The 56,159-nt window shown below is 66.6% G+C and carries 55 protein-coding genes and 3 tRNA genes (2 of these 58 running past the window's edge); 32 read left to right on the top strand and 26 right to left on the bottom strand.

Annotation, left to right across the window (positions count from 1 at the left end; all coding sequences use genetic code 11):
• From gnd to C566_RS0117535, 9 genes are all read left to right on the top strand, one after another.
• Positions 1-553: the 3' portion of a phosphogluconate dehydrogenase (NAD(+)-dependent, decarboxylating) gene (gene gnd, locus C566_RS0117575; protein WP_026266810.1), read on the top strand. It extends 332 nt beyond the left edge of the window; 553 of the gene's 885 nt are visible here — the last part of the coding sequence; its start codon lies beyond the left edge, outside the window; the stop codon is at positions 551-553.
• A 45-nt stretch (positions 554-598) separates the two neighbouring features.
• The gene (gene recF, locus C566_RS0117570; protein ID WP_018775668.1) at positions 599-1,843 is read left to right on the top strand and encodes a DNA replication/repair protein RecF; all 1,245 of its coding nucleotides are present in this window, start codon (positions 599-601) and stop codon (positions 1,841-1,843) included.
• Entirely contained in the window at positions 1,840-2,400 is a 561-nt protein-coding gene (locus tag C566_RS0117565) for a DUF721 domain-containing protein (protein ID WP_018775667.1), read from the top strand. The genes recF and C566_RS0117565 overlap by 4 nt, the downstream gene beginning before the upstream one ends.
• A 414-nt stretch (positions 2,401-2,814) precedes the next feature.
• Positions 2,815-4,914: a DNA topoisomerase (ATP-hydrolyzing) subunit B gene (gene gyrB / locus C566_RS0117560; RefSeq protein WP_018775666.1), complete on the top strand. Its 2,100-nt coding sequence runs from the start codon at positions 2,815-2,817 to the stop codon at positions 4,912-4,914.
• 60 nt (positions 4,915-4,974) lie between these two features.
• Entirely contained in the window at positions 4,975-7,701 is a 2,727-nt protein-coding gene (gyrA, locus tag C566_RS0117555) for a DNA gyrase subunit A (RefSeq protein WP_018775665.1), read from the top strand.
• Positions 7,698-8,330, top strand: a complete 633-nt coding sequence (locus tag C566_RS0117550) for a DUF3566 domain-containing protein (RefSeq protein ID WP_018775664.1) — start codon at positions 7,698-7,700, stop codon at positions 8,328-8,330. Before gyrA ends, C566_RS0117550 begins: the two co-directional genes overlap by 4 nt.
• A 98-nt stretch (positions 8,331-8,428) precedes the next feature.
• Positions 8,429-8,502, top strand: a tRNA-Ile gene (locus C566_RS0117545).
• Positions 8,503-8,565: 63 nt separating this feature from the next.
• Positions 8,566-8,688, top strand: coding sequence for a DLW-39 family protein (locus C566_RS23245; protein ID WP_331271128.1), 123 nt, complete (start codon positions 8,566-8,568; stop codon positions 8,686-8,688).
• Between the two features lie 72 nt (positions 8,689-8,760).
• Positions 8,761-8,836: transfer RNA gene (locus tag C566_RS0117535), tRNA-Ala, on the top strand.
• A gap of 58 nt (positions 8,837-8,894) precedes the next feature.
• On the opposite strand, the gene C566_RS0117530 is transcribed toward C566_RS0117535, so the two are convergent.
• A complete protein-coding gene (locus C566_RS0117530; protein ID WP_018775662.1) occupies positions 8,895-9,263 on the bottom strand; it encodes a cupin domain-containing protein in 369 nt (122 codons plus the stop codon).
• A gap of 134 nt (positions 9,264-9,397) precedes the next feature.
• On the opposite strand from C566_RS0117530, the gene C566_RS0117525 reads away from it, so the two are divergent.
• Entirely contained in the window at positions 9,398-10,327 is a 930-nt protein-coding gene (locus C566_RS0117525; protein ID WP_026266809.1) for a DMT family transporter, read from the top strand.
• 52 nt (positions 10,328-10,379) lie between these two features.
• Here the strand turns inward: C566_RS0117525 and C566_RS0117520 are convergent, their stop codons facing one another.
• Positions 10,380-11,252, bottom strand: a complete 873-nt coding sequence (locus tag C566_RS0117520; protein WP_026266808.1) for a glycosyltransferase — start codon at positions 11,250-11,252, stop codon at positions 10,380-10,382.
• A gap of 188 nt (positions 11,253-11,440) precedes the next feature.
• On the bottom strand, positions 11,441-12,439 hold the full coding sequence (locus tag C566_RS0117515; protein ID WP_018775659.1) for a hypothetical protein: 999 nt from the start codon (positions 12,437-12,439) through the stop codon (positions 11,441-11,443).
• Positions 12,440-12,594: 155 nt separating this feature from the next.
• Between C566_RS0117515 and C566_RS0117510 the strand changes: the two genes are divergently transcribed.
• Together C566_RS0117510 and C566_RS0117505 are read left to right on the top strand one after the other, a co-directional pair.
• The gene (locus tag C566_RS0117510; protein ID WP_018775658.1) at positions 12,595-13,140 is read left to right on the top strand and encodes a peptidylprolyl isomerase; all 546 of its coding nucleotides are present in this window, start codon (positions 12,595-12,597) and stop codon (positions 13,138-13,140) included.
• Between the two features lie 9 nt (positions 13,141-13,149).
• Positions 13,150-14,019: a rhomboid family intramembrane serine protease gene (locus tag C566_RS0117505; protein WP_026266807.1), complete on the top strand. Its 870-nt coding sequence runs from the start codon at positions 13,150-13,152 to the stop codon at positions 14,017-14,019.
• A gap of 1,140 nt (positions 14,020-15,159) precedes the next feature.
• Here C566_RS0117505 and C566_RS0117495 read toward each other — a convergent pair.
• Positions 15,160-15,765 carry a DNA-3-methyladenine glycosylase I gene (locus C566_RS0117495; protein WP_018775656.1) on the bottom strand — a complete coding sequence of 202 codons (606 nt, stop codon included), beginning with the start codon at positions 15,763-15,765 and terminating at the stop codon, positions 15,160-15,162.
• 104 nt (positions 15,766-15,869) lie between these two features.
• On the bottom strand, positions 15,870-16,124 hold the full coding sequence (locus C566_RS0117490; RefSeq protein WP_026266806.1) for a cell division protein CrgA: 255 nt from the start codon (positions 16,122-16,124) through the stop codon (positions 15,870-15,872).
• Between the two features lie 177 nt (positions 16,125-16,301).
• On the opposite strand from C566_RS0117490, the gene C566_RS0117485 reads away from it, so the two are divergent.
• Positions 16,302-17,069, top strand: a complete 768-nt coding sequence (locus C566_RS0117485; RefSeq protein WP_018775654.1) for a class E sortase — start codon at positions 16,302-16,304, stop codon at positions 17,067-17,069.
• 170 nt (positions 17,070-17,239) lie between these two features.
• Positions 17,240-17,881 (top strand): anthranilate synthase component II, encoded by a 642-nt coding sequence (locus tag C566_RS0117480; protein ID WP_018775653.1) that lies wholly within the window; start codon positions 17,240-17,242, stop codon positions 17,879-17,881.
• 62 nt (positions 17,882-17,943) lie between these two features.
• On the opposite strand, the gene pknB is transcribed toward C566_RS0117480, so the two are convergent.
• From pknB to C566_RS0117445, 7 genes are read right to left on the bottom strand one after another with little or no spacing between them, the layout of a single operon-like run.
• On the bottom strand, positions 17,944-19,920 hold the full coding sequence (gene pknB, locus C566_RS0117475) for a Stk1 family PASTA domain-containing Ser/Thr kinase (protein WP_018775652.1): 1,977 nt from the start codon (positions 19,918-19,920) through the stop codon (positions 17,944-17,946).
• Positions 19,921-19,926: 6 nt separating this feature from the next.
• Complete coding sequence (locus C566_RS0117470) at positions 19,927-21,762, bottom strand: protein kinase domain-containing protein (protein WP_018775651.1); 1,836 nt, start codon at positions 21,760-21,762, stop codon at positions 19,927-19,929.
• On the bottom strand, positions 21,759-23,216 hold the full coding sequence (locus C566_RS0117465; protein ID WP_018775650.1) for a peptidoglycan D,D-transpeptidase FtsI family protein: 1,458 nt from the start codon (positions 23,214-23,216) through the stop codon (positions 21,759-21,761). Before C566_RS0117465 ends, C566_RS0117470 begins: the two co-directional genes overlap by 4 nt.
• A complete protein-coding gene (locus tag C566_RS0117460; protein ID WP_026266804.1) occupies positions 23,213-24,658 on the bottom strand; it encodes an FtsW/RodA/SpoVE family cell cycle protein in 1,446 nt (481 codons plus the stop codon). Before C566_RS0117460 ends, C566_RS0117465 begins: the two co-directional genes overlap by 4 nt.
• Positions 24,655-26,439 carry a PP2C family protein-serine/threonine phosphatase gene (locus tag C566_RS0117455; RefSeq protein ID WP_018775648.1) on the bottom strand — a complete coding sequence of 595 codons (1,785 nt, stop codon included), beginning with the start codon at positions 26,437-26,439 and terminating at the stop codon, positions 24,655-24,657. The genes C566_RS0117460 and C566_RS0117455 overlap by 4 nt, the downstream gene beginning before the upstream one ends.
• A 2-nt stretch (positions 26,440-26,441) precedes the next feature.
• Positions 26,442-26,924: an FHA domain-containing protein FhaB/FipA gene (locus C566_RS0117450; protein ID WP_018775647.1), complete on the bottom strand. Its 483-nt coding sequence runs from the start codon at positions 26,922-26,924 to the stop codon at positions 26,442-26,444.
• Positions 26,921-27,670: an FhaA domain-containing protein gene (locus tag C566_RS0117445; RefSeq protein WP_018775646.1), complete on the bottom strand. Its 750-nt coding sequence runs from the start codon at positions 27,668-27,670 to the stop codon at positions 26,921-26,923. The genes C566_RS0117450 and C566_RS0117445 overlap by 4 nt, the downstream gene beginning before the upstream one ends.
• A 384-nt stretch (positions 27,671-28,054) precedes the next feature.
• Between C566_RS0117445 and C566_RS0117440 the strand changes: the two genes are divergently transcribed.
• Positions 28,055-28,137 (top strand) — tRNA-Leu (locus C566_RS0117440).
• A 198-nt stretch (positions 28,138-28,335) separates the two neighbouring features.
• Here C566_RS0117440 and C566_RS0117435 read toward each other — a convergent pair.
• Positions 28,336-29,028 carry a TetR/AcrR family transcriptional regulator gene (locus C566_RS0117435; RefSeq protein WP_018775645.1) on the bottom strand — a complete coding sequence of 231 codons (693 nt, stop codon included), beginning with the start codon at positions 29,026-29,028 and terminating at the stop codon, positions 28,336-28,338.
• 194 nt (positions 29,029-29,222) lie between these two features.
• On the opposite strand from C566_RS0117435, the gene C566_RS0117430 reads away from it, so the two are divergent.
• The 4 genes from C566_RS0117430 to C566_RS0117415 all read left to right on the top strand — a co-directional run bounded on the left by C566_RS0117430 (position 29,223) and on the right by C566_RS0117415 (position 33,774).
• Entirely contained in the window at positions 29,223-30,611 is a 1,389-nt protein-coding gene (locus tag C566_RS0117430) for a flavin monoamine oxidase family protein (RefSeq protein WP_018775644.1), read from the top strand.
• A gap of 54 nt (positions 30,612-30,665) precedes the next feature.
• Complete coding sequence (locus tag C566_RS0117425) at positions 30,666-31,604, top strand: universal stress protein (RefSeq protein WP_026266803.1); 939 nt, start codon at positions 30,666-30,668, stop codon at positions 31,602-31,604.
• Positions 31,601-33,163 carry an APC family permease gene (locus C566_RS0117420; RefSeq protein ID WP_051082353.1) on the top strand — a complete coding sequence of 521 codons (1,563 nt, stop codon included), beginning with the start codon at positions 31,601-31,603 and terminating at the stop codon, positions 33,161-33,163. Before C566_RS0117425 ends, C566_RS0117420 begins: the two co-directional genes overlap by 4 nt.
• A 128-nt stretch (positions 33,164-33,291) precedes the next feature.
• On the top strand, positions 33,292-33,774 hold the full coding sequence (locus C566_RS0117415) for a pyridoxamine 5'-phosphate oxidase family protein (protein WP_018775641.1): 483 nt from the start codon (positions 33,292-33,294) through the stop codon (positions 33,772-33,774).
• A 54-nt stretch (positions 33,775-33,828) separates the two neighbouring features.
• Here the strand turns inward: C566_RS0117415 and C566_RS0117410 are convergent, their stop codons facing one another.
• Both C566_RS0117410 and C566_RS21735 read right to left on the bottom strand, forming a co-directional pair.
• Complete coding sequence (locus C566_RS0117410) at positions 33,829-34,467, bottom strand: NADPH-dependent F420 reductase (RefSeq protein ID WP_018775640.1); 639 nt, start codon at positions 34,465-34,467, stop codon at positions 33,829-33,831.
• 52 nt (positions 34,468-34,519) lie between these two features.
• Positions 34,520-35,152 carry a hypothetical protein gene (locus tag C566_RS21735; protein WP_018775639.1) on the bottom strand — a complete coding sequence of 211 codons (633 nt, stop codon included), beginning with the start codon at positions 35,150-35,152 and terminating at the stop codon, positions 34,520-34,522.
• A gap of 196 nt (positions 35,153-35,348) precedes the next feature.
• Between C566_RS21735 and C566_RS0117400 the strand changes: the two genes are divergently transcribed.
• Positions 35,349-35,726 carry a VOC family protein gene (locus C566_RS0117400; protein ID WP_026266802.1) on the top strand — a complete coding sequence of 126 codons (378 nt, stop codon included), beginning with the start codon at positions 35,349-35,351 and terminating at the stop codon, positions 35,724-35,726.
• Between the two features lie 30 nt (positions 35,727-35,756).
• Here the strand turns inward: C566_RS0117400 and C566_RS0117395 are convergent, their stop codons facing one another.
• Both C566_RS0117395 and C566_RS0117390 read right to left on the bottom strand, forming a co-directional pair.
• Positions 35,757-36,365, bottom strand: a complete 609-nt coding sequence (locus C566_RS0117395) for an NADPH-dependent FMN reductase (RefSeq protein WP_018775637.1) — start codon at positions 36,363-36,365, stop codon at positions 35,757-35,759.
• Between the two features lie 141 nt (positions 36,366-36,506).
• Positions 36,507-36,911 (bottom strand): DUF5997 family protein, encoded by a 405-nt coding sequence (locus C566_RS0117390; RefSeq protein ID WP_018775636.1) that lies wholly within the window; start codon positions 36,909-36,911, stop codon positions 36,507-36,509.
• 122 nt (positions 36,912-37,033) lie between these two features.
• Between C566_RS0117390 and C566_RS0117385 the strand changes: the two genes are divergently transcribed.
• The gene (locus tag C566_RS0117385) at positions 37,034-37,789 is read left to right on the top strand and encodes a LysR family substrate-binding domain-containing protein (RefSeq protein ID WP_018775635.1); all 756 of its coding nucleotides are present in this window, start codon (positions 37,034-37,036) and stop codon (positions 37,787-37,789) included.
• A 154-nt stretch (positions 37,790-37,943) separates the two neighbouring features.
• Here C566_RS0117385 and C566_RS0117380 read toward each other — a convergent pair whose 3' ends face one another.
• Together C566_RS0117380 and C566_RS0117375 are read right to left on the bottom strand one after the other, a co-directional pair.
• Positions 37,944-38,507: a dihydrofolate reductase family protein gene (locus C566_RS0117380; RefSeq protein ID WP_018775634.1), complete on the bottom strand. Its 564-nt coding sequence runs from the start codon at positions 38,505-38,507 to the stop codon at positions 37,944-37,946.
• A 193-nt stretch (positions 38,508-38,700) separates the two neighbouring features.
• Positions 38,701-39,360: a Type 1 glutamine amidotransferase-like domain-containing protein gene (locus C566_RS0117375; protein ID WP_026266801.1), complete on the bottom strand. Its 660-nt coding sequence runs from the start codon at positions 39,358-39,360 to the stop codon at positions 38,701-38,703.
• Positions 39,361-39,580: 220 nt separating this feature from the next.
• On the opposite strand from C566_RS0117375, the gene C566_RS23010 reads away from it, so the two are divergent.
• A complete protein-coding gene (locus C566_RS23010; RefSeq protein WP_018775632.1) occupies positions 39,581-39,751 on the top strand; it encodes a hypothetical protein in 171 nt (56 codons plus the stop codon).
• 104 nt (positions 39,752-39,855) lie between these two features.
• Here the strand turns inward: C566_RS23010 and C566_RS0117365 are convergent, their stop codons facing one another.
• Complete coding sequence (locus C566_RS0117365) at positions 39,856-40,191, bottom strand: hypothetical protein (protein WP_018775631.1); 336 nt, start codon at positions 40,189-40,191, stop codon at positions 39,856-39,858.
• Between the two features lie 96 nt (positions 40,192-40,287).
• Between C566_RS0117365 and C566_RS0117360 the strand changes: the two genes are divergently transcribed.
• The 8 genes from C566_RS0117360 to C566_RS0117325 all read left to right on the top strand — a co-directional run bounded on the left by C566_RS0117360 (position 40,288) and on the right by C566_RS0117325 (position 46,186).
• The gene (locus tag C566_RS0117360) at positions 40,288-40,608 is read left to right on the top strand and encodes a DUF6221 family protein (protein WP_018775630.1); all 321 of its coding nucleotides are present in this window, start codon (positions 40,288-40,290) and stop codon (positions 40,606-40,608) included.
• A 127-nt stretch (positions 40,609-40,735) separates the two neighbouring features.
• Entirely contained in the window at positions 40,736-41,038 is a 303-nt protein-coding gene (locus tag C566_RS0117355; protein ID WP_018775629.1) for an urease subunit gamma, read from the top strand.
• 8 nt (positions 41,039-41,046) lie between these two features.
• Positions 41,047-41,427: an urease subunit beta gene (locus C566_RS0117350; RefSeq protein ID WP_018775628.1), complete on the top strand. Its 381-nt coding sequence runs from the start codon at positions 41,047-41,049 to the stop codon at positions 41,425-41,427.
• Positions 41,424-43,199, top strand: coding sequence for an urease subunit alpha (gene ureC / locus C566_RS0117345; RefSeq protein WP_018775627.1), 1,776 nt, complete (start codon positions 41,424-41,426; stop codon positions 43,197-43,199). The genes C566_RS0117350 and ureC overlap by 4 nt, the downstream gene beginning before the upstream one ends.
• Positions 43,200-43,219: 20 nt before the next feature.
• Complete coding sequence (ureE, locus tag C566_RS0117340; RefSeq protein ID WP_018775626.1) at positions 43,220-43,702, top strand: urease accessory protein UreE; 483 nt, start codon at positions 43,220-43,222, stop codon at positions 43,700-43,702.
• A gap of 165 nt (positions 43,703-43,867) precedes the next feature.
• Entirely contained in the window at positions 43,868-44,536 is a 669-nt protein-coding gene (locus C566_RS0117335; protein ID WP_043467319.1) for an urease accessory protein UreF, read from the top strand.
• Between the two features lie 46 nt (positions 44,537-44,582).
• On the top strand, positions 44,583-45,200 hold the full coding sequence (gene ureG / locus C566_RS0117330) for an urease accessory protein UreG (protein WP_018775624.1): 618 nt from the start codon (positions 44,583-44,585) through the stop codon (positions 45,198-45,200).
• Positions 45,201-45,343: 143 nt separating this feature from the next.
• Positions 45,344-46,186 (top strand): urease accessory protein UreD, encoded by an 843-nt coding sequence (locus tag C566_RS0117325; RefSeq protein ID WP_051082352.1) that lies wholly within the window; start codon positions 45,344-45,346, stop codon positions 46,184-46,186.
• A gap of 69 nt (positions 46,187-46,255) precedes the next feature.
• On the opposite strand, the gene galK is transcribed toward C566_RS0117325, so the two are convergent.
• From galK to C566_RS0117295, 6 genes are all read right to left on the bottom strand, one after another.
• On the bottom strand, positions 46,256-47,428 hold the full coding sequence (galK, locus tag C566_RS0117320; RefSeq protein ID WP_018775622.1) for a galactokinase: 1,173 nt from the start codon (positions 47,426-47,428) through the stop codon (positions 46,256-46,258).
• Positions 47,425-48,561 carry a galactose-1-phosphate uridylyltransferase gene (gene galT / locus C566_RS0117315; RefSeq protein ID WP_018775621.1) on the bottom strand — a complete coding sequence of 379 codons (1,137 nt, stop codon included), beginning with the start codon at positions 48,559-48,561 and terminating at the stop codon, positions 47,425-47,427. The genes galK and galT overlap by 4 nt, the downstream gene beginning before the upstream one ends.
• Positions 48,562-48,621: 60 nt before the next feature.
• On the bottom strand, positions 48,622-50,787 hold the full coding sequence (locus C566_RS0117310; RefSeq protein ID WP_018775620.1) for an alpha-galactosidase: 2,166 nt from the start codon (positions 50,785-50,787) through the stop codon (positions 48,622-48,624).
• A 107-nt stretch (positions 50,788-50,894) separates the two neighbouring features.
• Positions 50,895-52,235, bottom strand: a complete 1,341-nt coding sequence (locus C566_RS0117305) for an ABC transporter substrate-binding protein (protein WP_018775619.1) — start codon at positions 52,233-52,235, stop codon at positions 50,895-50,897.
• Between the two features lie 70 nt (positions 52,236-52,305).
• On the bottom strand, positions 52,306-53,238 hold the full coding sequence (locus tag C566_RS0117300; RefSeq protein ID WP_018775618.1) for a carbohydrate ABC transporter permease: 933 nt from the start codon (positions 53,236-53,238) through the stop codon (positions 52,306-52,308).
• A 12-nt stretch (positions 53,239-53,250) separates the two neighbouring features.
• Positions 53,251-54,207, bottom strand: a complete 957-nt coding sequence (locus C566_RS0117295; RefSeq protein ID WP_018775617.1) for a carbohydrate ABC transporter permease — start codon at positions 54,205-54,207, stop codon at positions 53,251-53,253.
• A 171-nt stretch (positions 54,208-54,378) separates the two neighbouring features.
• On the opposite strand from C566_RS0117295, the gene C566_RS0117290 reads away from it, so the two are divergent.
• Together C566_RS0117290 and C566_RS0117285 are read left to right on the top strand one after the other, a co-directional pair.
• Complete coding sequence (locus tag C566_RS0117290; RefSeq protein ID WP_018775616.1) at positions 54,379-55,629, top strand: Gfo/Idh/MocA family protein; 1,251 nt, start codon at positions 54,379-54,381, stop codon at positions 55,627-55,629.
• Between the two features lies 1 nt (position 55,630).
• Positions 55,631-56,159, top strand: the 5' end (the start) of a protein-coding gene (locus C566_RS0117285; protein WP_018775615.1) for a LacI family DNA-binding transcriptional regulator. The gene runs 536 nt beyond the window's last position; only the first 529 of its 1,065 coding nucleotides appear in the window; it begins with the start codon at positions 55,631-55,633; its stop codon lies beyond the right edge, outside the window.

Here is a 56,159-nt window from a genome sequence, read left to right as displayed (position 1 = left end):
GTCCGGCGGAGTCTGGGGCCTCCAGAACGGCTACGGCCTCATGGCGGGCGGCGATGCGGCAGATATCGAACGGGCCCTCCCCGTCTTCGACGCGCTCCGTCCCGCAGGCGACCGGGCCGACAGCTTCGTGCACGTCGGCGGCGTGGGGGCCGGCCACTACGCCAAAATGGTCCACAACGGGATCGAATATGGCCTGATGCAGGCCTACGCCGAGGGGTACGAACTCCTGGCCGCCAAGGAGATCGTCGCCGATCTTCCCGGCACTTTCCGGGCCTGGCAAAAGGGGACCGTTGTCCGCTCCTGGCTCCTGGACCTCATGGTCAAGGCCCTCGACGAGGATCCCGGACTGGAATCGATCTCCGACTACGTCGAGGACTCGGGCGAAGGCCGCTGGACCGTCGAGGAGGCAATTGCCAACGCGGTGCCGGCCCCGGCGATCACGGCTGCGCTGTTCGCCAGGTTCTCCTCCCGCGAGGACAACTCGCCGGCCATGAAGATGGTCTCGGCGCTGCGCCACCAGTTCGGCGGCCACGCGACCCGGCCGGCCAAGTAATCCTGCCCGGCAAATTAATCCTTCCTGTGAAGTCCTGAATCCCGCGTGTACCTAGAAAAACTCTCGCTCACAGATTTCCGCAGCTACGCCCAGGTCGATCTCAGCCTCGAGCCCGGAGTCACCGTCCTGGTGGGCTCCAACGGCATCGGCAAGACCAACCTGATGGAAGCGATCGGGTATCTGGCCACGCTCAACTCGCACCGGGTCAGCACGGACGCGCCGCTGCTGCGGTTTGGTGCCGAGCGGGCCATGATTCGGGCCAAACTGGTCCGCGGTGAGCAATCGACCGTGCTGGAACTGGAAATCAACGCGGGCCGGGCCAACCGTGGACGGATCAACCGGAGCAACCCGGTCCGTGCCAGGGACCTGCTCGGCATCTGCCAGACGGTCCTCTTCGCGCCGGAAGACCTGGCCCTGGTAAAGGGCGATCCGTCCAGCCGCCGCCGGTTCCTGGACGAGCTCTTGGTCAGCCTCATGCCGCGCCACGCCGCAACCAGGAGCGACTACGACCGGGTCCTGAAGCAGCGCAACGCGCTGCTCAAGTCGGCCCGAGCCGGAAAGTTCAGCACCGGGCACGAGGCAACGCTCGATGTCTGGGACCAGCACATGGCCCGGGCGGGGGCCGAGCTGCTGCACGCGCGCCTGGAGCTCGTGGACCGGCTGCAACCGCACCTGAAAAACGCCTACGCGCAGCTGACCGACGGGTCCAAGGAGGCCACTGCGGTGTACCGTTCCACGCTGCAGGACAGCCTGGACGACGACGGCGCCACCTCAAGACCAGCGGAGTCCGGCCCGGCGGACGGCGCCGGTGCGGTGACTGGCAGCGATGCCGGCGCGGCCGCACCGGTGGAGGACCTGCGCCTGCTCTCCGTCGAACAGCTCACCGACCGCTATATCCAGGCCTTCGCCGCAGCCCGGCGCAAGGAACTGGAACGGGGCATTTCGCTGGTCGGGCCGCACCGCGATGAGCTTGAGCTCGTGCTTGGCTCGGCACCGGCCAAAGGCTACGCCTCACACGGGGAAACCTGGTCCATGTGCCTGTCACTGCGCCTGGCCTCCTACTACGTCATGCTCGACGACGCCCGCACGGGCGGGTCGCCCCCGATCCTGATCCTGGACGACGTTTTTGCCGAACTCGACGTGCAGCGGCGGCGTAAACTGGCGGCAATAGTATCCGGCGCCGAGCAAGTGCTGGTCACTGCCGCCGTCGAGGACGATATCCCGTCGGAGCTGACCGGACGGCGGGTGAAGGTCATCCCGGGAGGAATCGATGAGCAGGGAAATCGATGAATAAGGATACCGACGGCGGCCTGCAGCCCGGCCGTGACCCCGACGACATCGACGCCGCGCAGGCCGCATTGAACCGGATGCGAGACGCCGCCGCGGCCCGGGGCGAAATCCGGCGGGCGGTGCCGCGCTCCGGTGCCGGCAGCCAGAAACCCGCCCGCGCCGCCCGGGGAACCCGCGGGTTCTCCCAATTCCACGGCACCGGCAGGGATCCGCTGGGCCTCGGAAAGGTCGTGGGACGCCTCGTGGCCGAACGCGGCTGGAGCTCGCCGGTGGCCGTCGGCTCAGTCATGGCGCAGTGGGCCGTGCTGGTGGGCCCGGAGATCTCGGCGCACTGCACCCCCGAGAGTTTTACCGACACCACCTTGCATGTGCGGACCGATTCCACGGCTTGGGCAACCCAGCTGCGGCTGCTGAGCAGCAGCCTGCTGGAAAAGTTCCGAACCGAGCTTGGCGACGGCGTTGTCACCAGCATCCAGGTGCTCGGACCCGCCGCCCCGAGCTGGCGCAAGGGCCTCCGGACGGTCAATGGCCGCGGTCCCCGCGACACGTACGGATAGCCCAGGGCCCTTGGCGGGCCCCGGATCTGAAGCACTTCTTGCAAAAACCCTTGAAAAATCCGCAAGCGGCGTGTAGGGCGCTTGAACGCCCCGGACTCGTATAGGAACCCTAGGGCTGGACCCCGAAAGCCTTGCAGGGGGAGCCAGCGCCCTCCCAGCGGCACTTTCCCGCCCGTTTGGCGCCGTGGAATGCGGGTTTGGCCCCTATAACACGATAGAATCGGTGTAGATAACTGGGCGCCGGTGAAGCGTTGACTGAGTCCGTTTCCGACGCAATTTCAGCGTGCGGTGGACGGGATCCCCAAGTCAGCGGAAACACCCGGCGTCGTCAGTGACGTGCCTGTTGGCAGGAGCCTTTTCCACGGAAGGGGCAACGGCCGGCCTTCAACGAACATAGAGGAGTCGAAAGCGCCTGTGGCTAACGACAATGCAGAGATCCCGGCAGTGGAAGACGTAGCGGAAGCGGTGGAACAAGAAGCTGCGGCAGCGGCGCCGTCGGGGACCGCGACATCGCGGGAATACGGCGCCAGCGACATCACCGTACTTGAAGGCCTGGAAGCTGTCCGGAAACGTCCCGGCATGTACATCGGCTCCACCGGCCCCCGCGGTCTCCACCACCTGGTCTATGAGGTGGTGGACAACTCGGTGGACGAGGCCCTGGCCGGCTACTGCACGCACATCGAAATCGTGCTGCAGGCCGACGGCGGGGTCAAGGTGGTCGACAACGGCCGCGGCATCCCCGTGGATATGCACCCCACCGAGCACAAGCCCACAGTGGAAGTCGTCATGACGATCCTGCACGCCGGCGGCAAGTTCGGCGGCGGCGGATATGCCGTCTCCGGCGGACTGCACGGCGTCGGCATTTCGGTGGTCAACGCGCTCTCCAGCCGGGTCGACACCGAGGTCCGCCGCCAGGGACATGTCTGGCGGATGTCCTTCGCCGACGGCGGCAAGCCGCAGGGCGGCCTGGTCCAGGGCGAGGAAACCACCGAGACCGGCACCACCCAGACGTTCTACCCCGATGCCAGCATCTTCGAGAGCACCGATTTCGACTTCGAAACACTGCGGGCCCGTTTCCAGCAGATGGCCTTCCTCAACAAGGGCCTGCGGATCACGTTGACGGACGAGCGCCGCGCTCCGGAGGAACCGTCCGAGGACGACGACCTGGACCTGGACACCGTCCCCACCGAAGGCGAAATCCCCGCGGAATTCCACACCGTGGTCTACCAGTACGACGACGGCCTGCTGGACTACGTCAAGCACCTGAACTCCGGCAAGAAGGTTGATGTGGTCCACGAGGACGTCATCGCCTTCGAAACCGAGGACACGGAACGGCACATTGCCCTTGAAATGGCGATGCAGTGGACCAACGCGTACTCCGAGAGCGTCCACACCTACGCCAACACGATCAACACGCACGAGGGCGGCACCCACGAAGAGGGTTTCCGCGCCGCGATGACTTCACTCATCAACCGCTACGCGCGGGAGAAGAACATCATCAAGGAAAAGGAAGACAACCTCACCGGGGACGACATCCGCGAGGGCCTGACGGCTGTCATTTCCGTGAAACTCTCGGAGCCGCAGTTCGAGGGCCAGACCAAGACCAAGCTCGGCAACTCCGAGGTCAAGGGCTTTGTCCAGCGCGTTGTCACCGACGGCCTGGGCGACTGGCTCGAGCGCAACCCCGGCCCCGCCCGGGACGTCATCCGCAAGGCCATCTCCGCCGCCCAGGCCCGCATGGCCGCGCGGAAGGCCCGGGACAACGCCCGCCGCAAGAGCCCGCTGGAATCCTTCGGCATGCCCGGCAAGCTGTCCGACTGCTCCTCGAAGAACCCGGAACTGTGCGAGGTCTACATCGTGGAGGGTGACTCGGCCGGCGGTTCCGCCAAGCGCGGCCGCAACCCGGAGACCCAGGCCATCCTGCCGCTGCGCGGCAAGATCCTGAACGTGGAACGGGCCCGCCTGGACAAGGCGCTCGGCAATGCCGAGGTCCAGTCCATGATCACGGCCTTCGGCACCGGCATTGGCGAAGACTTCGACATCGCCAAGCTGCGATACCACAAGATCGTGCTCATGGCCGATGCCGACGTCGACGGCCAGCACATCACGACGCTGCTGATGACGCTGCTGTTCCGCTACATGCGCCCGCTGATCGAAAACGGCTATGTCTACCTCGCGCAGCCGCCGCTGTACCGGATCAAGTGGTCCAACGCCCCGCACGATTACGTCTACAGCGACCGCGAACGCGACGCGAAGCTGCTCTCGGGCCAGGCCGCCGGCCGCCGGATCCCCAAGGACAACGGCATCCAGCGCTACAAGGGCCTCGGTGAAATGGACTACACGGAACTGTGGGACACCACCATGGACCCGGACCACCGGACGCTGCTGCAGGTCACGATGGACGATGCCCTGGCGGCAGACCAGATCTTCTCGGTGCTGATGGGCGAGGACGTTGAATCGCGCCGAAACTTCATTCAGCAGAACGCCAAGGACGTTCGGTTCCTGGACATTTAGGGGCCACCCCGCCCCGAATATGCCCGGACTGATATATACCTGAAACGGAAAATATAGATAATGAGTGACGAAACACCAGAGGTGCCGGCCGGCTCCGAGCCCGTCCTTGAAGGCGCCATCCTCGACGGCGACGTACTGACCGACCGCGTCGAGCAGGTGGACCTGCAGACCGAAATGCAGCGCTCCTACCTCGACTACGCCATGGCCGTGATCGTGGGCCGGGCCCTGCCGGACGTCCGCGACGGCCTCAAGCCCGTTCACCGCCGCGTGCTCTACGCGATGTTCGACGGCGGCTACCGGCCGGAACGGTCCTTCAACAAGTGCGCCCGCGTCGTCGGCGAAGTCATGGGCCAGTACCACCCCCACGGCGACACCGCGATCTACGATGCCCTGGTCCGCCTGATCCAGGACTGGACCATGCGCTACCCGCTGGCGCTCGGCCAGGGAAACTTCGGCTCGCCCGGCAACGACGGTGCCGCCGCGCCGCGGTACACCGAAACCAAGATGGCGCCGCTCGCCATGGAGATGGTCCGGGACATCGACGAGGAAACTGTCGACTTCCAGGACAACTACGACGGGAAGAACCAGGAGCCGACCATCCTGCCGGCCCGGTTCCCCAACCTGCTGGTCAACGGCTCCTCCGGCATCGCCGTCGGCATGGCCACCAACATCCCGCCGCACAACCTCCGGGAAGTCGCCGACGGTGTGCAGTGGTACCTCGCGAACCCGACGGCCAGCCGGGAGGAACTGCTCGAAGAACTCCTCCTGCGCATCAAGGGACCGGATTTCCCGACCGGTGCCACCATCCTCGGCCACAAGGGCATCGAGGATGCGTACCGCACCGGCCGCGGTTCCATCACGATGCGCGCGGTGGTCAGTGTCGAGGAACTCCAGGGCCGCACGTGCCTGGTGGTCACCGAATTGCCGTACCAGGCCAACCCGGACAACCTGGCCATCAAGATCGCCGAACTGGTCAGGGACGGCAAGATCTCAGGAATCGCCGACCTCCGCGATGAGACCTCGGGCCGCACCGGGCAGCGCCTGGTGATTGTGCTCAAGCGTGACGCCGTGGCCAAGGTGGTGCTGAACAACCTCTACAAGCACACCCAGCTGCAGGACAACTTCGCCGCCAACATGCTCGCCATCGTTGACGGGGTGCCGCGTACGCTCAGCCTTGACGCGTTCATCCGCCACTGGGTCACCCACCAGATGGACGTCATCGCCCGCCGCACGCGCTACCGGCTGCGCAAGGCCGAGGAGGAAGCACACATCCTCCGCGCCCTGCTCAAGGCGCTGGACGCGCTCGACGAGGTGATCGCGCTCATCCGCGCCTCCAACACCACCGAGGCCGCACGCGACGGGTTGATGGAACTGCTGGACATCGATGAGCTGCAGGCCCGGGCCATCCTGGACATGCAACTGCGCCGGCTCGCGGCACTGGAACGCCAGAAGATCCAGGACCGCCATGCCGAGCTGGAGGCCCTGATCGCCGAGTACAACTCGATCCTGGCCTCCGAAGAGCGCCAGCGCGAGATCATCAGCACGGAACTGGGCGAAATCGTGGCCAAGCACGGCGACGACCGCCGCACCAAGGTGCTCATGGGCTTCGACGGCGACATGTCGATGGAGGACCTGATCCCCGAAGAGGAAATGGTGGTCACCATTACCCGCGGCGGCTACGTCAAGCGCACCCGCAGCGACAACTACCGCTCCCAGCAGCGTGGTGGCAAGGGCATCAAGGGCGCCCAGCTGCGCGGGGACGACGTCGTGGAGCACTTCTTCGTCACCACCACGCACCACTGGCTGCTGTTCTTCACCAACCTCGGACGGGTCTACCGCGCCAAGGCGTACGAGCTCGCCGAGGCCGGGCGCGACGCCAAGGGTCAGCACGTGGCCAACCTGCTGGCCTTCCAGCCGGATGAGCACATCGCCCAGGTGCTGGACCTGCGCGACTACCAGCACGCCCCGTACCTGGTGCTCGCCACCAAGCGCGGCCTGGTCAAGAAGACCCGGTTGGAGGACTACGACACCAACCGGTCCGCCGGCGTGATCGCCATCAACCTGCGCGACGGCGACGAGCTCGTCTCGGCCCAGCTGGTCTCCGATACCGACGACCTCATGTTGGTGTCCCGCAAGGGCCAGTCCGTCCGCTTTACCGCGACGGACGATGCGCTGCGTCCGATGGGCCGTGCCACCTCGGGCGTGACCGGCATGAAGTTCCGCGAAGACGACGAACTGCTCGCGGCCGACGTCGTCAAGGACGGCTCGTACGTCTTCATCGTCACTGAGGGCGGCTTTGCCAAGCGGACCGCTGTGGAGGAGTACCGGCTCCAGGGCCGTGGTGGCCTGGGCATCAAGGTCGGCAAGTACCAGGAAGAACGCGGCCACCTGGTCGGAGCCCTCATTGTCAACGAGGAAGACGAAGTGCTGGTGGTCATGGAGGGCGGCAAGGTGGTGCGTTCCTCGGTGACCGGTGTCCCCGCCAAGGGCCGCGACACCATGGGCGTGATTTTCGCCAAGCCGGACAAGAACGACCGCATCATCGCGGTGGCGCGCAACAGCGAACGCGGGCTGGAAAGCGAGGAACCGACCGAAGGCGAGGACGCCGGCGAAAATGCCGGTGAAGGCGCTGAAAATCGGGCTTCCACGCCGGATGACGTAACGTTGGCTGAAGATGGCGGACAGCAGGACGAGTCCGCAACGGCAGAATCAGTACCGGCCCCGGAGTCAGATGAGTCATCAGGCAATGCCGAGCTGGACGAAGACAACACCGGAGGTAACGAGTGAGTAATTCCGACTCATATCCCAAGCCGAGCAGCGGCGTGCCAAGCGGAGTGCGGCAACCCGCCGCCGCACCGCGCGTAGGCGCCCCCTCGCGTCCGCAGCAGCGCCCCGGCGTATCCGGCGCAGCCACGGGAACGGGACAGCGTCCCGCCGCCCCGGGCCAGCGCCCCACGGTCCCCGGCCAGCGCCCCGCCGCCCCGGGCCAGCGCCCCGCCCAGTCCGGCGGGCAGGGCACTCCCGGGCTGATCAAGCCCGCTCCCAAGGCCAAGGTGCGCCGTGCCAGGCTGCTGGTCAGCAAGGTGGACCCCTGGTCCGTGCTGAAGATGGCCTTCCTGCTCTCCGTGGCGCTGGGAATCGTCACCGTCGTGGCGGCGATCGTGCTTTGGACCGTTTTGGACCTGACCGGGATCTTTGACCAGGTGGACAGCCTGCTCGGGACCCTCGCCGGTTCCGAGGGCGGCGGCTTTGAATTGAAGAAGGTTGCATCCCTGGGGCAGGTGGCGTCATTCGCCACCATCATCGCCGTGATCAACGTGGTGCTGCTGACGGCGCTCTCGATGCTTTCGGCGGTGCTGTACAACATTGCCGCGACGCTCGTCGGCGGCATCGGCGTGACCCTCACGGACGACTAATTCCCGAACTTTTCCGCGGAATCCCGCGGAAAAGGGCCTCGATTTGAGATCGGGCCGGGATGTGCTGTACAGTCATATCTCGGCCCGATGAGGCATCGGGGCGTATAGCTCAGGCGGTTAGAGCGCTTCGCTGATAACGAAGAGGTCCCAGGTTCAAGTCCTGGTACGCCCACGGAACCGGTACTGGTTCTGGCAGAGGTAAGTGAAGGTTCGTCCATGACAGAACCGGAACGGGGTGCATGTGAAGAAGTTGCTGGTTATCGCAGCCACGGTCGCAGGCGTCTTCCTCTACAGGAAAGTGCAGGAATCCGAAGCCCGGAAAGTGATCTGGAGCAATTCAACCGATACGGTTGACTAGCCCGGAGCCCAGGGATGGAAGCTGGAAATCAGCTCTCCGGACCTAGGGTATGATTGTCGGGTTGCTTCTTATGGGGGCATGGCGCAATTGGTAGCGCACCTGCTTTGCAAGCAGGGGGTTCGGGGTTCGAGTCCCCGTGCCTCCACCATAGGAAAAGCCCCGGACCGCGGAAACGCGGTCCGGGGCTTTTTTCATGCCTTCCCCACTCACTCCTTCGGCTTGGCGTAGTCCGCCATCCCTTGCCAGTCGATAAACACGTAGGGCTCGTCGCCGAGCACCCAGGCGTCGTGGCCCGGCGGAATCACGCCGAAGTCGCCGGGCCCGAATTCGAGTTCTTCGCCGTCGTCCATGACGACTTTGATGCGGCCGGAAATCGTGTAGCCGGTATGGCTGGCCATGCAGCTGTCAGTCTTGGCGATCGGCTTGACGTGGTCTGACCATTTCCAGCCTGGAAGGAAGGTGGCCCGTCCAACCGGGCCGGCCTCGAGGTTGACGAGATCCACCTGACCCATGCCCTCGGCAACGGGGCGTGTCTCTTCGGGATTGTCCAGGCTCTTGCGGATCATTGACGCCATGATGGTCTTCTCCTTCTTCGATGATGGCGAAACCGGGATGTGAGACCGCGACTTAAGGGTGGCACTGCGGTATGAACCGGTCAAGGCGCAGCGGCTGTAAAGGCCCCTGCGGTCCGTCCCATTAGTGTTGGAGCGTGAACTTCTTACTTGCAGCCGTAGGGGTGCTGGGGGTGGCCTCGTCCGGACCGCTCATTGCCGCCACGCTGGGCGCCACGTCAGTCAGTGCCCTCGCCATCGCTTTCTGGCGCAACGCCATTGGAGCGGTGGTGATGGCCGGTCCTGTTGTGGTCCGCAACCCCCGTCAGTTCGGAAAGGTGACTGGAGCGGAGTTCCGCTGGTCACTCGCCGCGGCGGTGGCACTGGCCCTGCACTTCGCGTGCTTCATTACCTCCCTGCAGCTGACGTCGGTCGCGGCGGCCACGGCACTGGTATGCCTGCAATCCGGCTGGATCGCGATCTTCCAGCTCTTCCGGGGAGTCCGGCTCCGCTGGCCGGTCCTGGTGGGGCTGGGGCTCGCCTTCGGCGGCGTGGTGACAATTACCGGGTTCGATATGGGCTCCTCGCCTGAGGCGCTTGTGGGCGATCTCCTGGCTGTCGCCGGCGGCGCCCTGGCGGGCATCTACACGCTCGCCGGAGGCAAGGCGCGGCAGAGCATGAGCACCGGCGTCTACACGACCCTGTGCTACGGCATGTGCGCCGCGGTTGTGGCGGTCATGGCGCTGGTGGCCAGACAGCCGCTGGGAGGATTCGAGGCAGCCGGCTGGCTGGGGATCCTCGCGATCACCGTGTGCGCACAACTGGTGGGACACTCCGCGTTCAACCACCTGCTGGCGACCATGAGCCCGCTGCTCGTGTCCATGATCATCCTGCTGGAAATCCCGGGAGCGGCGCTTCTGGCCGCAGCCTTCCTGGACGAGACGCTGCCGGCCGGGACCTACGTGGGGCTGGCGATGATCCTGGTGGGGCTCGCCGTCGTGGTCCTGGGGCAGCGAGGCTCGCGCTCCGCCCGGAGGGCGGCGGAGGGAGCCGGTGAAGAGCGGCTGGCGGAGCTCGGCACCGACTAGGCCGCTCCCGGCGGCCGCATCTCCCGGCGGCCTCGTGGCCGCCGGTTGGCCGCTATTGGCCGCCGCGGCGGGCTGGCTGGGGAACGTTGACCGTGTGGATGGCGCGGAGGAGCTTCGCCGGGAAGTAGACCGAGAAGAAGACCACCATGGGTGCCTTCAGTGCCATCTTCTTGACGTTGTGGGCCTTGTAGGTGCGGTCAAAGCGCGTCACGTAGTAGCGGTAATCGCGCGGCGAGTCCTCCAGTCGCCGGGCCGACATGCCCGAGATCATCTGCGGCCAGTACTGGATCCGGAGCTCGTGGTCGGCCAGGTGCAGCGAAAGATCGATGTCCTCGTGCATCTCGTCCCGCTCGTCGCGGCAGGTTTCTGCGCGGATGGTCTCCCAAGCCGAGCGGCGCAGAGCCATGTTGGACCCGAAGAGGAAGTGATACTGGTGCTTGGCGAGCCTGAGCATCAGCTGGCGCATTTTGTCGTCGGCCTTGAGCCCGAACCGGCGCATGGGCATGTCGTAATAGACCACCGGACCGGTCGCAGCGTGCACAGACTCGTCGGCGAAGGCTTTCTGCACCTGCTCCACCCAGTCCGGTTCCAGCACGGAATCGGCGTCGATCCGGCCGAGGATATCGCCCGTGGCGTGGTCCAGACCGAAGTTGCGCGTGGGAATGAGCCCCTGGTCGCGGTCCTGGCTGAGCAGGATGATGGGGCTCTCCGGATACTCGAGGTGCATCTGCCGCACGATCTCCGCCGTGCGGTCCTTGGACAGGTTGTCCACCACGATGATTTCGTGGGCAGGCACCGACTGGTAGACCGCGGCGATCAGGCACTGCCGGATGACGCTTTCCTCGTTGTAAGCCGGGATCACAATAGACACAGCCGGTGGCGGAGCAAGGAGCAAGGCATCCTGGGGTGATCTATGGGGTGACATCACCACAAATTTAGCACCTGGCCTGAAGTTTGAAGACGGACCGTGACGCGCCCTGGACAGGCGCGTCAAACACAAGGAGGGATCCCGCACTGTGGCGGAATCCCTCCCTTGGAGAGTGCAGGGCACCTGCCGGCAGCTGGTCTGCCCGGGGCAAGGTCTCGACTCAGCCGGCCTGTGCCAGCCAGGTTCTACTTGCCGGGCTTGTCTGCGCCGTTGTTCAGGCTGGCCGCGATGTTGCGTACGGCCGTTTTGGCGTCGGTGGCGACCTTGTCGGCGGCCTCAGCGGCGTCGCCGGCGGCGTCCTTGGCCGTTTCCGCGGCTTTGTCCGCCGCGGTGGCTGCGGAATCGGAAGCGTCCTTGGATGCCTCAGCCGCGGAGTCCGCTGCCGCGACAGTCGCGGAACCAGCCTTGTTGGCGGCGTCCTTCAGCGATTCGCCGGCCGGGGCGGCCGTGGGGGCGGGCGTTACCGGCGTCGGTACCTTCCAGGGGTCCTCCACCGGCCTGGACGCCCGCCAGGCGGCCACACCGGCTGCAACGGCGGCAGCGATGATGCCGAAGATCAGCAGGCCGCGGTGCTTGGGCTTCTGCTGCTTGGCGAGCTTGGCATTAGCCGTCTTGGTGACCTCGCTGGCGGCCGCCTTGATGTTCTTGCCTGCCTTCTTGCTTGCCTTCTTGGCGTGTCCCTTGACTGCCTGGGCCTGCGCCTGGACGCCGGTGACAACACCGGAATCTACAAGCTTCTGTGCGACGGCGTCGACGTGGGCCGGGGCGTTTTCCAACGTGCGGTGGACGGCCACGGAAGCCTGCCCGATCTGGTCGGAAAGCCTGGGCAGGTACTCGACAACAACCCGGTCGCGTGCGTTGGCGATGACCGGGGCTGCCTTATCCACAGCTTCGTGCAGGCGCGGAGTCGCGCTGTCCGCGGCATCGTGGATCCTCGGCGCCAGCTGGGCCAGGCCATCCTGAAGACGGGGAGTGACAGTGGCAACGCTGCCGGCCAGATTGTGGGCCGCAGACTTGAGCCCCTCCTGGATTTTGGGAGAGGCGGTGTCCAGTCCGTGCTGCAGCCGCGGAACAGCCCAGTTCACGGCAGCCTCAACCCGCGGGGCCGCCCAATCCTTGGCGCTGTCTACTCCGGTGCTGACTGACTGCTCCAGGTCACGGGCAATACGATCCGTTTTCTTCACAACTACCTCCCGATTAATGTGACGGTTCTGCTGTTAGCCTACGTGTCTAGGAACGCACCGGCTATTCTTCAGACCGATTTCCAGTGGATTTCACCCAGCGCGGAACTGACTGTGCGGCCCTATGCGTGCGGAGCCGTCATGGAAGAATGGGCGCTATGACTGCCAACGCAACCGCAAAAGCCACTATCCACACGAGCCTCGGCGACATCGTCGTCAACCTCTTTGGCAACCACGCGCCGAAGACCGTCGACAACTTCGTCGGACTGGCCACCGGTGAGAAGGCCTGGACCCACCCGGAAACGGGCGAGGACAAGACCGGCACGCCGCTCTACAACGGCACCATCTTCCACCGCATCATCAAGGACTTCATGATCCAGGCCGGCGATCCCCTGGGCCGCGGCACCGGTGGACCGGGCTACAAGTTCGACGATGAGATCCACCCGGAACTGACTTTCAACGAGCCGTACAAGCTGGCCATGGCCAACGCCGGTGTCCAGATGGGCCGCGGCACCAACGGTTCGCAGTTCTTCATCACCACCATCCCCACCGGCTGGCTGCAGGGCAAGCACAGCATCTTCGGTGAGGTTGCCGATGACGACTCCAAGAAGGTCGTCGACGCGATCGAAGGCGTCCGCACCGGCATGGGCGACCGCCCCGTCGAGGATGTCACCATTAACAGCATTGACATCGAAAAGCTCTAACCCCACACCATGAGCTACGGAATTCCGGCGGCAGAGCCGTCCGCAGAGGTCCCGGTATGCCCCAGGCACCCGGACCGGCCCGCCTATGTGCGTTGCCAGCGGTGCGGGCGCCCTGCGTGTCCCGACTGCCAGCGGGCGGCCGCCGTCGGATTCCAGTGCGTTGACTGTGTCAACGAAACCAAACGCACGACGCCGACCGTCAGGACCGTCTACGGCGGCGCCGTGACCGCCGGCAAACCCGTGGTCACGTACGTGATCATCGCGCTGTGTGCCCTTGTCTATGCGCTGCAGTGGATAGTCCCCAACGACGGGATTTACCAGCAGCTGGCCTACGCTCCCGCCCTGACCGGCGTTGAACCGTGGCGGATGCTCACCTCGGCGTTCCTGCACTCGCAGGGATTCCTGCTCCACATAGTCCTGAACATGTACACGCTGTGGATTTTCGGCCAGATTCTTGAGCCGCTGCTGGGCCACGCCCGCTTCCTGGCCATCTACCTGCTCTCGGCCGTCGGCGGCTCCGTCGGCTTCCTTCTGCTGACCCCGGTGTATCCGGCGAACGGCCCGGTGGGCCTCGTCGGCGCCTCCGGAGCCATCTTCGGCCTGTTCGGCGCCCTGCTGGTGGTCCAGCGTCAACGCGGCGGCGAAGTCCGCCAGCTCCTGGTCCTGATTGCCATCAACGGCGTCATCGGCTTCATGGTCCCGCAGATCGCCTGGCAGGCCCACCTCGGCGGCCTCGTCACCGGCGCCCTGAGCGCCGCCGTCATTGCCTACACCCCCCGCGGCCCCAGGCAGACCCTGCTGCAGGCCATCGGCCTCGCCGTGGTCCTGGCCCTGGTGATCGCTGTGTCCGTCGTACGGATGGCCGGCGCCGGCGTCTAGTCCGGTCCTGCCGACGATCCAGGCCGCAAACGGCCGCCCGGGTGCCCTTCACTGTTCCCTGGTTCTTCTCTCGCTGTGATCCTCGGCCGTTCCCCCGCTGGTCCCTCCCTCTGTGGACCTCTCCCGGTGCACACGCTGACCGAGCCGCCACGTCTGAATTCACAGGCGCGGATCCGAAAGTTTTCCACAGTGGTTATCCACATTGTTAATAACTTACAAGCGTGTAGTTCACAGTGGCGACCCAGGTCTGACCGCCCGGGCTGGCGATTTTCCGGCATGGAGGCGATGCGGCGGACCGGATCTCCACACCTGTGGATAACTTCTGTGGGTTGCCCTGTGAGTAAGTGGACAACTTGGCGCGCTGGGGCCCGTTGCCTTGCCCAGGCGGCGCCAGGCCGGACCCGGCCCGCCGCCGCCCCACAGCACGGGCCGCAGGGCCCCTCCCCGACCTCCGTCCAAGGTTCCCGAACCGGACCGGCTCTGTCGCGTTCCGGACCGGACTGCACGCCGCACACCCGCGCTCTCCATGCGGCCCAGCAGCCGGTCGCCGGAGCGCTGCCAGCGTGCGGTGCGTGCCCGCCCGCAAGTTTGCAGGCAGCCCGCGGCGGGGGCCGGACCCTACGGGCCGCGGACCTGCCGCTGTGTGTTTCAACAGGGTTATTCACAGTGTTAATAACTTGATGGTCTGAGCATCTGCGCGATTTAACCCGGCTCATGGCCCCGCAGCGGGGATTGCGGCTCCGAATCCCCGAACGTTATCCCCAGCTGTGGATAACTTGTGGGTAGTGGGCTGTTATTAAGTGGATAACTCGTCCGGTGCCGGAGGTGTCAGGACAGGCCTCATGGTTGGGTGGCCGCCGTGCTCCAAGGCGGACGCGCGTTCGGCGTGCGGCCGGGGCCGCGGCGCCATCCGGGGCCTGTTGCCCGGACCGGTGAGCTTGTCCACAGGAAATCCACACTGTTAATAACTTACAAGGGTGTAATTCAGGTCCGGCCGGGAAACTCATCAGTGGCTTTGCGCCCCGCTGTGGCCTCGAAACTCAACCGAACCGCATGAAGACCCGGAAACTTATGAACAATGTGGATAAGTTTCCCCAGACTTGTGCACAGCTGTGGATAAGGAGGCGGGACGCCGTCGGGTCACTGCGGCCAGACGCCCGATGACCCGCGCCGGTGGCTGTCCAGCAGATGGGTGTCCACCATTCCGATGGCCTCCATGAGCGCGAACATCGTGGTGGGTCCGACGAAGGCGAAACCCTTCTTGCGCAGCGCCTTGGAGAGCGCGATGGACTCGGCCGAGGTGGTGGGGACCTGATCGATGGAGCTCGGCTGGGGTGTGGCGGCCGGCTGGAACGCCCACACGAAGTCAACCAGGCCGCCGTCGTCCCTCAACGCCAGCGTGGCCCGGGCGTTGGTGATGGTTGCCTGGATCTTCAGCCGGTTCCGGACGATCCCGGCATCGAGCATGAGCCGCTCCACATCGGCGTCCGTGAAGAGCGCCACCAGTTCCGGGTCGAAGTCCTTGAACGCCGCGCGGAAAGCGGGCCGCTTGCGCAGGATCGTCGCCCAGGACAGCCCCGCCTGGAACCCCTCGAGGCTGATGCGTTCGTAGAGGCCCTGTTCATCCCGGACGGGCATGCCCCACTCGGAGTCGTAGTACTCGCGCAGCATGGGATCAACGGCCGCCCACGCCGGCCGCGCCAGTCCGTCGTCGCCAATGGTTGAGCCGTTCACTGCCGGGGTCATCTGGATTCCTTCGCTGGGCCGGGATTAATGCCGTGGTTTAACGGTGGCGGGCCGGCACACTGTGTGTACCGGCCCGTCAGGGATGTGCGCCGCGCGGGCCTGGTTCAGGAACGCCAGCGTGTGGTCATCAGGAAGCCGATGATCGCGATTCCGAAGCCGGCGACGATGTTCATCGAGCCCCAAGCCTGAACCGGGAAGGCGCCCTCGGTGATGTAAAACGTGATGATCCACAGCAGGCCAATGATCATCAGGCCAAACATGACGGGCTTGAACCAGACCGGATTGGGCTTGTAGGCCTCCGCGGCAGAAGTCTGCGGGGCCACACGGGCAGTCCTTTTACGCGGCTTCGACTCGGGCACTGATCCTCCTTGGCGGGCTGGAACAAGAGCGGGAAACGTGGCTTGGTATCCTGCAGGAAGCGAGGCCCCCGCCGGCCAACGCGCTCTTGGTCAAGTTCAAATTCATTTGTCGCACAATTCTAGCTGTAGTTCCGGCCACACCGTGGACCCCGCAACCGCCTTGGAGGAGAACCCGCAGTGCTGGAGTTGGAGCAAGGATCCGGCCGGACGGCTCGCGGCCGCCGCGGGCAGGTACTGCGCACCGTCCAGGTCGCCGGCGAGCTGCTCATGACCGCGGGCGCCATTGTCCTGCTCTTTGTGGCGTGGCAGTTGTGGTGGACGAACGTGGCCTCCGATGCCCGGCAGCGCGAGGTTGTGCACGACTTTGCCCGCGGGATTGGAGCAGCCGCTCCCGCGGCGCCCGGGCTGCCGGCGGCTGGTGCCGCGGAACCCGACGTCGCGCCCGAACCGGCGGAGGGCGCGACTATCGGCATCCTGTATGTTCCCCGTTTCGGCGCCGGCTACACGCGTCCCATCGTTCAGGGAACCACCCCGGCAGTGTTGGACACCCTGGGCATCGGACACTATCAGGGCACGGCCATGCCAGGGGCTGCGGGAAACTTCGCCGTGGCCGGGCACCGGCAGACCCACGGCGCCGTCCTGGACCATATCGACGCCCTGGTGCCCGGCGACCGGATCTACGTCCAGACCCGTGAGGGCTACTATGTCTACGTGTTCCGGAACAGCCAGACAGTCCTCCCGTCGCGGACCGACGTCCTGTTACCGGTGCCAATGCGGCCGGGGGCCGCGCCGACGGAGAGCTACCTGACCATGACGAGCTGCAACCCGCGGTTTGGCTCCGAGGAACGCTTTGTGGCCTACGCCCTGCTGGAGCGGTGGCAGTCCCTTTCCGCCGGACCGCCGGCTGAAATTTCACGGGCGGCCCGCGCGGCCGGGGCAGGCTGACGCATGTATGGCTGGCTTTTCCGCCGCCTTCCCGGGCCCTTGTGGCTCAGGATTGCGACCGCGCTGGTGCTGGTGGCCGGAGCACTGGTATTGATGGTTCAGTTCCTTTTTCCCTGGCTGGCGCAATTCACCCAGTTAACAGATTCAACGATTGGTTCAGCAAGGCACCCATGAGCACAACCAAGATCCTGGTCGTAGACAACTACGACAGCTTTGTCTACACCCTGGTCGGCTATCTCCAGGAGCTCGGTGCGGAGACCACCGTGGTCCGCAACGACGACGTCACGCTCGCCGAGGCGATCGAGATGGCCGAGGCGCGGGACGGGGTCCTCATCTCTCCCGGTCCGGGGAATCCGGCGGGGGCCGGCGTCTGCATTGAGCTGATCAAGTGGTGCGGCAGCCACGAGAAGCCCATGCTAGGTGTGTGCCTGGGGCACCAGGCGCTGGCGGAGGCTTACGGCGGAACCGTGACGCACGCTCCCGAACTGATGCACGGCAAGACTTCGCTCGTCGAACACCATGGAACCAGCGTCTTTGCGGGGCTCCCCTCGCCCCTCACGGCCACCCGTTACCATTCGCTGGCCGCTGTCCGCGAGAGCATCCCGGAGGTCCTGGAGATCACCGCGGAAACGGGCACCGGTGTGGTGATGGGCCTGCAGCATCGCACCGCCCCGCTGTGCGGCGTCCAGTTCCACCCGGAATCCGTCCTGACCGAAGGCGGCTACCAGATGCTCGGCAACTGGCTGGAGTCACTCGGCATGGCGGGCGCTGCCGAACGGGCAGCGGACCTGAGCCCGCTCATCAAGCACTGACCCGGCAGGCACTGCACGTGCCGGCGCGGCGGTAGCCGGCACGTTCGGTTCTCCCGACCGGATTAGGGGAACAGTCCGCCCAGGGCTGCGTCTTCTTTCGACGCGCTCTTGGTGGGCGACGGCGTGGGCGACGGCGGGGGAGGCGGAGCCGGCGCCGGTGCCTTCGCCACGGTCACGGTGATGGTCTTGCCCTGTTCCACGAGCGAATCCGCGGCATCGGCCTGGCCTGTCACCTTGCCCGGAGCCACCTGGGAATTCTCCACTTCGGTGGCCTTGAGCACCAGGCCCTGCTCCTTCAGTTTCGCTTCCGCCTCCGCCAGCGGCAGCCCGATCAGCTGCGGCACAGCCACCTTGCCCGTGGAGACGACGATTTCGACCGGGTCCGCCACGGCCACAACCTGGCCCGGCGCCGGGTTGGTGGTGATGACAATGCCGACCGGAACCGTGGGGTTGTTGGACATCTTGGTGGTGAGGGCACCAGTCAGTCCCGTTTGGTGGAGAAGATCGCGGGCGGCCGCCTCGGTCCGGCCGGGCAGGTCCGTCGGGATGGTGATCGCGCTGGGGCCTTCGGAGATGTTGAGGATGATGTCCGAGTTGGCGTCCATGGAACTCCCCGACGTCGGCACGGTGCCAATCGCGGTGCCTTTGGGGATGCTCTCGTGCTGCAGCCGTTGGAGCTGTGGCTTGAAGCCGGCGTTGTACAGCCTTTGCAGGGCCTCGGATTCCGTCAGGGACGTCACCGTGGGAACCAGCACCTTGGTTGCCTGCGGCGGGGCCTGATTCATGAGGTTGTACAGCCAGAGGCCGCCGCCGGCCAGCACCAGCAGTGTGAGGACCACGAGCGTCGCGATCCAGGTGCGGCGGCGCGTCTTCTGGCGCGGGGTGTGCTCGCGTTCGACCGGCAGCGCCAGGGGCAGGCTTCCGGTGTCCGCAATGCCATAGAGTTCGGTGCCTGCCGGCTGCAGCACTTCCTCGTCGTCGGGCGTTTCTTCGGCGGGCCGCAGCCGGCCGCCGGGGGAATCGTCGAGGAACTTGGCTCCGGTCAGGGAGAAAGTCGCCGTGGGCGCCAGGGGGTCGTGCCGGGGAACCGCGTTGGTGGGGTCGGTGGGGGCCTCGCTGGCGGACGGCGCCGTCACCGGAACGCCGCTGCGCGCGGCCCGCAGGGCGCGGCGGAAGGCGGCGGCGTCCTGGAAACGGTCGGCGCGGTTCTTCTGCAGGGCCTTCATCAACACGCTGTCCAGCGCGGCGGAGACGTCCGGGTTGAGGCTGCTGGCGGGCTCGGGGATCTCGCGAACGTGCTGGTAGGCCACGGAGACGGGGCTGTCGCCAATGAACGGCGGCCGGCCGGTCAGCATCTCATAGAGAAGGCATCCTGCGGAGTACAGGTCGCTGCGCGCGTCGACCGCTTCGCCCCGGGCCTGTTCCGGGGACAGGTACTGGGCGGTGCCGACGACGGCCTGCGTCTGCGTCATGGTGGCGGACGAGTCCGCCATGGCGCGGGCGATTCCGAAGTCCATGACCTTGACGCTGTTTGAATCCGGGCAAAACATCACGTTGGCGGGCTTGATGTCGCGGTGCACGATTCCGGCCTTGTGGCTGTAATCGAGCGCGGACAGCACACCCAGCGTGAAATCGATCGCCTGATCGATGGTCACGTCCTTGGCCCGCACCATGTCGCGGATGGTCTTGCCGGAAACGAACTCCATCACGATATAGGGCACCCGGACGCTGTCGGCGTGGTCACCGGGGACCGCGTGGTCCCCGGTGTCGAAGACAGCCACGATCGACGGGTGGTTGAGTGCCGCGACGGCCTGGGCCTCGCGCTTGAACCGGGCCTGGAACTGCGGGTCCCGGGCCAGGTCCGGGCGCAGCAGCTTGACGGCCACAGTGCGTCCCAGCCGGGTATCGAGGCCGCGGAAAACATCCGCCATGCCGCCACGGCCGATCAGCTCACCCAGCTCATAGCGCCCGCTGAGGACGCGCTGCGTGTTCGCCGGGCGTTCCTCCCTGTGCGACGGAGTGCGGGGTGTATTGCTCATGATCGTTTAGGGTCCGGACTTGGTAGGTGAAGGGGATGTGGTCGTGGCCTTGGCGAGGTGATAGGTCACGACGCTTCCGGCGGCCACTTTGGACCCGGAAGGAGGCTCGGAGCTGACGAAGGTACCCGGATCTTCATTCTTGTTCGTGGGACTGACATCGGCTCCCTTGGCCCAGCGCAACCCGGCGTCCTGGATGGCCTGCTGGGCCCCAGCCTCGCTGGTGCCCGCCTTGATGGACGGGACCTCGACCATTTCCGGGCCCTTGGAGTAGCTGACCGTGATGGTGGTCCCGGGCTGGACCGGGCCGGAGGGGTCGATGTTGGTGACTGTGCCCGGCGTCGCGTCATTGACAACTTCAGCGCCGGTGACCTGCAGGCCCTTGCCGATCAGCTCGTTGCGGACCTCGTTGAACGGCCGTCCCAGGTAGGCATCCGGGATCAGGTTGACCGCTGCCGGGGTGGACTCGGTGGGTGTCGCGGAGGTGGGCGTGGGGGTGGGAGTCTCGGACGGGGAAGCGGACGACGCCGACGGCGTGGCACTGCTCGGCTTCGCGATGCTGGACGTGGCACTGCTCGTGGCCGGACCCTGCGAGGGGAAGAGACTGCCGGCCTGGCTCAGGACCACACCGACCAGGGCGAACACCACCAGCAGGATCAGCGCGATCAGCGGCCACGTCCACGGGCTGCGCCCGCGGCGCTTCGGCTCCTCCGGTTCGTCGTAGTCTTCCTCTTCCTCTTCCTGCACCCAGCTCCGCTCGGCCGCCAGGGCATCGGCGCGGTTGAGCGCGTTGCGGGCGCCGTAGCCGCTGGCGGCGGCGGCGCCGGCTGCCAGGCCCGCGGCTGCACCTGCACCCGCGGCGCCCACGACGGGCAGCGCGGACGTCGCGGACGTCGACTTGTCCTCTGCCGCGCTGGAGCCAATGACGCTGGTGGCCGCTGTGGGGACGTCGACGGGGGCCGTGATGGGTCCGGTGGCTGCCTCGAAGAGCAGCATGCCCGGCACAGCGGCGTGTGCGGCGGCGATATCACCGTTGCGGATGGCCTCGGCCGCCTCGGAGAGCTTGATGGCGTCGGCCGGGCGGTTCTTCGGATCCTTGGCCAGCATGGACATCAGCAGGGCGCGGACGGGCCTGGGCAGCGTGTCCGGCAGCGGCGGCGGCGCGTCGTTGACCTGGGCCAGCGCGATGGCGATCTGGGATTCCCCGGAGAACGGCCGGTGGCCCGTGAGGCACTCGTAGCCGATCACGCCGAGGGAGTAGATGTCCGAGGCTCCGGTGGCGGTCTGCCCCGTGGCCTGTTCCGGTGCCAGGTACTGGGCGGTGCCCATCACCTGGCCGGTCTGGGTCAGCGGAACCTGGTCGGCCAGGCGCGCGATGCCGAAGTCGGTGACCTTGACGCGGCCGTCGGGGGTGATGAGCAGGTTTCCCGGCTTGATGTCACGGTGCACGAGGCCCTGCGCGTGGGCGACGGCCAGGGCACGCGCCGTCTGCGCGATCATCGAAAGGGTGCGGTCCGGGGACAGCACCTGTTCGTGCTCGATGATGCTGCTCAGGGGTTGGCCCGGAACCAGTTCCATGACCAGGTAGGCGGAACCCTCTTCCTCGCCGTAATCGAAGACGTTGGCGATGCCCACGTGGTTCAGGAGGGCGGTATGGCGTGCCTCGGCGCGGAAGCGCTGCAGGAATCCGGGGTCGCCCGTGTATTCCTCCTTGAGCACCTTGATGGCGACAATGCGGCCAAGGATCAGGTCTTTGGCTTTCCAGACTTCTCCCATGCCGCCGATCGCAATGCGCGTGGTCAGCTGGAATCTGCCGCCGAGGGTGATTCCCGAAGTAGGCCTCACTTATTCAACACCGCCTCAAAAATCTTCTTCGCGTTCGGACTGGTTAGGTTTGCGCCAGTGGTGATGTCTACGCCTTCCATGACGATGGTGACGGCCACTTGCGGGTCATTTGCCGGGGCAAACCCGGTAAACCAAGAATTGTTCAGGCCGTTGCCGAGTTCCGCGGTACCGGTCTTGCCGGCCACCTGGACACCGGGCACGGCCGCACGGCTGGCGATGCCGTCGTCGACGACGCTGACCATCCACTCGTTGATCTGCCGTGCGATCTCCGGAGTCGTGGCGGTGCGCAGGGCCTGCGGTTTCGGTTCGCTGATCGTGCGCAGGTCAGGGGCGCGTACGGCCTTGATCAGGTTCGGCTGCATCTGCACTCCGTCGTTGGCGATCGCCGCCGTCATGGTGTTGATCTGCAGCGGCGTGGCGCGGACATCGCGCTGGCCGATCGAGGACTGCGCCAGCCCGGCGTCGTCCAGCGGTTCGCTCGGGAAGAAGCTTGGGGCGCTGTCCAGCTTGAGCTGGTCGCCGAAGTCCTGGCCGAAGCCGAATTTCCCGGCCTCGTCTCCGATGGCCTTCTGCCCCAGGTCCAGGGCGATGCTGGCGAACGGTGTGTTGCAGGACTGCTGCAGGGCAAACGCGAACGACGCCGTCGTGCGCGTGTAGCAGTTGCCGCCCGCATAGTTGGGCAGCTTGTAGTCGATGCCGGGGAAGGACATCTCGGCCGGGTTGGGCAGGTCGCTGTCCTTGTTGTACTTGCCCGATTTCAGCGCCGCAGAGGTGTCGATGAGCTTGAACACCGATCCCGGTGCAAGCAGCTCGCCCGTCGGTCCGGAGACGTTCTGGTTCAGGTTGATCCCGGGGACCTGGTTCAGCTCGGTGTAGTTGGCCTGTTCGGCGGCAGCGTCCTGGGTGGCAATCAGGTTGGGGTCATAGGACGGCTTGGACACCATGGCCAGGACCGCGCCGGTCTTCGGGTTGGTGACCACGATGTGCCCGCGAATGCCGTCCGGGATGAGGTCGTACGCCAGCTTCTGGAGCTTGGGGTCCAGGGTCAGCTCCACGGACGCGCCCTTGGGCTGGTTGCCGAGGAACAACTGGCCCACCCGGTCCAGGAACTGCTGGTCCGAGCTGCCGGCCAGGACATCGTTCATGGACTTCTCGAGTCCGGTGAGGCCGTAGTTCTTGGAGAAGTAGCCGGTGACGCCCGCGTAGAGCTCCGGCTGGGAGTACGTCCGCTGGAATTTGCAGCTCTCCGTTGCGGGCACGGACTCTGCCACCGGGGTGCCGCCGACAATGATCGCACCGCGGTCGTTGCAGTAGTTCTGCAGGATGGCGCGCCTGTTCCAGGCGTTGGCCTTGAGCTCGTCGGCGCCGACCACCTGCACATAGCTCAGCGCGCCGAAGACCAGCACGAACATCGCGATGGCGGCAATCCATGAATTGCGGATGGCCTGGTTCACAGCTGTTTCACCGCCTCGGTGGGTGCGTCGGGACTGTTTCGGGGATCCGGCGCCGGTTTGGACGGCAGCACGGGGAAGTTCTTGCGGGCACCCGGTTCCTGGCCGGGCGGCAGCGGCGTTGTATCCACCGGGCCGCGCGCGGAGTGCGAAATCATGAGCAGCAAACCCACAATGATCCAGTTCGCCAGGAGCGAGGACCCGCCGGCGGCGAGGAACGGCGTCGTAAGTCCGGTCAGCGGGATCAGGCGCGTCACGCCGCCGATCACCACAAAGCACTGCAGCGCGATCGCGAACGAGAGCCCGGTGGCGAGCAGTTTGCCGAACGCGTCGCGGGTGCCCAGCGCGGCACGGAAGCCCCGGGTGAACAGCAGCAGGTACATCAGGACGATCGCAAAGACGCCGATCAGGCCGAGTTCCTCACCAAAGGAGGCGATGATCATGTCGCTGTTGGCGAAGGGAACCAGGTTGGGCCGGCCCTGGCCGAGGCCGGTGCCGACCAGGCCGCCGTTGGCCATGCCGAACAGGCCCTCGACAATTTGGAGGCTGCCGCCGAACTGCCGGCCGTAGACCTCATCGGTGAAGGCATTGAGCCAGCCGTCGATCCGCAGGGCCACGTGCGAGAACACGCGGGCAGCGACGAAGCCGCCGACGATAATCAGCCCCAGGCCGATGATCACCCAGCTGATGCGGCTCGTGGCGACGTAGATCATGACGAGGAACAGGCCAAAGAACAGGATCGAGGATCCGAGGTCGCGCTGGAAGACCAGCACGCCGATGCTCACAAGCCAGGCGGTGATCATGGGGCCCATGTCCTTGAACCGCGGGAACTGTACCGGGCCGATCTTGCGGCCGGCCAGCAGGATCAGGTCCCGGTTCGACGACAGATATCCGGCAAAGAAGATGGCCAGCGTGATCTTGGCGATTTCACCCGGCTGGAAGGTCATGGAACCGATCTTGATCCAGACGCTCGCACCCAGGACCTCTCCGGCCGAGATGCCGGGAACCAGCGGCAGGATGAGGAGCACGGCGCTGATGGCCAGCGAAATGTACGTGAAGCGGCGCAGGATCCGGTGGTCCTTGAGGAACCAAATGACCGCGATCGCAACCGCCATGGCCACCAGGGTCCAGCGCAGCTGGTTGTTGCCGGTGTCTTCGCCCACCCTGTCCAGCCGGTGGATCATGGCCAGGCCCAGCCCGTTAAGGGCGACCACAAGCGGAAGTATTACCGGATCGGCATATTTTGCGCGGAGCCGCAGCACCACATGGAAGGCGAGGGCGGCCAGCGCGAGGAGTCCGGACTGGAACCAGAAGTCGGTATCGAACGCCTTCTGTCGGTCCACGCCCACGAGTGCCTGGGCGCCGATCCCTACAGCGAGGGCGAGGACCAGGAGGACAAGCTCCACGTTTCGTCGTGGCCTGGGCACGGGGTCGATGGGTGTCATTTGGCCCCCTCGCAATTCGTAGTCGGGGTGGCGGATGGCGACGGCTTGGCCGATCCAGGGGAGGCCGCGGCACCTGGCGTCGCCGTGGAGCCCGGCTTGGCTGTCGTGCCGGGGGACGGGGTGGCGCCGGCGGCCGTCGCTGCGGGGGACGGGGTGAGGCATTCATCGGCCGGGGCGGTCGTGCCGGTGCGTTCCAGGTTTTTGACGATCCGCTGCGCGTCGTAGAGATCGCGGGCGGGCACCGTCTGGCGCACCCGCTGCTGCGAAAATTCGGGAAGGTCGGTCATCTTGATATCGGTTACCGCTTCGAGGGTGGAAAGCTGGATGGGCCCGAGACGCTGGGAGACGCCGTTGAAGATGGCCACATGCTGATCGTGTTCGCCGATGTAGTAGCGCGTCTGGGTCCAGGCGTAGCCAAGCCAGAGCCCGACGGCCAGCAGCGCGACGATCGCTGCGGCAATGGATACCGTGAGCCACCGGCGCGGCCGACCGGCGGGCCTGAAGTCCTCGGCCTCCTCGCGGTCCTGTTCGGACTTGTGGGTGAGGACCGTGGCCGCGCGCCGGGCCACTGTGCGTCCGGCGATGGAAGGAATGGACCCTGATTGCGCTGCTGCGGCGGCGGCCCCGACAAGTTCGTGGGGGCGCATGGAGAGTTCTTCACGCAGGACTTCGGCCGAGAGGTGTTCGCCCAGGTGCGGGTCGGTGGTGGCCTCGGGCTCCTTGCCCTCGGCGGCCTTCTGCGCGGCGGCCGGCGGAGTGCCGCCGGCCGGGGACCCAGGTGCAGGGTCCGCCGGCGGCGGGCCGGATGCTCCCGCCGCCGCGGCCGGCGCGGCGGACCCGGTGTCCTGGGCGGAGTTGTCCCTTGTTCCGGACTCGCCGGGGGTTTTCGCGGCACCCACGGTGCTGCCGGCCAGGGGCCCGGCCGATGCGGCGGGCGCCGACGTCCCGGCGGCTGCGGTCGCGGGCACGACGTCGACGGCGGCGGTCCGGACGTCATCGCGGGTCGGCTCGGCGATGTCGAGTACCACCACGGTCACGTTGTCCGGGGCGCCTGCTTCCAGCGTCAGTTCAATCAGCAGGTCGGCGCATTCGCCCAGGTCCTTCGTCTCCCGGACGGTGCGCTCCACGACGTGGCCGGCCACGTAGTTCAGGCCGTCGGAGCAGAGCAGCCATCGTTCCCCGGCCTGGACAGCCAGTGTGTCGAGATCCAGCTCCGGGCTGGCATCGACGTCCCCCAGCACGCGCATGAGGACGTTCTTGTGCGGATGTGTTTCGGCCTCTTCGGGGCGGAGCCGGCCCTCATCGATGAGCCGCTGGACGAAGGTGTGGTCGACACTGACCTGTTCGAACTCGCCGTCGCGCAGCCGGTAGGCCCGGGAATCGCCGATGTGGGCGAAGTGGAGCTTTCCTTCGGCGAGGAGCAGGGCCGTGACCGTGGTGCCCATCCCGGCGAGCTTGGGATTGATGTGGACCAGTTCTGACAGCAGGGAGTTGGCCGTCTGGATTTCGTCGGCCAGGACGGTGCCGGCGTCGCCGTCGTAGTCGTCATGGTCCAGGTGGATCATGTCCAGGACGGTCGCGGCGGAGGCGACGTCGCCGCCGGCATGGCCACCCATGCCGTCGGCAACGACGGCGAGGTGCCGGCCGACGTAGGCGGAGTCGTCATTCTTGGCGCGTATTCGGCCGACGTCTGAACGCGCGGCGTAGCGCATGATGAGCGGCCGCTTCGGGGCAGGTGTTTTGCCTTCGGCCCTGTCTGCGGGAAATTCCGGGGCAGCCATGGCTACGGCCTCAATTCGATGACCGTCTTGCCGATTCTCACGGGGACGCCCAGCTCCACCGGGAGGGCCCGGGTCAGCTGCTGGTCTGCCAGATACGTGCCATTAGTGGAGCCCAGGTCCTCGATGAACCAGCGGCTGCCCTGCGGGAACAGGCGGGCATGGCGGCCCGAGGCGTAGTCGTCCTCCAGGACGAGGGTGGCTTCCTGTGCCCGGCCAAGGAGGATGGGGCTCGCCGCGAGGGCGATGGTGGTGCCCTTCAACGGTCCCTCGGTCACGATCAGCTGGCGGGCCTGCTGTTTGACGGGGGCCGGCGGCGGTTCGGCGAGGGAAGGATTCTTGCGCACCTGGCGTGCCGTGGGGGCTCCGGCCGCCGCCTTGCGGCCGATCATCAGATCGCGGCGCATGGCCGAGACAATGCTGAAGATCAGCACCCACAGGAGGATGAGGAACCCGAAACGCAGGGCCGTGATGGTCAATTCGCTCATGCGCGGCCGCCTGGGTGGGCGGGCAGTAGGCGGAAGATGATTTTGGTTCGTCCCATCATGATCGTGGCGCCGTCAGCAAGATCCGAACTGCCCACGATCTTTTGGCCGTTGACGTAGCTGCCGTTCGTGGAGCCGAGATCGATCGCCTGGGCCGTACCAGGCCCAGTCCGGATTTCCAGGTGGCGGCGCGAAACGCCGGTGTCGTCAATAAGGATGTCTGCCTCGGAGGACCGTCCGAGGACGATTGAGGGCGCGTTCAGCGAATAGCGCTGGCCGTCAATGTCCAGTACCGGCTGAAGCTGGGCCGGCTGGCGTGTCGGGGCCGCCGGTACGTTGCCATGGACACCCGGCTGCGCCGGCACGGAAGGGGCGGAGGCTTTCTCGGTCCGCGACGTGATGTCGAAATTCCCGGCACGTTGCTCCTCATCGCGGCGGAAACTGATCCGGACCGGGCCCTGGAGAGTGTAGCCCTGGCTCCGGACATGGTTGATGACGACGTCGCACAGTTCCTCCGCCAGCGGTGTGCCCCATTCCTGGGCGCGCTGGAAGTCGTCGCTGCTGAGGAGTACGTCAAAAACGTTGGGGGCCAGGGTGCGTCCCGCGGCGATCGTGATGGCCTTGTTGTCCACCTCGGTGCGGAGGCGGCTCGCGATCTCGACAGGCTCAACCTGGGCGCGGGAACCGGTGGAGAAGACTCCGCGGACGGCCTTTTCGATGCCGCGCTCGACTTTGTCCAGCAATCCCATGGTCCTTCTCCTTTCCTGTTGGCTGCAGGGCAGCACTCGTTCCGGAACTCGGTTTCCAACTTTTGCGAGCCCGCGCTCAGCGGACACTCCTACATCAGATACTACTGGGCGTGTCTGGGAATGGCCTCAACGGACGCCGCGGGGGCGGCGTCAAAATGAGCGGCTGCCGCGCCCTGACGTGCGCGGACACCGCCGGCCGGGCTGCCTCACCGGGTCCCCACGTGACGTCCGGCGGCCGGGCAAATGTGGCCGCCAAACGACCCCAATCAGGGGGCCCGTGGGCTCGATTGGTGTTTTCCGGCAATTGTCCGTTATGCTTGATCTCGCTGCTTTTACGAGGTTGGCGGTCCGGGAAACCGGCCCTATCCGAGTGGAAGAAGTTGCGCGCGAGTGGCGGAACGGCAGACGCGCTGGCTTCAGGTGCCAGTGTCCGAAAGGGCGTGGGGGTTCAAATCCCCCCTCGCGCACGCAATCGAAAGAACCCCGGTCTTGGACCGGGGTTCTTTTGTTTAACCCACACGGAGGCAGCCGGCGTCGGGGTTTCCGGGTTTCCCCACATTCGAAGGCTCAGGCCGGCGTGTTGCGCGGACCCGCCGGTGTTTGGCGGCGTCGGTCCGTCAAAAGTGGGGAAACTCCGCGGCGTACCTACCCCACAGACACCCCCGCTAGGCTGCGCGCAGTGCCCCGAGCCCGGCGAGGAGTGCCTCAAGTCCCAGCCTGAAGGCGACATCGGCCGGTTTTTCATGGCCTTCCTCGGCCAGGCGCTGGACGGCGGCGGTGAAATGCGGTGTCGACGCGGCCATGGTGCCGGAATCGAAGATGTCCGCCGGCGCCGTGACGTCGTAGGCGGAGCCAAAGATGAAGGATTCGATCGCGACGATGGCCGGGACAATGCGTTCCTGCGGAAAGCCTGCGCGGCTGAAACCGGCGCTGACGGCCTCATACATGGCCAGTGTCTTGGGCGCGTCAGCCACGGGCAGTACGGCAATAACGGGGATCAGCGGGGTGTGCTTGGAAAATACATCGCGATAGCTCCAGGCCCAATCCCTCACGGCCTGTTCCCAGTCCCCGGCCTCGAAGGCGGTGACGTCCACGAACGAGGTCAAGTGGTCTTGGACGAGGACCAGCACGTCCCGTTTGGACGAGACATGGTTGTACAGCGCTGAGGGCGCCACGTTGAGGGTCCTCGCCAGGGCAGCCATGGTGAACCCGTCGTAACCGCTCTTGCCAATCAGCTGCAGGGCCGCCGAAGTGATGCCGTTCTGGTCCAGCACTGCCGCGGCGGGCCGTCCCGCGCGGCGGCGGGGCCTGGCGGCGGGGCCGTGCGGATCGGCGGGGGCGCTGGTTGCTGCCGTCATTCCGGGCCTTTCTTCTCTGCTTGTCTACTCTGCCTGGCTGGCGGTGTCGGGGTGAGCCCGTTCTGCCCCTACTTTACGGGCGAAATTCATTGGGCGGAGGGTCTTCCCCGAAGCGCGCTGAAGGTCTATCATTCTAAATGAACGTCATTCATTTAGTGGTCCGCATCACTCTAGCGGCCACGGGGAGGAACATCATGCTGGAACTTGACCGCGACGTCGTCATCGTAGGAGCCGGTCCGTCAGGCTTGACCGCCGCCCGCGAGCTGAAGAAGGCCGGGCTCAGTGTGGCGGTGCTCGAAGCGCGGGACCGCGTGGGCGGCCGGACCTGGACCGACACGGTTGACGGGGCCATGCTCGAGATCGGCGGCCAGTGGGTCTCGCCGGACCAGACGGGGCTCCTGGGGCTCCTGGATGAACTCGGGCTGCAGACCTATTCCCGCTACCGCGACGGCGAATCCGTCTACATTGGCGCGGACGGCAAGCGGACCCTGTACACCGGTGACACCTTCCCGGTCAGCGAAACCACCGCCGTCGAAATGGACAAGCTCACGGCCCTGCTGGACTCCCTGGCCGCGGAGATGGACCCCGAGGAGCCGTGGGCACACCCCAAGGCCCGCGAGCTGGACACCATCTCCTTCCACCACTGGCTGCGGCAGAACTCAACGGATGAGGAAGCCTGCAACAACATCGGCCTGTTCATCGCCGGCGGCATGCTGACCAAACCGGCCCACGCCTTCTCCGCCCTGCAGGCCGTCCTCATGGCTGCCTCGGCGGGGTCCTTCACCAACCTCACGGATGAGGACTTCATCCTGGACAAGCGGGTTGTCGGCGGGATGCAGCAGGTTTCGCTGCTGCAGGCCGCTGAACTGGGCGACGACGTCGTCCTCGGCAGCCCGGTCCGCACCATCAACTGGGCCGAGGACGCGAGCGGAGGCTACCGTGTCACGGCCGTCTCCGACCGGGCCACGGTGAACGCCCGTTTCGTCATTATGGCCGTGCCGCCGAACCTCTACACCCGGGTGTCCTTTAACCCGCCGTTGCCCCGCCGCCAGCACCAGATGCACCAGCACCAGTCACTTGGCCTGGTCATCAAGGTCCACGCCGTCTACAGCAGCCCGTTCTGGCGCGAAGACGGCCTGTCCGGAACCGCCTTCGGCGCCGGTGCCATTGTGCAGGAGGTCTACGACAACACGAACCACGAGGACCCGCGCGGCACGCTGGTGGGCTTTGTCTCGGATGAGAAGGCCGACGCCATGTTCGAGCTCAGCGCGGAGGACCGCCGCCGCGCCATCCTCGAATCGATTGCGTCCTTCCTCGGCGAAAAGGCCCTGGATCCCGAGGTCTACTACGAGTCCGACTGGGGTTCAGAGGAATGGACCAGGGGAGCCTACGCCGCCAGCTACGACCTGGGCGGACTGCACCGCTACGGCAAGGACCAGTTGACGCCGGTCGGGCCGATCTACTGGTCCTGCTCGGACCTTGCGGCCGAGGGCTACCAGCATGTTGACGGCGCCGTCCGGATGGGGCAGCTCACGGCGGCCAGGATCGTTGCAGCTGCGGACCGTGCGTCCGTCGCCTCGTAGAAAATCCCAACAATTCAGTTGAATGCAGTCCAGTTCAGATAGGAGAGCGGCCAGATGCGTTACGTAGTGGGGTATTCAGCCAATGCCAGAGGCCATGATGCGGTCAATCTGGCCGTCTCCCTAGCGCTCGGGCGGGGGGCGAGCCTGGACCTTGTGCTGGTGGTGCCCGAAGTGCAGCACTCCGGGCACGCCATCGCACCGAAGGCCGGCTTCGAAAATCTGCTCAATGAGCAGGCCCAAGAGTGGCTCGACCAGGCCCTGGCGCTGGTTCCATCCAGTGTCCCGGCGCAGGCCCACATCCGCAGCCATGATTCCGACGCGCACGCACTGATCGAGGCGGCCGAGGAACTGGGCGCGGACATGCTCATCATCGGAGCCACCAGCACCGGGATCTTCAAACGGTTCACGATCGGGTCGGTGGCCAGCGCACTGCTCCACGCCTCGACCGTTCCGGTGGCCCTGGCACCGCACGGCTACTACCGCAAGGAGGCCCTGACCCGGATCAGCTGCGGGCTCGGAACCCGGGCCGGCGCGGAGAAACTGCTCGATTTCGCCCTAGGCATGGCGTCGAACCGGGACGTGCCGCTGCGCGTGGTGTCGCTTCTGGCCCTCGACGGCGGCGATGCGACCGATTCAGCCGACGCTGCCCGGGAGTATGCGGCCAAGTGCCTTGCCGACGCACTGTCTGCTGGCGGGCCGGAAGTTTCAGGGGAGGCGAAGGCGGAGGCCCAGGTGGAGGCGAAGACGGAAATCGTCGTGGCCCACGGACGCAGCATCGAGGAAGCCGTGGACCGCCTGGACTGGGAAGACGGCGAGGTCCTGTTGATCGGATCCAGCCGGCTTGCCAAGGGCCGGTCCATCTTCCTCGGCAGCACAGCGGGCCGCATTCTGCGCGCCCTGCCGGTGCCGATGATCGTGGTCCCCAGCGGCTATGAACTCAAGCAACTCAATCATTCAGCGTCGAGTGACACCCCCCGAGAGGCACAACAATGAGCGCAGACCATGCGACGCCCAATCCGTCGCACACGGGACAGCACACAGGACAAAACACAGGACAAAACACAGGACAGCAGCACGGACTGAGTGAAAAGGGCCTGAAAGCCGGATCGGTGGGGCTCATTGGCGCCGTCGTCATCGGCATTTCCTGTATCGCCCCGGCGTACACCCTCACGGCGGCCCTGGGTCCCACCGTGGCCGAGGTCGGCGTGCAACTGCCGGCGATCTTCCTGGTGGGCTTTGTCCCCATGCTGCTGGTGGCCTTCGGCTACCGGGAGCTGAACAACGCCATGCCCGACGCCGGGACCTCCTTCACCTGGGCCTCGCGGGCGTTCGGCCCCTGGATTGGCTGGATGGGCGGCTGGGGGCTCATCGCCGCGACCATCATCGTGCTCTCGAACCTGGCCGCCGTCGCTGTGGACTTCTTCTACCTCATGCTGGCGCAGATCTTCGGCAATCCCGAACTCGCCGACCTCACCACGAACCTGCCGCTGAATATCGCGACCACGCTGGTGTTCATCGCCCTCGCGTGCTGGATCTCCTACCGCGGCATGGAAACCACCAAGTCCGTTCAGTACGTGCTCGTGGGATTTCAGCTGCTGGTCCTCGCCTGGTTCTCGATCGCAGCGTTCAGCCACGTCGCCAGCGGAACCGCCTTTGACGCCACGGCCATCTCCTCGGACTGGTTTAACCCCTTCGCCGTGGGATCCTTCTCCGCCTTCGCCGCCGGCGTTTCGCTGTCCATCTTCATCTACTGGGGCTGGGACGTCACGCTGACCATGAACGAGGAGACCAAGAACCCGGAGAAGACCCCGGGCCGTGCCGCCACGATCACCGTGCTGGTCATCGTGATCATCTACATGACGGTTGCGCTGGCCACGCTGAGCTACGCCGGCGTCGGCGACACGGGGCTGGGCGCCGGAAACCCGGAGAACCAGGGCAGCATCTTCGCCGTCCTGGCGGGACCGGTGATGGGTCCGTTCGCCATCCTGATGTCCCTGGCCATCCTGAGCAGCTCCGCCGCGTCCCTGCAGTCCACATTTGTCTCGCCGGCGCGCACCCTGCTGTCCATGGGCCATTACCAGGCGCTGCCGCAGAAGTTCGGCAGGATCAGCCCCACATACAAGTCGCCGAGCTATGCCACGATCGCCTCGGCCGTTGCGGCCGCCGCGTTCTATGTCATCACCCGGACCACGTCGGAAAATGCACTGTGGGACACCATCACGGCCCTGGGCATGATGATCTGCTTCTACTACGGCATCACCGCGCTGGCTTGTGTCTGGTTCTTCCGCGCCGAGGCGTTCAGCGGAGCGAGGGCCTTCTTCTTCAAGTTCCTCGCGCCACTCCTGGGCGGCGTCATCCTGCTGGTCATGTTCTTCAAGACCGCCTACGACTCCATGGATCCCGCGTACGGATCAGGCTCGTCGATTGGCGGTGTGGGGCTGGTCTTCATCCTGGGCATGGGCGTCATCCTGCTGGGCGTGGTGCTCATGCTGGTCATGGCCAAGCTCCGCCCCGAGTTCTTCAGGGGCAGGGTCCTGACCCGCGGGCACTGAGTCCCCTTCCAGTTCAGGGAAGCTTCAGGGAAGGTCCCCGTCCGGCAGCCATTGGAAAGTAAGCACACTTACCAATAGGCTGTCCGGAGGGGGACCTTCCTCCGTTGGAACCAGAACGAGGTGAGAGCATGTCGGATGCCGAAAGCATCAGCAAGGTCACGGACATCATCAACGATTCGCACATCGGAATGTTCACCACCATCAACGAGGCAGGCGCGCTCGTCAGCCGGCCGCTGGCCGTCCAGGAGGTCAAGGACGACGGCGACATGTGGTTCTTCACGTCGGCGACCACCTCTCAGGTGGCCCATATCCGCGCCAACCCGGCGGTGAACGTCTCCTTCGGCAAGCGCACCGAGTGGGTTTCGGTGGCCGGGACCGCTGAAGTGGTCACTGACCGGCAGCTGATCCACGACATGTGGAATCAGGTGGTGGAGGCTTGGTTCCCGGACGGACCGGACACCCCCGAGGTGGTCCTGCTCCACGTCGACTCGGACTCCGCCGAGTACTGGACCAGCCCGGGCGGCACGGCGGCCACCGTGCTGCAGTGGATCAAGTCCAAGGTGACCAACAGCCGGATGAGCGTCGGCGACAGCGGAACGGTCGAGCTGTAGCGGGCTGAACCTGGCCCGTCGCGCTGAGCAGGGCCGGCGGGGGCGGCTGACTGCCTAGTCGGTGATTTTCAGGCCGGTGCCCCAGTTGAAGGTTGGATACGCGGGGTTAGCCTGCAACGCCATGACCAGCAGCTCGAAGCCCTCGAGTTCGCGGGCGTGCCGCAGTCCGCCCACTTGGAGCGGACGCAGCCCGGCGGCTTCGGCGAAGACGGCAACCTGGTTGCGGGCCTCTTCGGAGTCCGAGGCGATGAAGACATCCATCGGCTGGCCACCGGCCGTACCGGACCCGAGCGGGCCCGCGAAGGTGGTGTTGAAGGCTTTCACCACCCGCGCGCCGGGGAGCAGTGCGGCGATTTCTTCGGCAGCCGACGTTCCCGGGGCAACCACCAGCGAGTCGAAGGTTTCGGTGTCGATCGGATTGCAGACGTCCACCACCGTCTTGCCGCTGAGCGTGTCGCCGAAATGTGTGGCCACTTCCTTGGCCGGGCCGAAGTACAGCGCGAGGAAGACGATGTCGCCCTCGGGAACCTCGCTCAGGCCGCCGGAGCTGGTGGTGCCGCCAAGTTCAGCAGCGAGCTTGGCGGCATTCTCCGGCGTCCGGTTCAGGATCTGGACGGAACGGCCGGCGGCGACAGCCCGGGTGCCGATGGCCCGTGCCATGTTTCCACTGCCGATGATCGTGATGTCAGTCATGATGGAACCTTTCGAAGGTGGCGGCGAACTGCCGGATCGGCAATCCCGGGAATCAGCCGTGCGCGTGGTCCGGGCCAGGCAGCCCGGCGGCGCTGACACCGGCCGCGCGTTCGGCGGCAGCCAGGGCATGTTCCAGCCGTTCCACGGCCGGGGCGTAGGCGGCATCGGTGCAGGCGCGGTCCGTACGGCCGCCGAGGCCCTCGGCGGCCTTGATCGCCCGGATCAGTGCCGCGGTTTCCGGCTGCCGCGTATCGCTCATCGCGGGATAGTCAATCGAGAAACCCGGATCCAGTTCGTACCGCTGCCACCGGGCGAGGGCGCTCCGGTGCCGTGCGGCGGCCGCCTCGTTCAAGAGCCGGGTCTCGCGGCTGGTCCGGCGGGCTTCCTGCCGGCGGAGCAGCCCGGGTGTCGCTGCCAGGGCCGCCAGGGCAGCCCCCACGGCCAGCACCCCGAGCGCCAGGCCGGCCCAGGGCCATGTGGAGGAGGCCAGGACGATGGCGGGCACAATGACGGCGAGTCCGGCGAAAGCGTCCCAAAAGGCGCCGTCGGCGCCTTCGGAGGGTCCGTCTTTAACGGCCAGATGCTTGACGGCGAAATAGACCGAGGCGAACGCTGCCCCGGCAGCCAGCATGGCGAGGGCCAGGAACTGCCAGGCCGCGAGGGCACCGGATAGTGAAAGCGTCATTGCACACCTCCCCGGAACGGTCCCGGGCGGGCGCTGTTCCGCTAGTTCCATTGGAATCCCTGGCGGCGGGGCCGTCAATGCCTGCCGGGCCGGGGCAATGCCGGACGCCGGCGCGGACGCAAACGCAGGCGCCAAGGCCGGTGCGAAGGCCGCGTCGCGGTTCCGCCGCCGAGCCTCCCGGCGTAGCCTAGGGGCCATGCGACTGAAAATGTGCAGCATCCACGTCAAGGATCCAGCCTCGGCTCATGAGTTCTACACCGGCACGCTGGGGTTCGAAACCCTGATGGCGATGCCGGAGCACAACCTCTTCATCGTCAAGGACCCCGATGGTGCCGGGGGCGCCGGACTGCTGCTGGAACCCAGTGACAACCCGATCGGTGCGGCCTACATGAACGGCCTGCACGACGCCGGGATACCCGCGATTGTCTTTGGCGTGCCGGACGTGCGCGCCGAATACGAGCGGCTGGCGGCCAAGGGCGTGATGTTCCAGGGGGAACCGTCCGAGGGGCCCGGCGGGACCAGCGTGGTGCTGGATGACGGCTGCGGGAACTTCGTGCAGCTGCACCAGGACTAGGTGCCGGACCACCGCACCCCGGGCGCAGCCCTAACGGCTCGTCTTGTCCTTGTCCGGGTGCTCGTCGCCGATATGGCCCGGTGCGTTGGCGGCCAGGACCCGGGCCACGAAGGAGGCATACTCCTCCATGTAGTGGCGCAGCAGACCGGCCGTGGCCTCGTCCTTGACCTCGCCGTCCTCGCCGTAGACCTCCGGGACGAAGCGGATGTACGCCTCCGGCGCATTCAGCTGCGGCGCGTCGAGGAAGCTCAGCACGCTGCGGAACGAGGACTGCATCACGGCCGTTCCAATGCCGCCGGGGGAGGCGCCGATGATCCCGGTGGGCTTGCGGGCGAAGGAGTTGGTGCCCCAGGGCCGGGATCCCCAGTCGATGGCGTTTTTGAGCGCTCCGGGGATGGACCGGTTGTATTCCGGCGAGACGAACAGGATGCCGTCGGAAGCCGCGATGGCATCCTTGAGGGCTTGCCCAGCAGGTGGGAAAGCGGCATCAAAATCCGGGCTGTACAACGGCAGGTCCCTGATGGGGATTTCCGTGAACTCCAGCTCCGCAGGTGCAAGCCGGATCAGCGCCCTGGACAACGTGCGGTTGATGGAGTTGCTCGAGAGGCTCCCGACAAAATATCCGATCTTGAAGGCCATGGCCTTGTTCCTTCCCGATACGCCGCCGGTGGCAGGTGATTTGGGATACGGAGGGGATCGGACCGGCGGCCCCGAACCATTCCGCGAGCGTAGTCCTGCGTCCGCGGGATGAAAAGAGGGGCCGGGAGAAAGCGGGGGCCGCTATTCGGCCTTGGCGCGGGCTTTCTTGGCGTCCTTCTTGGCGGCCTCGTCCTTGACCCGCTGGGCCTCGGCGCGGACGGCGGCATGGGTGGCGCGCTCGGCGACCAGCCACGCGGGGGGAGCCTGGAGCAGTGCGGTGATTTCCGCCGTCGTCAGCGCTTCCTCAACACCACCGCGGGCCAGGCCGGCGATGGAGACGTTGAGCTTCTGCGCCACCACGGGGCGCGGGTGCGGGCCGTTGCGGCGCAGTTCCGCGAGCCACTCCGGCGGGTTGGCCTGGAGATCGGCAAAGTCAGCGCGGGTGATGGTTGAATCCTGGAACTCCTGGGGTGTCGCCGGCAGGTAGATGCCAAGCTTCTTGGCAACGGTGGCCGGTTTCATGGACTGGGAGTTTGCAGAGGTCATAGTCCAAGGGTATCCGGCCAGAGCGCCGCGAGGCACCAAACCAGCACCAAACCAGCACCGGATCAGCACGGTGCCGCCATCGCGGCGGACCCCCGCGCCACCCCGGGCGGTACTGTGAACATGTGTCCGCAGCAGAAGAACCATCCCAGACCCCCGACGAAACCACCGTCGTCCCAGCCGTCGCAGTCGGGCGGGAGCTGCGCTTCGCGTACGTCGCCGGTGTGACACCGGGCAAATGGATCCGCCGCTGGGAGGAACGGATGCCCGATGTTCCGCTGCACTCCTTTATGTCCGACGACGGCGCGCAACTGTCCGTGCTCCGCGACGGTTCCGCGGACCTGAGTTTCGTCCGGCTCCCGGTGGAACGCGAGGGCCTCAGCGTGATCCCGCTCTACGAGGAGCAGCCCGTGGTGGTGGCACCGAAGGGGCACGAGGTCTCCTTGTTTGAAGAAGTAGACCTGGCGGACCTGTCCGCCGAGACGTTTCTCGATGTGCAGGAGCTCGGCGGCCCGGCGATGGCGCTGCAGGTGGTGGCGTCCGGTGCAGGGCTGGTGATCCTGCCGATGTCCGTGGCCCGGCATTTCAACGTCAAGGACACCGTGGCGCGGAAACTCACGGGGGCGCCCGGCACGGAGATCGCCCTGGCCTGGCCGAGCGACGCCACGGACGAGGTCATCGAGGAATTCATCGGTATTGTCCGCGGACGCACCGCGGCGAGCTCCCGCCAGCCCTCGGCGCAGCAGGAGAAACCCAAACGCGAGCCCAAGCCGGACCGGCGCGGCACCGGAGCCGCGAAGAAGCCCAAGGTGGCGCAGCGCTACGCTCCCAACCCGGACAAGGGCCGCGGCAAGGGATCCCGGAAAAAGGGGAAACGCTAGGCCTGTGGAGTTGGACGCGCTTTGGCGGCGTTCTGTGGTCGATGGGTGAGGTCGCCGGGGCGGTGCGCAGGGCAGGCACATTCCGGACCATCTGCTGCCCGTCGACGTGGGGCCGCTGGTGGAGTCCTTCCTCGACCGCCCGGAGGAATCGTGCTCAGCGCCTCGTCTCGTACCTGGTCAGGACCACGCCGCCGGGAAACGTCCGCGTCTCCACCAGGTCCAGGTTCACCCAGCTGTCCAGCGAGGTGAAGAACGGCGTGCCGCCGCCCACCAGGACCGGATGGGTGGCCAGCACGTACTCGTCGATCAGGCCGGCCCGCATGGCCGCCCCGGCGAGCGTTGCGCCGCCGACGCTCATCGGGCTGCCGTCCCCGGCCTTGAGCCGGGTGATCTCGGCGATCGCGTCGCCGGTGACCAGGCGGGTGTTCCAGTCGACCTTGTCGATCGTCGAGGAGAACACCACCTTCGGCGTGTCCCGCCAGTTTCTCGCGAACTCGATCTCCGCCGCGGTGGCGTCGGGCTGCTGATCGCCGGTCGGCCAGTAGGAGCTCATGGTCTCCCAGAGCTTGCGGCCGTACAGCGACAGGCTGCTAGCCCGCTCCTGGTCGAGCCACCATTGGAACAGTTCCTCGCTCGGCCCGCCCCAGCCGATGTCGTCGCCAGCCGCGGCGATGTAGCCGTCCAGGGTCAGGTTCATGCCGTAGATCAGTTTCCGCACGGCGCCAGCCTTCCGTCTCGTAGTGGGCGAGGGCGTCATTGGACTCTGCTGTCCCGCACATGATCGGGAGCCTCCCGTCCCTCATGGAGCCACCGTAACTGCCCATGATCTGGATGCCATAGCCCTTCGGTCCGCGTTTCAACTGAGCTGCCCGGTGAAGGATCCTCGAACGGGTCACTCCGGCGGTTTACTATCACCCGAACTTCGTCCATTCGCCTTCGGAAACCACCACGACGGAGCCGTCGACGACCTTGATAGCTGTCTGCTCGTCGATGGCATAGGCCGGGCCGCCGAGGTCGGCGGCCCACCGCTCTGCGTGGGCCAGAGTGTTGGTCGGGAAAGCGTTCAAGTGCGGGAAGATCGAAAAGTCCACCACCCCCAGGGTGCGATCGTCCGGCGCGGACGGCCACTCGACGAAGTACTCCCCGATCCGGGGCGTCATCACCATGCTCCCGGCACTCACTCCCACCCACACCGTGTCGGGCAGCGACGGCAGCAGGTCGGCCAGCCCGGACTCACGCATCCAATGGCACAGGTACGTCGCGTCGCCGCCGTCGACCAAGAGCACGTCGGCCTCCCGAAGCCAGGGGACCCATCGCTCCGCGCCGATGGTGGGCAGCGCGGTGAGCTCGAGAACGCCGAGCGTCGCCCAGCCAAGGCCGGACAAGTGACGGGAGTCGGGCTCGGCGGCCAGGAGGCCCCGCACCGACGCCGGTCCGCACATCGGGTGACCCCACTGCGCTGTCGGGACGACCAGGGCGTGGCACTGGGCGATCGGCTTGTTGAGAAGCTGCACGAGCGCCGAGTGGATGCTCGGGTTCGTCACGCCGCCTGACGTAAGCAAGAGTTTCAAACGTGCCCCCAAAGTTCGCGCGGATGGTGGATGTGCCTGAAAACGCGGGACCCGGCTGGAACTCACGGCCGATTTGGTAAGCCCCGCCGGCCTCGCGCTCGGCCCTTCAATAGGGACACACCAAGCAAGACCTTGTCCAGAGTTCGCTTGGACGCAAATCTCAAGTTGGCCTGACTAGCCGCGTAGGCTACCGCGAAGACACAACTATTGGGGGTAATCAGTGAACAACATCGAAGTCTTTGGCATCTCGTACGTCCTCTATCTGATCTTCACTGCCGTGCTGATCGGCTTGGCACTGTACGTTCTGATCCTCGTGATCGTCTTTCTCCGGCTGCGTATTGCCGAGCTGAAGCGCGCCCTGCCTCCCAAAGGACACGCAGAGCGGCAATGACTGAAGTCAGGCGCACTGGCCCCTCACCCTCCTCATTCCGAGATCGGGCGATCACGGAACGCCGCCACGAGGCGCCGAACTCCACACGCCAGGCGTGCTGCCCGCTACTTGGCGCAGGCGTCCTGAAGAGCCTTGACGGATTCGGCCGGAACCTGGTCGCCGGAGTCGGCGATCTGGCGCAGCGGGGTGGTGATTTCAGCGGGAGCACCCGCGGCTTCCGCGCTGGCGACAAGACCGCCCAGCAGTTCCTTGTCCTTGGCGCTGACGAGGCCGTTCTCCACGATGGCGCAGGCCTGCTTCTTCACTTCATTGCCGGCCGCCGTCGCAGCCTGTGACGCCCCGTCGTTGACGGCCTTTTCGGTAGCGTCCTGCACCTGCGCGCAGCCGGTAAGTCCGATCAAGAAGGCGGCAGCGGCAAGGGCGGCGAGACGTCGTTTCATCCATCCACCCTAACAAGCGCGGATTGTGCCGGCCTGAGGAAAAGGGCAAACACCTGGCCGTAGCCGTGTGAGCACCGGCGCGCATAGGCTCGGTGAGTGGACATCGTCGAGTTCCTGACCGCACGCATTAGAGAAGACGAAGCCGCCGCCCTGAAGCTGCTCGGCGACCCCACGCTTGCCGTCTCCGGCGAGTGGTATGAACGCCGCCTCCTCCGCGAATGCGAGGCCAAGCGCCAACTCATCGGCATCATTGAATCCGCACGCCAGTCCGTGCTGGCCGCCTTGGTCAGCCAGGAACCCGCCGACGCCGGATGGGTGCCGGACGTCATCGAATGGACCACGCTCTCCCTGCACACCCTGGCGCTGCCGTATGCAGACCACCCCGAATTCCAGGCACACTGGCGGATCACGGGATAGCCGTTAGCGGTTGACCCCGGAGATGTTCACGGGTCCCGGAAACCTGCAGGAAATCTCCGCGGCCTACGCTGGTCACACCGCGGCGTCTGCGGTCCGCCAGCCGGCCGGTTCTTGAAGGGATACCGTCATGCACCTCTTGCCCCGTGAGCAGGAAAAGCTCATGATCGTGGTCGCGGCGGATCTCGCCCGCCGCCGCCAGGCCCGCGGACTGAAGCTGAACTTCCCCGAGGCCGTCGCGGTGATCAGCTACGAACTGATCGAGGGCGCCCGGGACGGCCGGACCGTGGCGGAGCTCATGAGCTACGGAACCACCCTCCTTGGCCGCGACGACGTGATGGAGGGCGTGCCGGAAATGATCCACGACGTCCAGATCGAAGCAACCTTCCCGGACGGCACCAAGCTCGTCACCGTCCATGACCCGATCCGCTAGGAGCTTCGATGATTCCGGGAGAATACGTTCTCAGTTCCGCGCCGCTGGCCATCAACGCCGGCCGTGAGGCGGTGGACGTCGCGGTGACCAACACCGGAGACCGGCCCGTCCAGGTGGGCTCGCATTATCACTTTGCCGAAGCCAACTCCGCGCTGTTGTTTGACCGGGCGGCCGCTTACGGCCGCCGGCTGGACATCCCGGCCGGCACCGCCGCGCGGTTCGAACCTGGGGACAGCAGGACCGTCAGGCTGATCGAGCTCGCGGGCAGCCGTGAAGTGTACGGACTCAGCAACGCCGTCAACGGCCCACTCGACGAGACCGGACTCCATGTTTCCGAACTCCACGTTTCCGAACTCCACGTTTCCGAACGGAAAGGTGACGCGCAGTGAGCTTCGAGCTATCCCGCAGGCAGTATGCGGACCTCTACGGCCCGACGACGGGCGACGCCATCCGCCTGGCCGACACCGACCTGTTCCTTGAGATCGAGCAAGACCTCACCGTCTACGGTGAGGAAGTGGTGTTCGGCGGCGGGAAGGTGATCCGCGACGGCATGGGCCAGAACGGCCAGCTGACCCGCGACGGTGCTGGTTCCGGCAGTATTGGTTCCGGCAGCGGAGTCCCGGACACCGTGATCACCAACGTCGTCGTGCTGGACTACACCGGCATCTACAAGGCCGACGTCGCCCTCCGGGACGGCCACATCTTCCGGATCGGCAAGGCCGGCAACCCGCAGATCACCGACGGCGTGGACATCGTGATCGGTGCGAGCACCGAGATCATTGCCGGCGAGCGGAAGATCCTGACCGCCGGCGGGGTGGACTCCCACATTCACTTCATCTCCCCGGACCAGGTCGCTGCCGCCCTGTGCAGCGGCGTGACCACGATGGTCGGCGGCGGCACCGGCCCGGCCGAGGGCACCAAAGCCACCACGGTCACGCCGGGCGCATGGCACATCGGCCGGATGCTGCAGGCCGCCGAGGGGCTCCCCATCAACATCGGGCTGTTCGGCAAGGGCCACGCGTCCGCCGTCGAACCCCTGGCCGAGCAAATCCGCGCCGGCGCGATCGGGCTGAAAGTCCATGAGGACTGGGGCTCCACCACGTCCTCGATCGACACGTCGCTGCAGGTCGCGGACCAGTACGACGTCCAGGTTGCCATCCACACCGACACCCTGAACGAGTGCGGCTTCGTGGAGGACACCATCCGGGCTATCGACGGCCGCGTGATCCACACCTTCCACACCGAAGGCGCCGGCGGCGGCCACGCCCCGGACATCATCAAGATCGCCGGGCTGCCCAACGTCCTGCCGGCCTCCACCAACCCCACCCTGCCGTACACGCGCAACACCATCGAAGAGCACCTGGACATGCTTATGGTCTGCCACCACCTGAACCCGGACATCCCGGAGGACGTGGCGTTCGCGGATTCCCGCATCCGCGCCGAGACCATCGCCGCCGAGGACGTCCTGCAGGATCTGGGCATCTTCGCGATCACGTCCTCGGACTCCCAGGCCATGGGCCGGGTGGGCGAGGTGATCATCCGCACCTGGCAGGTGGCGGACAAGATGAAGAAACAGCGCGGCGTGCTCAAAGACCCCGACGGCGGCAGCCACGGCGCCGCGTCCGGGCTGGGGGCGGAGAGCGACAACTTCCGGCTGAAGCGCTACGTGGCCAAATACACCATCAACCCCGCCATCGCGCAGGGCATGGCCGACTCCATCGGCTCCGTGGAGGTCGGCAAGTTCGCGGACCTGGTGCTCTGGGACCCGGCGTTCTTCGGAGTGAAGCCGGACCTTGTGCTCAAGGGCGGCCAGATCGCCTACGCCCTCATGGGGGACGCTAACGCCTCCATCCCCACTCCACAGCCGCGCACCATGCGGCCGATGTTCGCCGCTTATGGCAAGGCGCTGCAGCAGTCCTCTATCACCTTCCTCTCCCAGGCGGCGATCGAGGCCGGGGTCCCGGCGGAGCTTGGACTGGAGAAGGTCATCCGGCCGGTGTCCGGCATCCGCAGCCTCACCAAGGCGGACCTCAAGTACAACGGCGCCACCCCTGCTATCGAGGTGGACCCGGAAACGTATCAGGTGAGCGTCGACGGCGAGGACGTCACGTGCGAACCGTCGGACGTCCTGCCCATGGCGCAGCGTTACTTCCTTTTCTAGGCTTCCAGAGGAGACCACCCATGATCATCGAAAAGGTGCTCGGCAACACCCACGACCTCCCTCCGGGTCCGGACCCCTACTTGGGGCTCCACCGGGAAAAGGTGGTGCTGCCCAGCGCCCAGCTGGTCAAACGCATCCAGCGTGTCACCACCGACCACGGGAAGGAACTCGGCATCCGCCTTCCCGCCGGTTCCGGGGACCTGCGCGACGGGGACATCCTGCACGTGGCCGACACCAACATGATCGTGGTGTCGGTGCTGGCCACCGACGTCCTGGTGATCGCCCCGCGCTCCATCCACGAGATGGGGGTGGTGGCACACTCCCTGGGCAACCGGCACCTGCAGGCCCAGTTCTTCGACGCTTCCTCGGAGTACGGGGCGGAAGTGATGGTCTGCCAGTACGACCACACCGTGGAGGACTATCTCAAACACGTCGGAGCGCCCTACGATCGCCAGGAACGCGTGATGCCCGTCCCCTTCCGCCATGCCGAACACAGCCACTAGTTTTCTCTTCCGCGGATGGGGCGCCGCCCCGGATTTGGGGCCGTGCCCGTCCCCAGCCGCTCCCAACTCTCGCAAGCTCGAGTCGGGACCCTCGCGGCAGTGGGCCCATCGCGGTGCCCACCACACCGCAGCCCCCTTCCCAGCTTCGCGCATTTGGGGGCGGTCGTGACCCAGTACCAGTTGGCGTTGCAGCAGCTGACGGACTCGGCGCTTCCTACCGGGGCGTTTGCTCACTCGCTCGGGTTTGAGACTTACATTGACCGCGGGCTGGTGCGGGATGAGGCGAGCTTTGGGGTGTGGCTGGCGGCGTTCATTTCACAGCAGCTGACGTACTCGGACGCCCTGGCCATCCGGTTCCTCTATGAGGGTGCCACTGTTGCCGGACTGGATTCGTTGCTGACCGCCCAGTTGCTGCCCCGGCAGCTGCGCGAGGCCAGTACCAAGATGGGCGGCCGGCTGCTGGAGATCGGTGCCGAGATCTTCCCGTCCGCTGAACTGGCGGAGTACCGGGAGCTGGTGGGTTCCGGCCGTGCCGCCGGGCATCAGCCGGTGGCGTTCGCCGTCGTCGCCCGTTCCCTGGGGGTCCCGCTGCCGGAGGCCCTCGCCGCTTACTTGTTCGCCGCCGTCACGTCATTGACGCAGAACGCCGTCCGGGCGATCCCGCTGGGGCAGAACGCCGGCCAACGGCTGCTGCGGAACGCCGCCGCCGACGTCGCCTCCGCGGTCGAGCGGGTCAGTCACCTCACGCCCGACGATTTCGGGGCGGTCAGCCCCGGTCTCGAAATTTCGCAGACGCGGCACGAACGCCAGCGCGCCCGCATGTTTATGAGCTAACAGATCTGTATGAAAAGTGTTTTAAGAAATATGTCTGGAGAAGAATATGTCTGAGCCCATCAAAATCGGCATCGGCGGCCCGGTGGGTGCCGGCAAGACCCAGCTCGTGGAGCGGCTCACCCGTCACATGAGCCGGGAGATCTCCATGGCAGCCATCACCAACGACATCTACACGATCGAGGATGCCAGGATTCTCGCCGCCAACGGGATCCTCCCGGTGGACCGGATCATCGGCGTCGAAACCGGCGGCTGCCCGCACACCGCCATCCGCGAAGACACGTCCATGAACACAGCGGCCATCGAGGAGTTGAAGCAGCGGCACCCTGACCTGCAGGTGATCTTCGTGGAATCCGGCGGCGACAACCTCTCCGCCACGTTCAGCCCCGAACTGGTGGACTTCTCGATCTACATCATCGACGTGGCCCAGGGCGAGAAAATCCCGCGCAAGGCAGGCCAGGGCATGATCAAGTCCGATCTGTTCATCATCAACAAGACCGACCTCGCGCCGCACGTCGGCGCGGACCTGGCCGTCATGGAGCGGGACTCCAAGGAATTCCGTGGCGAGAAGCCGTTCTGCTTCACGAACCTCAAGACCGACGAAGGGCTGGAACGCGTCATCGACTGGGTGCGGCGGGACGTCCTGATGCTCGACCTGGCGCCATGAGCGCACGCGGGGTCAGTCCCGGCGAGCTAACCTCTGAGGCGGCGAGGCCGGATTTTGGGGCCGCGGCGTGGCGGGCACCGCGAAGCGGGCACGGCCCCAAATCCGGCGAAGCCGCCGGCGCCAACCAGACCGCCCGGGAACCGATGGGGGAGCTCGAACTCGTGGTGGCCGAGCGTGCAGGTCGTTCTGTTGCAACGCATCAGTACCATCGGGGGGCATTGCGGGTTTTGCGGCCGCATTACTTGGATGGCAGCGGGCAGGTTTGTTATGTGCTCGTCAATCCTGGCGGGGCCTATCTTGGGGCTGACCTGTATGTGATCGATGTCGAGGTGGCGGACGGGGCGAAGTTGCTGCTCGCCACGCAGTCGGCCACCAAGATCTACCGGACTCCGGGGTCCTTTGCCGAACAGCGGATGCGGCTGCGGCTCGGGGAGGGCGCACAGTTGGAGCTGGCCCCGGATCAGGTGATCGCCTACCGGGAGGCCAGCTACCGGCAGAATACGATCGTGACGGTGCGGCCGTCGTCGAGCCTCATCATGGCTGAAATTGTGACCCCGGGGTGGTCGCCGGACGGGGCCGCGTTCCGGTACGAGGAGCTGCGGCTCCGGACCGAAATCCGGGTCGAGTCGGAGGCGTCCATCGGGGAGGCCGGCGGGCTGCTGGCCCTGGACAACGTGCTCATCCGCCCGCCCTTGGGCGATGTGACGGGGATGGCGTTCATGGAGGGTTTCAGCCACCTGGGGTCGCTGATGGTGGTGGACCCGCGCGTGGACCAGGCCCTCGCCGACGAACTGCATGAGATTACGGCCGGGTACGGCGCCCATACCGGCATTTCGCTCACGGCCGCCGTGCTGGGAACGGCCGGGCTGGTGCTGAGATCGCTCTCCAACAGCACGGAGGAACTCAAACGCGTGCTCGGGGCCGCCACCGCTTTGCTGCGGAAACGCTGGTATGGGCAGGATCCTTTGGATCTGAGGAAGTACTGAAGGCCAGGACCGGGCAGATGGCCGCGCTGCGCCGGCTTCGGGCGCTGAGCGCCCGACCCGCGCCGCTGATCAAAGCCGGCGCGCGCCCACTGCCGGCAGGACAGTAAAGACATCCGGTGCCCGGAGCCCGCGCGCGGCGAAGCCGGCCAGGACCGCGGTCCGGACCCAAGCGGCGTCGTCCACCGGAACCAGGGCGATGGCGGAGCCGCCGAACCCGCCACCTGTCATCCGGGCCCCGATAGCCCCGCTGGCGCGCGCGGTGTCAACGGCCAGGTTCAGTTCCGGGCAGGAGATCTCGAAGTCGTCCCGCATGGAACGGTGGCTGGCGTCCAGCAGGTCCCCGATAGCCCGGGGTCCGTGGGACGTGAGCAGTTCCGCGGTCCGGGCGACCCGTTCGTTCTCGGTGACGATGTGCCGGACCCGGCGGAAGGTCACGTCGTCGAGGATGCGCTCTGCCCGGGGCAGATCGGCGGTGTCGAGATCGCGGAGGGCGCCGATGCCCAGAGCTCGGGCGCCCCGGATGCAGGAGGCCCGGCGTTCGGCATACCCGCCGGTGGCATGGGCGTGCGAGACCTTCGTGTCAATCACCAGGCAGACCAGCCCGGACTCCTCCAGTCCGAGCGGCACCGGGCGGGAGCTGAGGTCACGGCAGTCCAGGTAGACGGCGCAGTCCTTGGTGCCGAGCATCGAGGCGGACTGGTCCATGATGCCGGTGGGGGCGCCGACCACGTTGTTTTCGGCCCGCCGTCCGATGGCCGCCAGTTCGGCGCGGCCCAGGCCGGCCCCGGTGAGATCGGACAAGGCCAGGGCGACGGCGCATTCCAGGGCGGCGGAGGAGGACAGTCCGGCGCCGACCGGGACATCGGAGGACACGAACAGGTCAAAGCCCGGCACCGTGATGCCGGCGCGTTCCAGCTCCCACGCCACCCCGGCCGGGTACGCGGACCAGCCGGCCGCTTGGTCCGGGACGAAGGTGTCGAGATCGAATTCCACCGGGTCAGCGCCCGCGAACGCGGAGGCCAGCCGCACGGTGCGGTCTGCCCGGACCGCCACGGCCACGGTGGTGGTGCGGTTGATGGCGAACGGCAGGACGAGGCCGTCGTTGTAGTCCGTGTGTTCGCCGATCAGGTTGACCCGTCCCGGTGCCTGCCAGACGCCGTCGGGCTCGTGGCTGAAGTGGCCAGTGAAGGCGCGGGTCAGCACGTCCGCCAGGGCCGTTCTTGTGGTGTCGGTGGTGGTCATGCCGTTCCTGTCCTGGCGTCCCGGAGCCGGGCCGCGACCTCTTCGGGAGTGGTGTCGTTGATGAAGGCGCCCATGGCGGCCTCGGAGCCGGCCAGGAACTTGAGTTTGTCCGCGGCTCGCCGCGGGGAGGTGAGCTGCAGGTGCAGGTACCCGGACCGGCGCAAAACCGGGTCAAGGGGGGCCTGGTGCCAGGCGCTGATGTATGGCGTCGGGCTGCCGTAGAGCCTGTCGAGGCGGCCCAGCAGGTCCGGATACAGGACGGCGAGCTCGTCACGCTCGCCGTCGGTCAGCGCGGCGAGGTCCGGAACCTGGCGGTGCGGGACCAGATGGACTTCCAGCGGCCAGCGGGCCGCGAACGGCACGTAGGCGCTGAAGAATTCGCCCTCGAGCACCATCCGGGCGCCGTCGGCACGTTCATTCGCCAGAATGGTGCCGGTCAGGGTGGCCGTCCCGCCTGCCGCCTCATGGAACTGCCGGGCGGCCGCGGCCATGACCGCGGCCCGCGGCGTGACGTACGGGTAGGCGTAGATCTGCCCGTGCGGGTGGTGCAGTGTCACGCCGATGTCCTGGCCGCGGTTCTCGAAGCAGAACACCTGCGCCACGCCGGGCAGGGCGCTGAGGGCTTCGGTCCGGTGCGCCCAGGCGTCGATCACGGTGCGCACGCGCCGGTTGCTGAGCGCCGAAAAGGTTCCGGTGTGCGCAGACGTGAACGCCACCACTTCGCACCGGCCGCCGGCCACCCCGCGGCTGCCCCAGCCCGGAGAGGCCGGGGCCGCGGCGAGATCCGGGCCGAGCGAGGGGAAGCGGTTTTCAAACACGGCGACGTCGTAATCCGCCGGGATCTCCGAAGGCCGCGCGTCGGTGCTCGGGCACAGCGGGCACTCGTCCGCCGGCGGAAGATGCGTCCTGTGTTGCCGGTGCGCGGCGACCGCCACCCATTCCCCGGTCAGCGCGTCGTACCGGATTTCCCCGGACGGGCCGCGCTCGGGAAGGTCGCGGCGGTCCCTCGACGGGCGCTGCAGGGGATGGGCAGTGTCGTCGAAAAACAGGAGCTCGCGCCCGTCGGCGAGTCGGGTACTGGTCACCGCGGACACCGACGCCGGGGCGTCAACGCGGCTGATCATGCTGGTCATGGGGTTCCTTCAAGGATGGGGGACGGGCGGTGCCGAAAGGAGCGGTCAGAGATTCAGCGGTCAGAGGGCCTGGACGTGCAGGAGCAGGGCGTGCTCCGGGTTCAGGACCGGCAGGGGCAGGCCGACGTGCTGCAGGAAGGCGCCGGTGGCAACGGCCCCGTCTTCCAGCCAGGCGGGCGGCCGGATCTGGGTGAAGGTGTGCGCGTAGTCGCCGTCGAGAGGGGTGGGCAGTTCGGCCCGGACCCGGTAGTTTCGCTGCGGGTCGAGGCCCGGAAGCGAGGCCAGTCCGGGGACCTCGGCGGGGGCGGACGCCAGGGACACCGCCGCGAACAGGGCCTCGCCGCCGTCGTGCGCCACCACACCGTGGACGCGCAAGGTGGGCTCGGCGGTGTCCGCGTTGACGCGCTTGCCGGAGTGGAGCAGCGCACGGTGGCGTTTGTACAGCGCAATGGCGCGGCGCAGCGTGGCCCGCTCCCCGTCCGTGGCTGTGCGGATGTCCCACTCCATGCCGAAGTGGCCAAAGAGGGCGGTGATGGCGCGGAAGGAGATGTCGTGGGTGCGGGCGGTGGTGTGCGAGGTGGTGGGGCCGATATGTGATCCGACGAGTTCCGGCGGCAGGACCGACTGGGTCCACCGCTGGATGGTCTGGCGCTCCAGGGCGTCGTTGCAGTCCGATGCCCACACGCGGTCGGTGCGCTGCAGGATGCCGAGGTCCACACGGCCCCCTCCGGAGGAGCAGCTTTCGATCTCCACATCCGGGTGGGCTGCCTTGAGCGCGTCGAAGAGGCGGTAGGCGGCCAGCGTCTGCTCGTGAACGGACGGGCGGCCGCCGCGACCGTGCTCGGTGAGGTCACGGTTCTGGTCCCACTTGAGGTAGGCGATGGCGTTCTTGCGCAGCAGCGCGTCGAGGCGGCCGAAGATGTACTGCCAGGCCTCCGGGTTGGCGAGGTCCAGGACGTGCTGGTGGCGCCAGGGGTGCGGGAGCCGGCCGCCGTCCTTGTAGGAGAGCACCGACGGGCCAACGATCCAGTCCGGGTGCTCGCGCGCGACGTCGGACTCCAGATTGACCATCTCCGGCTCCACCCACAGGCCGAACTCCATGCCGTGGCCGGTGACCGCGTCGATCAGCGGGGTGAGGCCGTCGGGCCAGAGGCCTTCGTCCACGTACCAGTCGCCGAGGCCCGCATGGTCGTCGCGGCGGCCGCGGAACCAGCCGTCGTCGAGGACGAACCGTTCCACGCCGAGCTTGGCGGCCGAATCGGCCAATTCCAGCAGGGGTTCGAGGCTGTGGTCGAAGTACACGGCCTCCCAGGTGTTGAGCACCACCGGGCGGACCCGTCCGGACGTGGTGTCCACGTGCTGCGGCCGGGCGCGGAACCAGTCGTAGAAGGCCTCGGTGATGCCGTCCAGGCCGCGCCCGGAGTAGGCGGCGAAGAGCGGCGGCGTCTGGTAGCTGGCGCCGGGGTGGAGCACCACCTCGCCGGAGCCGAGCAGCTCCGCGGCGCCGAGCATGCGCCGGCCGTCGGCAAGGCTGTCGAGGTATTGCTCGTGGTTGCCGCTCCAGCCGAAATGCGTGGCCCAGACCTGGCCGCGCCGGTTGGCGAAACCGGCGGTTCCGGCGGCCACGAGCAGCGAGGAATCGTGGCCGGTCCGGCCGTGCCGGCCGGTGCGGACCCAGGTGCCCTGCTGGACGGCGTGCCGCTGCGGGTGGTTTTCGCGGCACCAGCGTCCGGTGAGGTCGAGCAGTTCCGTGGCGTCCCGCGGCACCGGCAGCACCGAGGCCAGTTCCTCAAGCTGGTAAGCGGCCGTGCCGCTGTTGGTCAGGGTGTGCGCCAGCTCCAGGAGGCCGCCCGGGTGCAGGGTGAGTTCGGAGCTGACCTCGAGTCCGGCGTCGGCATCCCGGTGGATGATGAGGACTCCGCGGCCGCCGTCCTGCACTTCGGCGGAAACCACCCGCAGGGCCGGCGAGAAGTCCCCGCCGGCGGTGCCGTCGGTACTCCGGTGCCCGCGCAGCCCGGGCCGCCCGGCCCAGCCGGAGGAGGCCTGCGGGAGCAGCCCGGCGGTGACGGGAATGTCGAGGGCGGAGTGCGGGACCGGTCCGCGGAGGATCGCCAGATCGGGGAGGTTCTCCCCGAGGTCGGCGCCCCAATGGACGATCTCGGCCTCGCCGGAGTCGAAGGCCAGCAGGACGCTGGTGCCGGCAGAACGCAGGTGCACGGGGTGCATGGGATTCGCTTTCAGTTGTGCGGAAGTCAGGTGCTGGTGCGCGGGATCCCGGCGGGAGATCCCGCGCACCGGGCGCCGCCGTGGCGGGCGGCTATGGCTTCAGGGGCCTACTTGAAGAGGGCGTTGACCTGGTCGTTGGCTTCGGTGAGGGAGCTGGCAGGCTTCTTGCCGGAGAGGACGGCGTCCATGGCCGGCTTCATGATGCCGTCCACCTTGGCTGCCTTATCCGCGATCGGGAACAGGAACGTGGTTCCTTCCTTGACGTGGGTGGTGAAGGCTGAGACGTCGGTGCCCTTGGCCTTGAACGCTTCGGCTGCCTTCTCGGAGGAGCTGGTGAGAGCCGGGAACACGACGGCCTTGGAGGCTACGACGTCCTGGCAGGCGGTGGAGGCGAGGTATTCGACCCACTTGACCGAGGCGGCCGGGTTCTTGGTGCCTGCCCAGACGGAGTCGGCCAGGCCGTTGAACATGCTGGCGCGCTTGCCATCAGGGCCCTTCGGGGTGGGGGCGAACGCGGTCTTCACGCCCTTGTAGCTCTGGTACTGGCCGATCAGCCAGTCGCCGGTGGTGTTGATGGCAGCCTTGCCGGCGCCGAAGTTGTCCGCCAGGCTGGCGCCGACGGTGGTTTCGAGCTTGGGCATGTAGCCCTTCTCGGTCAGTCCGGCCCACCAGGCGATGGTCTCCTGGAACTTGGGGTCGTCGTAGTTGAACTTGGTGCCCCAGGGGTTCTTGTCCGTGGCGGTCCAGCCGGTGGTGGCGCTGAGGAAGCTCCACTCGGTCTGGCCCTGCCCGGAGCCGCTGCCGGCCAGGCCGAGGCCGTAGACGGCCACGTTGTTCTTGTCGAAGCCTGCCTCGTCGCCGCGCACGCCCTTCTCGTCCACAGTCAGGTGCGCGATTGCCTTCTCGTAGCTGCCGCCGTCCTGCGGGTTCCAGTCCAGGTTGGCCATCTGCTCGGCGGTCAGGCCCGCGGAGTCCGTCATGGCCTTGTTGTAGAACAGGCCCACGGTGTCCCAGTCCTTGGGTAGTCCGTAGCGCTTGCCGTCCTGGCCCACCCAGAGCTCGGGGAGTCCCTTGGTGTAGCTCTCCAGCTTGATGCCGTCCTTGGCCACTGCCTCGTCGAGGGAGAGCAGTTGCTTCTTCGCGGCGTATTCGGGGTACTTCGAGAGGTGGTTGGTGAAGACGTCGGGGGCGGTGCCGGCGACGAAGCCGTTGGTCAGGGTGGTCCAGTAGTCGTCCCAGCCGCGCTGGGTGATCTTGACCTTGATGTCCGGGTTGGCTTTGGTGAAATCGTCCGCGCACTGCTTGTAGGCCGGGAGTTGGTTGGCGTCCCACAGCCAGTAGTTGATTTCGCCCTTGGCCTCGGTGGAGGCCGGGGCGGACCCGCCGCAGGCGGAGAGGGAGATGGCGATGGCTGCGGCGGCAGCGACGGCGCCTAGGGTCTTCTTCATGGTGGACCTTTCGTGGAAATGCTTCTTTGAGGGAACGCTTGTTGACGGGGGAGTGCGTGTTGGGTCGGGGTTATTTGATGCCGGAGAAGCCGATGGAGTTGACCACGCGCTTGCCGAAGGCGATGAAGAGCAGGAGGACGGGCAGGGCCGCGATCAGTGTTGCGGCCATCAGGCCGGACCAGTCGGGGGCGCCCTGCGGGGACTGGGACTTGAAGACGCCCAGGCCCACGGTAAGGACGCGGACGCTTTCGTCCTGGCCCACAAGCAGCGGCCAGAAGTACTCGTTCCACTGGCCGATGAAGGTCAGCAGCGCCAGCGTGGCCAGCGGGGCCGCGGCGTTCGGGAGCACGATCTGGAAGAAGATCCGCACGTGCTTGGCGCCGTCGAGCATGGCGGCCTCTTCCACCTCACGGGACATGGAGAGGAAGAATTGGCGCAGGAAGAAGATGGCGAAGGGGGTCATGAACAGGAACGGCAGGGCCAGGCCGGCGAAGGTGTTGAGCAGGCCGAGGTTCTTGATCATCAGGAAGTTGGGCAGGGCTGTGAAGATCGGCGGGACCATCATGGTGGCCAGGAACAGGCCGAACACCACGTTCCGGCCCGGCCAGCGGAGCCGGGAGAAGGCGTAGGCGGCCATCGCGCTGAAGAACACCTGACCGGCGGTGGTGACGGTGGCGAAGATGACGGAGTTCCGCAGGTACAGCCAGAAGTTGATAGCGGCGCCGGAGCCGCCCTCGGCGATGGCTTCCTCGGGGCTCTGCAGCCCCAGGACCCGCTTGAAGGCGCCGAGGCTGAAGTCGGCCGGCAGCAGGTTGCTGGCGTTCGAGGCCAGGGAGGCGTTGCTGGACAGTGCGGTGCGGAGCATCCAAAGGAACGGCGCGATCGTCACGGCGACGGCGACGGCGACGAGGGCCCAGGCGCCGACGCGGCGCCAGTTGACCGGCTTCCTGGGAGCGGGAACGGTGGTGGCGGGCTTCTTGCGGGAAGGGGCGGAGGTAGTCATGGCTGGGGTTCCTTAGTCCAGATCCGATTCGTTGCCCTTGAGGAACTTCATCTGGACGAAGGCCACAAGAGCGAGAATGACGAAGAGAATGACGGACAGGGCCGAGGCGTAGCCGAAGTCGGATTCACCGAAGGCCTTCTGGTAGATGTACATCTGGATGACGCGGGAGGCATTGATCGGGCCGCCGCCGGTGGTCACTGCCACGGTGTCGAAGACCTGGAAGGAGCCGATCACGGTGACCACCAGGACCAGCACCAGCACGGGCCGCAGGAGCGGCATCGTGATGCTCCAGAAGGTCCGGGTCGGGGAGGCGCCGTCGAGCGAGGCGACCTCGTACACGTGGTTGGGGATGGACTGCAGGCCGGCGAAGATCAGCAGGGCGGTGTAGCCCATGTGGCGCCAAACGTTGACGCCCGCGATGGTGGGGATGGCCCATTGCTCGCTGCCGAAGAAGGCGATGCGCGGCAGGCCCAGCCAGTTGATGACCTCGTTGACGATTCCCAGCTGGTAGTCGAGCATCCAGAACCAGAGCAGTGCAACGATCACGTTCGCCACCAGGAAGGGCAGCAGCAGGGCGCCGCGGATGAAGGTGGACTTGGCGACGTTGTGCATCAGGAGCGCCAGGCCGAGGGCGATCGCGGTCTGGAAGCCGATGTTCAGTGCCACGTACTGGACCGTCACGGCCATGGCGTTCCAGAACAGATCGTCCGCGAAGATCGCGGTGTAGTTTTTGGTGCCGATCCAGGTGGGATCTCCCAGGACGCTGTACTCGGTGAAGCTGAGGTAGACGCCCCGGATGCTTGGCACGAGGTAGAAGGCCACGAAGCCGATCAGGGCCGGGGCGATGAAGAGAAGGGCGACCCTCAGGTCGCTGCGGGTTCGGCGCCGGCCACGGGGGGCGGCATTGCCCGTTCCCGTGCCGGTCGCCTTGCGGGCCGGAACGGCTCCGCGGGCAGTTGTGGTGGTCATTTGTGGTTCCTCCGCTGTTACATGAATGCTGTGACGTGGATTACAACTGAGGCTTGAATCTACACGAGTAACTTTCTAATGCGCAACCGTTTCTTTTATGTTTCCGGGCGGAAACTTTCTGCTCATCACCTGCTATTGACTCGAGTAGAAACTGGTGTGAAACTTGCGTGCATGACTTTCTCACTAGGAATCGTCGGCGCCGGACAGTTCGCAGGCGCCTTCGCCAAACTCTTCGACGCCCATCCCGCGATTTCAGAAGTCCATGTCACCGACGTCCTGCCGGAACGGGCCGAGGCCCTCCGGGAGCGGCTCGGCCTCGCAGGGACCTATCCCAGCTTTGAGGCCATGCTCGACGGCGGCCTCGACGCCGTGGCGATCTTCACTCAGCGCTGGACGCACGGCCCGCTGGTGCTGCAGGCGCTCCGGGCGGGCAAGCATGTGTATTCGGCAGTGCCGATGGCCATCAGCGAGGACGAGATCGCCCGGATCATCGAGGCTGTCCGGGAGACGGGCCTGACCTACATGATGGGCGAGACGAGCTACTACAACCCCGCCACCGTCTATGCCCGCAAGCGCAAGGCTGAGGGCGCCTTCGGCCGCATCTTCTACGCCGAGGGCGACTACGTCCACGACATGGATCTCGGCTTCTACGAGGCCTACCAGTACAGCGGCGGGGAGGACTGGAAGCGCACCGCCAGCTACCCGCCCATGCTGTACCCGACCCACTCCACCGGCGGGGTGCTGGGTGCGATCGGCGGCCATGCCGTCAGCGTCAGCTGCATTGGCGTGCGCGATGAGCGCGGGGACGGTGTGTTCGACAAGGACGTCAGCATGTTCGGCAACGACTTCTCCAATGCCACCGCGCTGTTCGAGCTTTCTACCGGCGGGTCCATGCGCATCAACGAGATGCGCCGCGTCGGCTACCCGTCCCACCTGCGCGAGAGCCGCTTCCGTTATTTCGGCACCGAAGCCAGCTTCGAGCAGCTGGCCCTGGTCAGTGTGTGGCAGGACAAGGAGTCCGTGACCGATGTCAGCGACGAACTGGCCACCCGGGCCACGCTCGCCGCGGACGATCCGGCGCTGGCCGGCGTCGCGCCGGCCCTGCGGGACGCCTTCAGCTCCGGGCTGGCCGCCGTGCACGACGCCGGCCGGCTTCCGGCCGAGTTCCGCGGACTTCACAACGGGCACGAGGGCAGCCACCACTTCCTGGTGGACGACTTTGCCACGGCCGTCGACACGGGAACGCTCCCGCCCGTCAACGCCTGGGAAGCCGCCCGCTACACGCTGCCGGGGATCGTGGCGCACGAGTCCGCCCTCCGCGGCGGGGAGCGGTTGCCCGTGCCGGACCACGGCGACGCCCCCGTCCGGCTGCCTGCGCAGGGAACCAATGAGGAAGGCTTTGCCGGGGAACTCCGGCGGTAGCATGGTCACTGTGCCACACTCGCCCGCCTCCGCCAGGCCCACGATCACCCGAAAAGACGTGGCCAGGCTGGCGGGCGTCAGCACCGCCGTCGTCAGCTATGTGGTGAACGGCGGCCCCAAGCGGGTCTCCCCGGTGACGGCCGCGAAAGTCCGCGAGGCCATCAGCGCCCTGGGATACCGGCCGAACGCCGCGGCGAGGGCCCTGAAGCTGGGCTCCAGCGAGATGCTCGGCATGGTGGTCCCGGACACCACCAACCCCTTCTTCGCCACTTTGGCCCGCGCCGTGGAGGAAGCCGCGGCGGCGCGCGGCTACGCCCTGCTGCTGGCGAACTCGGGCGGATCGGCGGCCAATGAGCGCCGCCAGGTCAGGAACCTCGCGAGCCGCCGCGTGGACGGGGTCTTCCTCTCCAGCGTGCTGTTCGAACCCGACCTGACCGAGCTGGAGCATTCGGAAATCCCCGCCGTGCTGCTTAACCACAGCACCGAGGTGCCGGGCTTCAACTCGGTCGGCGTGGAGCTGCTGGAAGGCT

The sequence above is a fragment of the Arthrobacter sp. 131MFCol6.1 genome, from assembly GCF_000374925.1.
Lineage (GTDB): Bacteria > Actinomycetota > Actinomycetes > Actinomycetales > Micrococcaceae > Arthrobacter.
The sequence above is the reverse complement of the archived record's forward strand: the minus strand, read 5'-3'. Positions and strand labels throughout refer to the sequence as shown.

What these genes read in the sequence shown, in the direction of transcription:
- ureG (WP_018775624.1), top strand. Translation starts at nt 44,583, where the DNA reads ATGTCTGAGCCCATCAAAATCGGCATCGGCGGCCCGGTGGGTGCCGGC.
- C566_RS0117400 (WP_026266802.1), top strand. Translation starts at nt 35,349, where the DNA reads ATGCGACTGAAAATGTGCAGCATCCACGTCAAGGATCCAGCCTCGGCT.
- ureE (WP_018775626.1), top strand. Translation starts at nt 43,220, where the DNA reads ATGATCATCGAAAAGGTGCTCGGCAACACCCACGACCTCCCTCCGGGT.
- C566_RS0117455 (WP_018775648.1), bottom strand. Translation starts at nt 26,439, where the DNA reads ATGGCTGCCCCGGAATTTCCCGCAGACAGGGCCGAAGGCAAAACACCT.
- C566_RS0117365 (WP_018775631.1), bottom strand. Translation starts at nt 40,191, where the DNA reads ATGAAACGACGTCTCGCCGCCCTTGCCGCTGCCGCCTTCTTGATCGGA.
- C566_RS0117395 (WP_018775637.1), bottom strand. Translation starts at nt 36,365, where the DNA reads ATGGCCTTCAAGATCGGATATTTTGTCGGGAGCCTCTCGAGCAACTCC.
- galK (WP_018775622.1), bottom strand. Translation starts at nt 47,428, where the DNA reads ATGACCACCACCGACACCACAAGAACGGCCCTGGCGGACGTGCTGACC.
- C566_RS0117390 (WP_018775636.1), bottom strand. Translation starts at nt 36,911, where the DNA reads ATGACCTCTGCAAACTCCCAGTCCATGAAACCGGCCACCGTTGCCAAG.
- C566_RS0117325 (WP_051082352.1), top strand. Translation starts at nt 45,344, where the DNA reads ATGGGGGAGCTCGAACTCGTGGTGGCCGAGCGTGCAGGTCGTTCTGTT.
- C566_RS0117530 (WP_018775662.1), bottom strand. Translation starts at nt 9,263, where the DNA reads ATGGCGTCAATGATCCGCAAGAGCCTGGACAATCCCGAAGAGACACGC.
- C566_RS0117460 (WP_026266804.1), bottom strand. Translation starts at nt 24,658, where the DNA reads ATGACACCCATCGACCCCGTGCCCAGGCCACGACGAAACGTGGAGCTT.
- C566_RS0117435 (WP_018775645.1), bottom strand. Translation starts at nt 29,028, where the DNA reads ATGACGGCAGCAACCAGCGCCCCCGCCGATCCGCACGGCCCCGCCGCC.
- C566_RS0117310 (WP_018775620.1), bottom strand. Translation starts at nt 50,787, where the DNA reads ATGCACCCCGTGCACCTGCGTTCTGCCGGCACCAGCGTCCTGCTGGCC.
- C566_RS0117505 (WP_026266807.1), top strand. Translation starts at nt 13,150, where the DNA reads ATGAGCTACGGAATTCCGGCGGCAGAGCCGTCCGCAGAGGTCCCGGTA.
- C566_RS0117305 (WP_018775619.1), bottom strand. Translation starts at nt 52,235, where the DNA reads ATGAAGAAGACCCTAGGCGCCGTCGCTGCCGCCGCAGCCATCGCCATC.
- pknB (WP_018775652.1), bottom strand. Translation starts at nt 19,920, where the DNA reads ATGAGCAATACACCCCGCACTCCGTCGCACAGGGAGGAACGCCCGGCG.
- C566_RS21735 (WP_018775639.1), bottom strand. Translation starts at nt 35,152, where the DNA reads ATGACGCTTTCACTATCCGGTGCCCTCGCGGCCTGGCAGTTCCTGGCC.
- C566_RS0117445 (WP_018775646.1), bottom strand. Translation starts at nt 27,670, where the DNA reads ATGGGATTGCTGGACAAAGTCGAGCGCGGCATCGAAAAGGCCGTCCGC.
- C566_RS0117290 (WP_018775616.1), top strand. Translation starts at nt 54,379, where the DNA reads ATGACTTTCTCACTAGGAATCGTCGGCGCCGGACAGTTCGCAGGCGCC.
- C566_RS0117420 (WP_051082353.1), top strand. Translation starts at nt 31,601, where the DNA reads ATGAGCGCAGACCATGCGACGCCCAATCCGTCGCACACGGGACAGCAC.
- C566_RS0117450 (WP_018775647.1), bottom strand. Translation starts at nt 26,924, where the DNA reads ATGAGCGAATTGACCATCACGGCCCTGCGTTTCGGGTTCCTCATCCTC.
- C566_RS0117425 (WP_026266803.1), top strand. Translation starts at nt 30,666, where the DNA reads ATGCGTTACGTAGTGGGGTATTCAGCCAATGCCAGAGGCCATGATGCG.
- C566_RS0117510 (WP_018775658.1), top strand. Translation starts at nt 12,595, where the DNA reads ATGACTGCCAACGCAACCGCAAAAGCCACTATCCACACGAGCCTCGGC.
- C566_RS0117430 (WP_018775644.1), top strand. Translation starts at nt 29,223, where the DNA reads ATGCTGGAACTTGACCGCGACGTCGTCATCGTAGGAGCCGGTCCGTCA.
- galT (WP_018775621.1), bottom strand. Translation starts at nt 48,561, where the DNA reads ATGACCAGCATGATCAGCCGCGTTGACGCCCCGGCGTCGGTGTCCGCG.
- C566_RS0117355 (WP_018775629.1), top strand. Translation starts at nt 40,736, where the DNA reads ATGCACCTCTTGCCCCGTGAGCAGGAAAAGCTCATGATCGTGGTCGCG.
- C566_RS0117480 (WP_018775653.1), top strand. Translation starts at nt 17,240, where the DNA reads ATGAGCACAACCAAGATCCTGGTCGTAGACAACTACGACAGCTTTGTC.
- C566_RS0117295 (WP_018775617.1), bottom strand. Translation starts at nt 54,207, where the DNA reads ATGACCACCACAACTGCCCGCGGAGCCGTTCCGGCCCGCAAGGCGACC.
- C566_RS0117300 (WP_018775618.1), bottom strand. Translation starts at nt 53,238, where the DNA reads ATGACTACCTCCGCCCCTTCCCGCAAGAAGCCCGCCACCACCGTTCCC.
- C566_RS0117350 (WP_018775628.1), top strand. Translation starts at nt 41,047, where the DNA reads ATGATTCCGGGAGAATACGTTCTCAGTTCCGCGCCGCTGGCCATCAAC.
- C566_RS0117495 (WP_018775656.1), bottom strand. Translation starts at nt 15,765, where the DNA reads ATGACCCCGGCAGTGAACGGCTCAACCATTGGCGACGACGGACTGGCG.
- C566_RS0117415 (WP_018775641.1), top strand. Translation starts at nt 33,292, where the DNA reads ATGTCGGATGCCGAAAGCATCAGCAAGGTCACGGACATCATCAACGAT.
- C566_RS0117565 (WP_018775667.1), top strand. Translation starts at nt 1,840, where the DNA reads ATGAATAAGGATACCGACGGCGGCCTGCAGCCCGGCCGTGACCCCGAC.
- C566_RS0117520 (WP_026266808.1), bottom strand. Translation starts at nt 11,252, where the DNA reads ATGTCACCCCATAGATCACCCCAGGATGCCTTGCTCCTTGCTCCGCCA.
- C566_RS0117410 (WP_018775640.1), bottom strand. Translation starts at nt 34,467, where the DNA reads ATGACTGACATCACGATCATCGGCAGTGGAAACATGGCACGGGCCATC.
- gyrA (WP_018775665.1), top strand. Translation starts at nt 4,975, where the DNA reads ATGAGTGACGAAACACCAGAGGTGCCGGCCGGCTCCGAGCCCGTCCTT.